Annotated in this window: 50 protein-coding genes and 1 pseudogene (1 of these 51 running past the window's edge); 31 read left to right on the top strand and 20 right to left on the bottom strand. The window is 64.4% G+C overall.

The annotated features are described in order from the left end of the window. Positions 1–1222 carry the 5' portion of an alpha-amylase family protein gene (locus QA645_RS43070; RefSeq protein WP_283047260.1) on the bottom strand. The gene continues 476 nt to the left of window position 1, outside the view, so only the first 1222 of its 1698 coding nucleotides appear in the window; the start codon lies at positions 1220–1222; its stop codon lies off the left edge, out of view. A 244-nt stretch (positions 1223–1466) separates the two neighbouring features. On the opposite strand from QA645_RS43070, the gene QA645_RS43065 reads away from it, so the two are divergent. Continuing rightward, a complete protein-coding gene (locus tag QA645_RS43065) occupies positions 1467–1955 on the top strand; it encodes an MmcB family DNA repair protein (RefSeq protein ID WP_283047258.1) in 489 nt (162 codons plus the stop codon). Positions 1956–2218: 263 nt separating this feature from the next. On the opposite strand, the gene QA645_RS43060 is transcribed toward QA645_RS43065, so the two are convergent. Both QA645_RS43060 and QA645_RS43055 read right to left on the bottom strand, forming a co-directional pair. Then, positions 2219–2773 carry an ActR/PrrA/RegA family redox response regulator transcription factor gene (locus QA645_RS43060; RefSeq protein WP_271607750.1) on the bottom strand — a complete coding sequence of 185 codons (555 nt, stop codon included), beginning with the start codon at positions 2771–2773 and terminating at the stop codon, positions 2219–2221. 103 nt (positions 2774–2876) lie between these two features. Next, entirely contained in the window at positions 2877–4187 is a 1311-nt protein-coding gene (locus tag QA645_RS43055) for an ActS/PrrB/RegB family redox-sensitive histidine kinase (RefSeq protein ID WP_283047252.1), read from the bottom strand. A gap of 142 nt (positions 4188–4329) precedes the next feature. Here QA645_RS43055 and QA645_RS43050 point away from each other — a divergent pair, with 142 nt between their 5' ends. The 4 genes from QA645_RS43050 (at position 4330) to QA645_RS43035 (ending at position 8694) form a co-directional block, all read left to right on the top strand. Continuing rightward, positions 4330–5133 (top strand): ABC transporter ATP-binding protein, encoded by an 804-nt coding sequence (locus QA645_RS43050; RefSeq protein ID WP_283047250.1) that lies wholly within the window; start codon positions 4330–4332, stop codon positions 5131–5133. 235 nt (positions 5134–5368) lie between these two features. After that, complete coding sequence (locus QA645_RS43045; protein ID WP_254135121.1) at positions 5369–6187, top strand: ABC transporter permease; 819 nt, start codon at positions 5369–5371, stop codon at positions 6185–6187. Between the two features lie 121 nt (positions 6188–6308). Next, entirely contained in the window at positions 6309–7637 is a 1329-nt protein-coding gene (gene phaZ, locus QA645_RS43040; protein ID WP_254135120.1) for a polyhydroxyalkanoate depolymerase, read from the top strand. Positions 7638–7854: 217 nt separating this feature from the next. Continuing rightward, positions 7855–8694: a SprT family zinc-dependent metalloprotease gene (locus tag QA645_RS43035; RefSeq protein ID WP_254196079.1), complete on the top strand. Its 840-nt coding sequence runs from the start codon at positions 7855–7857 to the stop codon at positions 8692–8694. Between the two features lie 159 nt (positions 8695–8853). On the opposite strand, the gene QA645_RS43030 is transcribed toward QA645_RS43035, so the two are convergent. Next, positions 8854–11085 (bottom strand): penicillin-binding protein 1A, encoded by a 2232-nt coding sequence (locus QA645_RS43030; protein WP_283047245.1) that lies wholly within the window; start codon positions 11083–11085, stop codon positions 8854–8856. Between the two features lie 169 nt (positions 11086–11254). Here QA645_RS43030 and QA645_RS43025 point away from each other — a divergent pair, with 169 nt between their 5' ends. Next, a complete protein-coding gene (locus QA645_RS43025) occupies positions 11255–11680 on the top strand; it encodes a DUF1330 domain-containing protein (RefSeq protein WP_254135117.1) in 426 nt (141 codons plus the stop codon). 196 nt (positions 11681–11876) lie between these two features. Here QA645_RS43025 and QA645_RS43020 read toward each other — a convergent pair whose 3' ends face one another. From QA645_RS43020 to QA645_RS43010, 3 genes are all read right to left on the bottom strand, one after another. Continuing rightward, positions 11877–13103, bottom strand: a complete 1227-nt coding sequence (locus tag QA645_RS43020) for an ABC transporter substrate-binding protein (protein WP_254196076.1) — start codon at positions 13101–13103, stop codon at positions 11877–11879. Between the two features lie 263 nt (positions 13104–13366). After that, the gene (locus QA645_RS43015) at positions 13367–14593 is read right to left on the bottom strand and encodes an ABC transporter substrate-binding protein (RefSeq protein ID WP_283047243.1); all 1227 of its coding nucleotides are present in this window, start codon (positions 14591–14593) and stop codon (positions 13367–13369) included. Between the two features lie 164 nt (positions 14594–14757). Next, positions 14758–15114, bottom strand: a complete 357-nt coding sequence (locus QA645_RS43010; RefSeq protein WP_283053611.1) for a DUF1304 domain-containing protein — start codon at positions 15112–15114, stop codon at positions 14758–14760. Positions 15115–15213: 99 nt separating this feature from the next. On the opposite strand from QA645_RS43010, the gene QA645_RS43005 reads away from it, so the two are divergent. Then, entirely contained in the window at positions 15214–15744 is a 531-nt protein-coding gene (locus QA645_RS43005; RefSeq protein ID WP_283047242.1) for a methylated-DNA--[protein]-cysteine S-methyltransferase, read from the top strand. An 8-nt stretch (positions 15745–15752) separates the two neighbouring features. Here QA645_RS43005 and QA645_RS43000 read toward each other — a convergent pair whose 3' ends face one another. After that, positions 15753–18545 carry a [protein-PII] uridylyltransferase gene (locus tag QA645_RS43000; protein WP_283047240.1) on the bottom strand — a complete coding sequence of 931 codons (2793 nt, stop codon included), beginning with the start codon at positions 18543–18545 and terminating at the stop codon, positions 15753–15755. A 188-nt stretch (positions 18546–18733) separates the two neighbouring features. Here QA645_RS43000 and QA645_RS42995 point away from each other — a divergent pair, with 188 nt between their 5' ends. The 7 genes from QA645_RS42995 (at position 18734) to QA645_RS42965 (ending at position 25754) form a co-directional block, all read left to right on the top strand. Further along, a complete protein-coding gene (locus tag QA645_RS42995) occupies positions 18734–19705 on the top strand; it encodes an aliphatic sulfonate ABC transporter substrate-binding protein (RefSeq protein WP_283047238.1) in 972 nt (323 codons plus the stop codon). A gap of 210 nt (positions 19706–19915) precedes the next feature. Beyond that, positions 19916–20761 (top strand): ABC transporter permease, encoded by an 846-nt coding sequence (locus QA645_RS42990; protein ID WP_283047236.1) that lies wholly within the window; start codon positions 19916–19918, stop codon positions 20759–20761. 3 nt (positions 20762–20764) lie between these two features. Next, entirely contained in the window at positions 20765–21550 is a 786-nt protein-coding gene (locus tag QA645_RS42985) for an ABC transporter ATP-binding protein (protein ID WP_283047234.1), read from the top strand. Between the two features lie 54 nt (positions 21551–21604). Further along, positions 21605–22114 carry an OsmC family protein gene (locus QA645_RS42980; protein WP_063686102.1) on the top strand — a complete coding sequence of 170 codons (510 nt, stop codon included), beginning with the start codon at positions 21605–21607 and terminating at the stop codon, positions 22112–22114. Positions 22115–22156: 42 nt separating this feature from the next. Further along, positions 22157–22972 carry a hypothetical protein gene (locus QA645_RS42975; RefSeq protein WP_283047230.1) on the top strand — a complete coding sequence of 272 codons (816 nt, stop codon included), beginning with the start codon at positions 22157–22159 and terminating at the stop codon, positions 22970–22972. Between the two features lie 102 nt (positions 22973–23074). Beyond that, on the top strand, positions 23075–23791 hold the full coding sequence (locus tag QA645_RS42970; RefSeq protein WP_254135108.1) for a hypothetical protein: 717 nt from the start codon (positions 23075–23077) through the stop codon (positions 23789–23791). A 286-nt stretch (positions 23792–24077) separates the two neighbouring features. Next, positions 24078–25754 carry a PAS domain-containing methyl-accepting chemotaxis protein gene (locus QA645_RS42965; RefSeq protein WP_254135107.1) on the top strand — a complete coding sequence of 559 codons (1677 nt, stop codon included), beginning with the start codon at positions 24078–24080 and terminating at the stop codon, positions 25752–25754. A gap of 113 nt (positions 25755–25867) precedes the next feature. On the opposite strand, the gene mutS is transcribed toward QA645_RS42965, so the two are convergent. Next, positions 25868–28606 (bottom strand): DNA mismatch repair protein MutS, encoded by a 2739-nt coding sequence (gene mutS / locus QA645_RS42960; protein WP_283047225.1) that lies wholly within the window; start codon positions 28604–28606, stop codon positions 25868–25870. A gap of 216 nt (positions 28607–28822) precedes the next feature. On the opposite strand from mutS, the gene pcaF reads away from it, so the two are divergent. The 5 genes from pcaF to QA645_RS42935 all read left to right on the top strand — a co-directional run bounded on the left by pcaF (position 28823) and on the right by QA645_RS42935 (position 33585). Continuing rightward, entirely contained in the window at positions 28823–30031 is a 1209-nt protein-coding gene (pcaF, locus tag QA645_RS42955) for a 3-oxoadipyl-CoA thiolase (RefSeq protein ID WP_254135105.1), read from the top strand. 71 nt (positions 30032–30102) lie between these two features. Continuing rightward, a complete protein-coding gene (locus QA645_RS42950) occupies positions 30103–30996 on the top strand; it encodes a dioxygenase (protein WP_283047223.1) in 894 nt (297 codons plus the stop codon). Positions 30997–31124: 128 nt separating this feature from the next. Continuing rightward, the gene (pcaH, locus tag QA645_RS42945; protein ID WP_283047221.1) at positions 31125–31826 is read left to right on the top strand and encodes a protocatechuate 3,4-dioxygenase subunit beta; all 702 of its coding nucleotides are present in this window, start codon (positions 31125–31127) and stop codon (positions 31824–31826) included. 1 nt (position 31827) lies between these two features. Next, on the top strand, positions 31828–32430 hold the full coding sequence (gene pcaG / locus QA645_RS42940; RefSeq protein WP_283047219.1) for a protocatechuate 3,4-dioxygenase subunit alpha: 603 nt from the start codon (positions 31828–31830) through the stop codon (positions 32428–32430). 93 nt (positions 32431–32523) lie between these two features. Further along, on the top strand, positions 32524–33585 hold the full coding sequence (locus QA645_RS42935; RefSeq protein WP_283047218.1) for a phosphotransferase: 1062 nt from the start codon (positions 32524–32526) through the stop codon (positions 33583–33585). A gap of 89 nt (positions 33586–33674) precedes the next feature. Here the strand turns inward: QA645_RS42935 and QA645_RS42930 are convergent, their stop codons facing one another. The 3 genes from QA645_RS42930 to QA645_RS42920 are packed head-to-tail and all read right to left on the bottom strand — an operon-like array spanning position 33675 to position 36865. Next, positions 33675–35222, bottom strand: a complete 1548-nt coding sequence (locus tag QA645_RS42930; RefSeq protein ID WP_283047217.1) for an MDR family MFS transporter — start codon at positions 35220–35222, stop codon at positions 33675–33677. A gap of 4 nt (positions 35223–35226) precedes the next feature. Then, positions 35227–36390: an HlyD family secretion protein gene (locus QA645_RS42925; protein WP_283047216.1), complete on the bottom strand. Its 1164-nt coding sequence runs from the start codon at positions 36388–36390 to the stop codon at positions 35227–35229. Then, positions 36383–36865: a MarR family transcriptional regulator gene (locus QA645_RS42920; protein ID WP_212303293.1), complete on the bottom strand. Its 483-nt coding sequence runs from the start codon at positions 36863–36865 to the stop codon at positions 36383–36385. Before QA645_RS42920 ends, QA645_RS42925 begins: the two co-directional genes overlap by 8 nt. Before the next feature lie 156 nt (positions 36866–37021). Here QA645_RS42920 and QA645_RS42915 point away from each other — a divergent pair, with 156 nt between their 5' ends. The 5 genes from QA645_RS42915 (at position 37022) to QA645_RS42895 (ending at position 41653) form a co-directional block, all read left to right on the top strand. Then, positions 37022–37516, top strand: a complete 495-nt coding sequence (locus QA645_RS42915; RefSeq protein WP_283047212.1) for a transcriptional repressor — start codon at positions 37022–37024, stop codon at positions 37514–37516. Between the two features lie 35 nt (positions 37517–37551). Next, positions 37552–38505, top strand: a complete 954-nt coding sequence (locus QA645_RS42910) for a DMT family transporter (RefSeq protein ID WP_283047210.1) — start codon at positions 37552–37554, stop codon at positions 38503–38505. A gap of 12 nt (positions 38506–38517) precedes the next feature. Further along, on the top strand, positions 38518–39801 hold the full coding sequence (gene ispG, locus QA645_RS42905) for a flavodoxin-dependent (E)-4-hydroxy-3-methylbut-2-enyl-diphosphate synthase (protein WP_254135097.1): 1284 nt from the start codon (positions 38518–38520) through the stop codon (positions 39799–39801). 146 nt (positions 39802–39947) lie between these two features. Then, the gene (locus QA645_RS42900) at positions 39948–40844 is read left to right on the top strand and encodes a TauD/TfdA family dioxygenase (RefSeq protein WP_283047208.1); all 897 of its coding nucleotides are present in this window, start codon (positions 39948–39950) and stop codon (positions 40842–40844) included. Beyond that, a complete protein-coding gene (locus QA645_RS42895; protein ID WP_254135095.1) occupies positions 40841–41653 on the top strand; it encodes an N-acetylmuramoyl-L-alanine amidase in 813 nt (270 codons plus the stop codon). The genes QA645_RS42900 and QA645_RS42895 overlap by 4 nt, the downstream gene beginning before the upstream one ends. Positions 41654–41690: 37 nt before the next feature. Here the strand turns inward: QA645_RS42895 and QA645_RS42890 are convergent, their stop codons facing one another. The 3 genes from QA645_RS42890 to QA645_RS42880 all read right to left on the bottom strand — a co-directional run bounded on the left by QA645_RS42890 (position 41691) and on the right by QA645_RS42880 (position 44807). Then, positions 41691–43301 (bottom strand): Na+/H+ antiporter, encoded by a 1611-nt coding sequence (locus tag QA645_RS42890; RefSeq protein WP_254135094.1) that lies wholly within the window; start codon positions 43299–43301, stop codon positions 41691–41693. 45 nt (positions 43302–43346) lie between these two features. Beyond that, positions 43347–44204 carry a class A beta-lactamase gene (gene bla, locus QA645_RS42885; RefSeq protein ID WP_283047204.1) on the bottom strand — a complete coding sequence of 286 codons (858 nt, stop codon included), beginning with the start codon at positions 44202–44204 and terminating at the stop codon, positions 43347–43349. A gap of 228 nt (positions 44205–44432) precedes the next feature. Beyond that, entirely contained in the window at positions 44433–44807 is a 375-nt protein-coding gene (locus QA645_RS42880) for a nuclear transport factor 2 family protein (RefSeq protein ID WP_254135092.1), read from the bottom strand. Between the two features lie 95 nt (positions 44808–44902). Between QA645_RS42880 and QA645_RS42875 the strand changes: the two are divergent. Together QA645_RS42875 and QA645_RS42870 are read left to right on the top strand one after the other, a co-directional pair. Next, positions 44903–45313 (top strand): annotated as a pseudogene (locus QA645_RS42875) (GFA family protein); the annotation flags it as partial. 199 nt (positions 45314–45512) lie between these two features. After that, a complete protein-coding gene (locus QA645_RS42870) occupies positions 45513–47327 on the top strand; it encodes a caspase family protein (protein ID WP_283047202.1) in 1815 nt (604 codons plus the stop codon). A 54-nt stretch (positions 47328–47381) separates the two neighbouring features. Here QA645_RS42870 and QA645_RS42865 read toward each other — a convergent pair whose 3' ends face one another. Beyond that, positions 47382–48071, bottom strand: coding sequence for a DUF1345 domain-containing protein (locus tag QA645_RS42865; RefSeq protein ID WP_283047201.1), 690 nt, complete (start codon positions 48069–48071; stop codon positions 47382–47384). Between the two features lie 9 nt (positions 48072–48080). Then, positions 48081–49004 carry a polyprenyl synthetase family protein gene (locus QA645_RS42860; RefSeq protein ID WP_254135088.1) on the bottom strand — a complete coding sequence of 308 codons (924 nt, stop codon included), beginning with the start codon at positions 49002–49004 and terminating at the stop codon, positions 48081–48083. Positions 49005–49165: 161 nt separating this feature from the next. Here QA645_RS42860 and mtgA point away from each other — a divergent pair, with 161 nt between their 5' ends. From mtgA to QA645_RS42845, 3 genes are all read left to right on the top strand, one after another. Next, entirely contained in the window at positions 49166–49840 is a 675-nt protein-coding gene (mtgA, locus tag QA645_RS42855) for a monofunctional biosynthetic peptidoglycan transglycosylase (RefSeq protein ID WP_283047199.1), read from the top strand. Between the two features lie 170 nt (positions 49841–50010). Continuing rightward, the gene (gene rpmF / locus QA645_RS42850; protein ID WP_007598106.1) at positions 50011–50193 is read left to right on the top strand and encodes a 50S ribosomal protein L32; all 183 of its coding nucleotides are present in this window, start codon (positions 50011–50013) and stop codon (positions 50191–50193) included. A gap of 152 nt (positions 50194–50345) precedes the next feature. Continuing rightward, positions 50346–50987 (top strand): hypothetical protein, encoded by a 642-nt coding sequence (locus tag QA645_RS42845; protein WP_283047197.1) that lies wholly within the window; start codon positions 50346–50348, stop codon positions 50985–50987. A 6-nt stretch (positions 50988–50993) separates the two neighbouring features. Here QA645_RS42845 and QA645_RS42840 read toward each other — a convergent pair whose 3' ends face one another. Next, entirely contained in the window at positions 50994–51254 is a 261-nt protein-coding gene (locus tag QA645_RS42840) for a hypothetical protein (RefSeq protein ID WP_254135566.1), read from the bottom strand. 219 nt (positions 51255–51473) lie between these two features. Between QA645_RS42840 and QA645_RS42835 the strand changes: the two genes are divergently transcribed. Further along, on the top strand, positions 51474–53168 hold the full coding sequence (locus QA645_RS42835) for a bifunctional diguanylate cyclase/phosphodiesterase (protein WP_283047195.1): 1695 nt from the start codon (positions 51474–51476) through the stop codon (positions 53166–53168). Between the two features lie 16 nt (positions 53169–53184). On the opposite strand, the gene QA645_RS42830 is transcribed toward QA645_RS42835, so the two are convergent. After that, positions 53185–53553, bottom strand: a complete 369-nt coding sequence (locus QA645_RS42830) for an antibiotic biosynthesis monooxygenase family protein (RefSeq protein WP_254196054.1) — start codon at positions 53551–53553, stop codon at positions 53185–53187. 97 nt (positions 53554–53650) lie between these two features. On the opposite strand from QA645_RS42830, the gene QA645_RS42825 reads away from it, so the two are divergent. Beyond that, a complete protein-coding gene (locus QA645_RS42825; protein WP_283047193.1) occupies positions 53651–54115 on the top strand; it encodes a MarR family winged helix-turn-helix transcriptional regulator in 465 nt (154 codons plus the stop codon). 12 nt (positions 54116–54127) lie between these two features. Here QA645_RS42825 and QA645_RS42820 read toward each other — a convergent pair whose 3' ends face one another. Next, a complete protein-coding gene (locus tag QA645_RS42820; RefSeq protein ID WP_283047192.1) occupies positions 54128–56995 on the bottom strand; it encodes a PAS-domain containing protein in 2868 nt (955 codons plus the stop codon). Between the last annotated feature and the right edge of the window lie 161 nt (positions 56996–57156).

The following is a 57156-nucleotide window of genomic DNA, read 5'->3' as shown; positions in this document are numbered from 1 at the left end:
TGAAGCCGCCATTGGGTTCGGTCGACCATTGCATCGGCGTGCGCGCGCAGTTGCGTTCGGGCAGCGAGAGATCGTCGCCCATCGCGATCTCGTCGCCGTAGCGGATCACGGGCGTCCCCGGCAGCGTGCACATCAGGCTGTAGGCAAGCTCGAGCCGCCTGCGATCGCCGCCGAGCATCGGCGCAAGCCTGCGGCGGATGCCGCGATCGTAGAGCTGCATGTCCTTGTCGGGACCAAATGCGTTGAACACGGTCTCGCGCTGTGCCTTGGTCAGGCGTCCGAGATCGAGCTCGTCGTGATTGCGCAGGAACAGGCCCCATTGCGCCGAAGCCGGCCGTGGCTTTGTCGCTTTCAACGCCTTGGCCAGAGGTCGTGAGTCGCCGGAAGCCAGCGCATAGAACAGATGCTGGTTGACGTGGAAGTTGAACATCATGTGCATGCGGTCTGCGTCGCGGCCGAAATACTCCATGTCCGTTTCCGGCAGCACATTGGCTTCGGCCAGGATGATCGCGTCACCCTCCCGCCATTGCAGGAATTCGCGGAAGCTGCGCAGCATGTCGTACTGCTCGACCGGCCTCGTCACCTTGGCGCCCTTGGTCGAGATCACGAACGGCACGGCGTCCATGCGGAAGCCGGAGACGCCGAGCTGGATCCAGAAGCCCATGATCTTCAAAATCTCCGCCTGCACATGCGGGTTCGACGTGTTGAGATCGGGCTGGAAATCGTAGAAGCGGTGGAAGAACCAGGCGCCGGCGTGCTTGTCGCGCGTCCAGGTCGATTTCTGCACGCCGGGAAACACCATGCCCTTGTTGGCGTTGGCCGGCTTCTTGTCGGACCACACATACCAGTCGCGATAGGGCGAGTTCCTGTCGCGGCGCGCTTCCTTGAACCAGTGATGCTGGTCGGAGGTGTGGTTGACGACGAGGTCGATGATGACGCGGATGCCGCGCTGCTTGCAGCCATGGGTGAACGCGACGAAATCGCCGAGCGTGCCGTAGCGGGAATCGACGCTGTAATAATCGGCGATGTCGTAGCCGTCATCGCGGCCCGGCGAGGTCTGGAACGGCATCAGCCAGATCGTGGTGATGCCGAGACCGTGCAGATAATCAAGCCGGCGCAACAGTCCCTTGAAATCGCCGACACCGTCGCCATCGGCGTCCATATAGGTGCCGACGGAGAGGCAATAGATGATGGCGTTCTTGTACCAGAGATCGTCGATCATGCGCGCGCGGCCTCGGTGGTTCCGCCGAGGAGCGGCGGCTGCGTGATAAGTGATTTGAGCTGGCGTGGTTCCCGCGTTCTAGGTGTCGTCCTGGACAAGCGAAGCGCAGATCCAGGACCCATTACCCCAGGGAGGAGTTTGGCGAAGGCTCGTGGTTGGCTGCCCACGCGACAACGACCGCTTGGGGTAATGGGTCCTGGCTTTCGCCAGGACGACGAAGACGGAATCGGCTACTCTCTCCCCCATGGACAGCCCCGCCCGCATCGCCCTCGTGCCGCCGCCGGACCGTCGTCAGTCCGAGACGGCGCTCGCGATCGCGCGCGGCACGGCGCGGCTGTTACGCTCGCTCGGCTTTTCCTGCATCAGCGAAATGCCGCTGCCGTCGGGGCGACGCGCTGATCTCGTCGCGCTGAATGAGCGCGGTGAGATCTGGATCGTCGAGATCAAATCATCGGTGGAGGATCTGCGCGCCGATCAGAAATGGCACGAATACCGCGCCCATTGCGACCGGCTGTTCTTCGCCTTCACGCAGGATCTGCCCTGCGAGATTTTCCCCGAGGGCACCGGCCTGATCATCGCGGACGCCTATGGCGCGCACATGCAGTGCGAGGCGCCCGAGCACAAGATCGCAGCCGCCACGCGCAAGCAGATGATGGTGCGCTTCGGCATGGCGGCGGCGTTGCGGATCAACCGCCTGGTCGATCCGCAGGGGCACGCCGATTTTTGGGAGTAGGTGCACCGCAAACGCAGGTGCCGTAGGGTGGGCAAAGCGATAGCGTGCCCACCTAACCTATCGATTATTATCGGATAGAAAACGTGGGCACGGCGGTTCGCGCCTTTGCCCACCCTACGAGATCTGTGTCCCGTCATCCTGAGGTGCGAGCGCAGCGAGCCTCGAAGGATGCACGGCCGCGATGCAGCCGGGCCATCGCCCTTCGAGGGCCGCCCAAGGGGCGGCCACCTCAGGGTGACGGTGAGAGATTGTCGATCGCGGAACTACCGCGGCGCGCGCTTGGCCAAAATGCGCTGCAGCGTACGGCGGTGCATGTTCAGCCTCCGCGCCGTCTCCGAGACGTTGCGGTTGCACATTTCGTAGATGCGCTGGATGTGTTCCCAGCGCACGCGGTCGGCCGACATCGGGTTCGCCGGCAGCTCGGACTTTTCAGCGCTGGTCGAGAGCAGCGCGGCGACGACGTCGTCGGCATCCGCGGGCTTCGAGAGATAATCGATCGCGCCCATCTTCACCGCGGTGACGGCGGTGGCGATGTTGCCATAGCCGGTCAGCACGATGGCGCGGGCTTCGGGGCGCTTCTTCTTCAGCGCGGAGACGACGTCGAGACCGTTGCCGTCACCGAGGCGAAGATCGACCACGGCGAAGGCCGGTGCGGACTTGCCGATCTGCGCGAGACCATCGGAGACCGTGTCACATGACGTCACCGCAAAGCCGCGTGTCTCCATGGCGCGCGACAGGCGCTCCAGAAACGGCTTGTCGTCCTCCACGATGAGAAGCGAGCGGTCGGTCTGTTCGTTCAGTTCGGCGATGGCGTTCAAGGTTTTGTCCTCTCTCCTGCACATCTACATATGGCGTCGCAATCAGGCGGTGCCAAGGCCGCCAATAGTCGATCGGCCCTCATGTGCGACGCAAGGTCGCGCCCTATCCTATTGTTTCTTCGAGGCTCTCGATAGTCTCAAAACGCTCCCTGGGCCACGCGATCTGCACCACTGCACCGTGTTCCGGAAACGTCCGATTGGTAAACGAGACCTTGGCGCCGGTGCGTTCGAGCAGCGTGCGGGCGATGAACACGCCGAGCCCGAGGCCGCCGCCGGCATCCTGGGTGCGCCGCCGCGACAGATAGGGCTCGCCGATCCGGTTCATGAGATCGGGCGGAATGCCGGGGCCGTCGTCGGAGATCAGGATCTCGATCGTCTCATTGTTCCACCACGCGTTGACCTCGACCGTGGAGTTGGCGAAATCGACGGCGTTCTCGATGATGTTGCCGACGCCATAGAGCACCGCCGGATTGCGTGATCCGACCGGCTCGGCCGTCGCGGCCACCGCAATCCGTACCTTGATGTCGACGCCGAAGTCGCGGTGCGGTGCCACCACCTCTTCGATCAGCTCCGACAGCTTCATGCGGTCGAACGGCGCGCCGCTGGAGGAGAGCTGGGTGATCTTGCTCAAAATGTCGCGGCAGCGTTGCGTCTGCTCGCGCAAGGTCTTCAGGTCCGCCGCGAAGACCGGGTCCGTCACGGTCTTTTCCAGCTCGCGCGAAATCAGGAAGATGGTCGCAAGCGGCGTGCCGAGCTCGTGCGCGGCGGCCGCGGCCAGGCCGTCGAGCTGGGTCAGATGCTGCTCGCGCGTCAGCACCAGCTCGGTCGCGGCCAACGCGTCGGCGAGCTTGCGCGCCTCCTCGGTCACCTGGAACGAGTAGAGGCTGGTGACGCCGATCGCCAGCACGATCGATAGCCAGACGCCGACCAGATAGATCGGCGGCAACACCACGGGATCTTCGGAATCCCATGGCAGCGGGAAATGAAAGAAGAACAGGATCGAGGCACATGCCACGGCCAGAAGGCCGAGTGCGAACGTCAACCGGGCCGGCAACGCGGTGGCGGAAATCAGGACAGGCGCGAGAAACAGGAACGAGAACGGGTTCTGCAAGCCGCCGGTGAAGAACAGCAGCCCGGCCAGTTCCACGATGTTCAGCGCCAGCAATCCGGCCGCGTGAAGCGGCGCCAGCCGCTGCATCGGGTTGGCCACGGTCTGCAGAGCCAGGTTGAGCGCCGCCGACAGGCCGATGATGCTGACACAGGGGACAATCGCGACATCGAACTCGAGCCCCTGTGCCACGATGAAGATCGCGGCGAGCTGGCCCAGCACCGCGAGCCAGCGCAGCCGCAGGATGGTGTCCAGGCGGATGTGTCGTTGCGACGGGCGGAAGTCGGAAGCGGTGGTCTCGGTCATTGCAGGCCAATCTAGCGGTGCGCGTGTCCTATCACAAACACGCTGGCCCACTGATTCCAACGAGTTACAAGCCCTTGAGGTACAAGCCTTTGAGCTTCAAGTCTTGCGCTCCACCGCGCAATGGCGGAAGAACGCCCTTAGCATGACTGAGAACTCCAAGGCTTCAAGTCGGCCGACTGTCGCGGACAGCACATTGTCCGCGGCCATCGAGGTCGATCGCCTGGTCAAGCTCTACAAGCAGACCCGTGCGGTGGACGGCATCTCCTTTTCGCTGTCCCGCGGCAGCATTACCGGGCTGCTCGGCGGCAACGGCGCCGGCAAGACCACCACCATCGCGATGATCATGGGCCTGGTGCTGCCGACCTCGGGCCGTGTGCAGGTGCTCGGGCATCGGATGCCCGAGGAGAGCGCGGCCGTGCTCGGGCGGATGAACTTCGAAAGCCCCTATGTCGACATGCCGATGCGGCTCACGGTGCGGCAGAACCTCACCATTTTCGGCAAGCTCTATGCGGTCAGGAACCTCGCGGACCGCATCGCAAAGCTCGCCGCTGATCTCGATCTCAGCGACTTCATCGACCGCGCCAACGGCAAGCTGTCCGCCGGGCAGAAGACCCGCGTCGCACTGGCGAAGGCGCTGATCAACGAGCCCGAGCTGTTGCTGCTGGACGAGCCGACCGCCTCGCTCGACCCTGATACGGCGGACTGGGTCCGTGCGCATCTGGAGCGCTATCGCAAGGACAATAATGCCACCATCCTTTTGGCCTCGCACAACATGCTCGAGGTCGAGCGACTCTGCGACCGCGTCATCATCATGAAGCGCGGCCGCGTCGAGGACGATGACACGCCCGATGCCATCATGGCCCGCTACAACCGCACCACGCTGGAGGAGGTGTTTCTGGACGTCGCACGCGGGCGGGCGAACGGGACGAAGGAGGGAGCGCAATGAGGGGACCTCTCCACGATTGTTCTATCCGCGCGCACAGCCGTCATCCTGAGGTGCAAACCTTGCATCGCAAGGTTTGCCTCGAAGGATGGGCAGCGCACGCCTGCGGCCCATCCTTCGAGGCGCGCGAAGGGCGCGCACCTCAGGATGACGTCGGTGGGCGTGGCTGGCACTGCACCCCGGATTGCGCTTCGCTCCATCTTGGCTACTGGCTCAACCCGGGCTACGGGACGCAACGATGAGCGAAATGTCCCTCCATCGCGGCATCTCCGTCCAACGCATCGGCGCGATGATCCTGCGCTACTGGTATCTGTTGATGTCGTCCTGGCCGCGGCTGCTGGAGCTGTTGTACTGGCCGGCGCTGCAGATCATCACCTGGGGCTTCCTTCAGCTCTACATCGCGCAGAACGCCAATTTCTTCGCGCGGGCGGGCGGCACGCTGATCGGCGCCGTCATCCTCTGGGACATCCTGTTCCGCGGCCAGCTCGGCTTCTCCATCTCCTTCCTGGAGGAGATGTGGGCGCGCAACCTCGGCAACCTCATGATGAGCCCGCTGAAGCCGATCGAGTTTCTGCTGTCGCTGATGGCGATGAGCCTGATCCGGCTGGCGATCGGCGTGATTCCGATGACGCTGCTCGCGATCGCGTTCTTTCACTTCAATGTCTATAGCCTCGGCCTGCCGCTGATCGCCTTCTTCTGCAATCTGATCTTCACCAGCTGGGCGGTCGGCATCTTCGTCTCGGGTCTGGTGCTGCGGAACGGCCTCGGTGCCGAGAGCATCGTCTGGACCCTGATGTTCGGAATCATGCCGCTGGCCTGCATCTATTATCCGGTCAGCGTCCTGCCGCCCTGGCTGCAAACCGTCGCCTGGTCGCTGCCGCCGACCTACGTGTTCGAGGGGATGCGCGCGCTGCTGATCGAAAACACCTTCCGGACCGATCTGATGCTGGGTGCGTTAGCCATCAACGCGGTGATTCTGGTTGCTTCCTTTTGGGCATTCCTTGCCCTTTTGCGCAGCGCCAAGAAGCACGGCTCGCTGCTCTCGGGCGGCGAATAACGTCACTTTCCCGTGGATTCACGCCGATTTAACCGTCTGCGCCACGTAGATGTACGGAACCATGCATTGACGCAATATTACGCATTCGGCAGTATGCTGCGATGCGAAGAGGAATTTGATCATGCCGATTGGTGAGTTTGGCGGCGTACCGCTCCAGGCTAATGAAGGCAGCCCGGTCCTGACGACGCCGATGTACTGGATGTACGAGATGGCGCAGGCCTCTCTTAATCCGGCACGCGCCGTTACCGATGCGACCAAGCTGCTGTTTCAGAACCCGCTGAATCCCTGGGCGCGCACCGAAGTCGGCAAGTCCGTCGCCGCGGCCTGCGAATTGTTCGAGCGCACCACGCGCCGCTACGGCAAGCCGGAATGGGGTCTCAACGACACCGAGGTCAACGGCATCCGCGTCCCCGTCGAGGTTCGCCCGGTCTGGGAAAAGCCGTTCTGCAAGCTGCTCTATTTCGATCGCAAGTTCGCCCGTCCGCTGCGCAGCCCGCAGCCGCGCGTGCTGATCGTGGCGCCGATGTCGGGCCATTACGCGACGCTGCTCCGTGGCACGGTCGAGGCCTTTCTGCCGGCACATGAGGTCTACATCACCGATTGGGCCGACGCCCGCATGGTGCCCTTGAGCGATGGCCGTTTCGATCTCGACGACTACATCGATTACGTCATCGAGATGCTGCACGTGCTGGGCGGCAACACCCATGTGCTGGCGGTGTGCCAGCCCTCCGTGCCCGTCGTCGCCGCCGTCTCGATCATGGAAGCGCGCCGCGATCCCTTCGTACCGACCTCGATGACGCTGATGGGTGGCCCGATCGACACCCGCCGCAATCCGACCGCGGTGAATCAGCTCGCGCAGGAGCGCGGCATCGACTGGTTCCGCAACACCGTCATCACCAAGGTGCCGTTCCCGCATCCGGGCATGATGCGCGACGTCTATCCGGGCTTCCTGCAACTGAACGGGTTCATCAGCATGAACCTCGACCGCCACATGGACGCTCACAAGCGCCTGTTCGCCAACCTGGTGAAGGGCGACGGCGACCTCGTCGACAAGCATCGCGACTTCTATGACGAATATCTCGCGGTCATGGACCTGTCGGCCGAGTATTATCTGCAGACCGTCGACACCGTGTTCGTGAAGCATTCGCTGCCGAAAGGCGAGATGATGCATCGTGGAACTCGCGTCGATCCTTCCAAGGTGACGCGCGTCGCATTGATGACGGTCGAAGGCGAGAACGACGACATCTCGGGTCTCGGTCAGACCGAAGCAACGCACACATTATGTCGTGCGATCCCCGATCATCGCCGCGTTCATTACGTTCAGAAGGGCGTTGGACATTACGGCGTGTTCAACGGCTCGCGATTCAAGTCGGAGATCGTGCCGCGCATCCATGATTTCATGGTCTCCGCTGCGAATCCGAGTTCGTTGCAGGCGCTTGCGGCTGAATAACTGCGTTTTTCGGCTTTCCCGTCGAAAATTCAGGCCCTGCCGGACGCTCCGGGAGGGCCTGGTTCCCGCCAGATTCGAGGTATTTAGGTAGTCTTGTAGGAGTGAGTCACCCCTCACCCCTTGGGGGTGCCACATGCGTCCAGCGGGGGCGAAAAAAGCGGGTTCCAACCCCAGTCTGTAGGGTCTCCCGGACGCCAGACCCCTGTATATTGGGCAAATGATTTGTTTTTGCGCCGAGCGCTTTCCCTGGCGGCGGTTATGGCAGAATCCGGGCGAACTCTTGCTCCCCGGACTGACAGACATGGCCACTCGCGCGCTCCTCTACCGTCGGCCCCACGAACCGAAGACCCTCGTCATCAGCCATGGATCGCAATTCTTTGCGATTCGGCTGCGCAGACACCGTCGTGCGCGCCGTTACACGCTCAGAATCCATCCGAGTGACCGCGAAGCGATCCTCACGATCCCGCCGCGCGGCACGCTCGCCGAAGCCAAGGACTTCGCGCAGCGTCACGGCGCGTGGATCGCGGCACGTCTCGGTCGTTTGCCGAAGGCTGCACCGTTCCAGCCTGGCACAGTGATACCGCTCCGTGGCGTTTCCCATCGCATCGTGCATCGTGCAGGCGCGCGCGGCACGGTGTGGACCGAAATTCGCGACAGCGGTGAACGCATTCTCTGCGTCGCCGGCGGCCTCGAGCACGTCGATCGCCGTGTCAGCGACTTCCTCAAGCGCGAGGCGCGCCGCGATCTGCAGCGTTCGTCGGAGACCCATGCCGCCGAGCTCGGCGTCAAGGTGAAGCGGCTCTCGATCCGCGATCAGTCCAGCCGGTGGGGCTCCTGCACCTCGGCGGGCTCGTTGTCGTTCTCCTGGCGCCTGATCCTCGCGCCGCCCTATGTGCTCGACTACCTCGCCGCGCATGAGGTGGCCCATCTCGTCGAGATGAACCACTCGGCCCGCTTCTGGCGCGTCTGCGGCAAGATCTGTCCGTCCATGGAGCGCGCCAAGAAGTGGCTCGACACCTACGGCAACGATCTGCACCGGTACGGGGTCGACGATTAGGGCGCGCAGCTAGCGTCTTGGAAGGTGTCATCGCCCGCGAAAGCGGGCGATGTGCGTTTTACTCCATCGCATCAAAGCCTTCGGCCAATCCACCATGCATCACGGCGCAATACGCCGGCTACTGTGCATGGGGTTGTTTTCGCGTTTTGGTTTTGAGGCCTACCGATTCCCGCCGAACAGCCGGTCCATCAGCCAGCCATCAAGTCCTGCGGCGGCTTCCGGCCGCGCGTTGACATTGGTGCGGGTCGGCGGCGGTGGCGCGCGATAGCCGCCATTACTAACCGGCGCTGGTGCAGATGCTGGCGCTGCCGCCTGTGTCGGCGGTGACACCTGCGATGAGATCTGCACGAGGTTCGCCGGTCCCCAATTGCCTGGCGAGTTGGGGAGGGCCGCCACCTGGACGCCTTCGTGCGCGGCGCGCATGAAGCGGGTCCAGACCTCCACCGGCAGGCCGCCGCCGGTCGCCTTCTTGGTCGGCGAGTTGTCGTCGTTGCCGAGCCAGACGCCGGTGACGAGGTTCGACGTGTAGCCGATGAACCAGGCGTCGCGGTAATCCTGGCTGGTGCCGGTCTTGCCGGCCGCCTGCCAGCCTGGGATCTCGGCCTTCTTCGCGGTGCCGGAGATCAGCGTCTCCTTCATCATCGTGTTCATCATGCCGACATAGCGCGGCTCGATCACCTGGTTATGCTCGTCGGGCTGCCGCATGTAGAGCAGCTTGCCGTCGAGCGTCCTGATCCGCGTCACCACATGCGGCGTGGCCGCGAAGCCGCCATTGGCGAACGGCGCATAGGCGCCGACCAGCTCGACGACCGAGACTTCCGAGGTGCCGAGCGCGATCGAGGCGTTGGGCTCGAGTTTCGAGGAGATGCCGAGCCGGTGCGCGGTGCGCACCACGTTCTTCGGCCCGACCTCGAGGCCGAGGCGGATGGCGACGGTGTTGAGCGACATCGCCAGCGCCTGCGTCAGCGTCACCGCGCCGAAATATTCATGGGTGTAGTTCTCGGGCTTCCAGCCCTTGACCTCGATCGGTGCGTCCTGGCGGACGGTATCGGGCGTCAGGCCCTGTTCCATCGCGGTCAGATAGACGAACGGCTTGAACGAGGAGCCCGGCTGGCGTTTTGCAGTGACCGCGCGGTTGTACTGGCTCTCGGAATAGTTCCGGCCGCCGACCATGGCGCGCACGGCGCCGTCGGGTGTCATCGCCACCAGCGCGCCCTGGCTGACATTGAACTTCACGCTCTTGGCCGCGAGCTCGTCGATGATTGCGGCCTCCGCCACGGCCTGGAGTTTCGGATCGATCGTGGTCTCGACCTTGATGCTGTCATCGATCTGGCCGACGAGGTCGTCCAGCACCTCGCCGATCCAATCGGCGACGTAGTTCACGGTGCCGGCGCCGACCGGCTTCACATTGTAGGAGGGATGGCCGATCGAAGCCTGGGCCTGCGCGTCGGTGATGAACTTGGCGTCCGCCATCGCCGCAAGCACGATCTGCGCGCGCGCTTCCGCGCCTTCCGGATTGCGGTTCGGCGCCAGCCGCGAGGGCGATTTGACCAGGCCCGCCAGCATCGCGGCTTCGGCGATGGTCACATTCCTGGCCGGCTTGCCGAAATATTTCTGCGCGGCGGCTTCAACGCCGTAGGCGCCGGAGCCGAAATAGACGCGGTTGAGATAGAGCTCCAGAATCTCGTTCTTGGAGTGCTTGCGCTCCAGCCAGATCGCGAGCTCCGCCTCCTGCAGCTTGCGCGCCATGGTGCGTTCCTGGGTCAGGAACAGGTTTTTGGCGAGCTGCTGCGTCAGCGTCGAGCCGCCCTGCGACACGCCGCGATGGAGCACGTTGGTGACGAGCGCCCGCAGGATGCCGACGGGGTCGATGCCGAAATGCGAATAGAAACGGCGGTCTTCGATCGCGATGAAGGCCTTTGGCAGATAGGGCGGCAGGTCCTTCAGCGCGACATTGGCGCCGGCCATCTCGCCGCGCTGCGCCAGCAGGCTGCCGTCTATGCCGACGATCTGAATCGTCGGCGGGCGCTTTGGAATCTCCAGCGACTGGATCGGCGGCAGATGGGCGCCAACCCAGATCACGACGCCAATCACGGCGATCACGCCCCACAGGCTCAGCACGGCGCCCCAATAGACGAGGCGGCCGAGGCCGGCGCTGAACGATGATTTCGACCGGCGCTTGGCACCACTGCTTTTGGGCTGCGCCTTGCGTTCGCGCGGCGGCTCGTCGTCGTCGGATGGTTCGGCCTTGCGCTTGCCGGCGGATTTCTTCGGCTTGTCGTCGCCGCCACCGGGAATGCGATCGGCCGCCGTCAGGCGCAGATCGGCGAGCGCCGCGGGCAAGCCGAACAGCGGCTCCTTCCGCCCACTCTTTTTCTTTCCCGACCCCATACTTGAAACGCCCAGTCATCCCGCCCGCCGCACGCTAGCGGTCCGGGTTTAAGGCCCGGTTACCCCGACGTTAACGCGTGATTAGGAGGTGCGGCATTCGCCGGCCACAGTTCCGCTCGCGGGGCGCCGGAGCTAGGATTGTCGCTATAAAGAAGAAGGAACCCCACGCATGGGCCACATCGATCCGACCAAGGAGATCTTCGCGCAATTCCGGGACAACGACCGTCCCGGCCCGATCCACATGCTCAACCTGGTGCGCTTGCGCAAAGAGGCGGCGTATCCCGACGGACGCAAAGCTTCCGGAGCGGAGGCCTATGCGGCCTATGGTCGCGAAAGCGGCCCGGTGTTCGAACGCCTCGGCGGCCGCATCGTCTGGCAAGGCAGGTTCGAGCTGATGCTGATCGGTCCGCAAGAGGAGCGCTGGGACCATTGCTTCATCGCCGAATACCCAAGCGTCTCGGCCTTCGTCGAGATGATCCGCGACCCCGTCTATCGCGAAGCGGTGAAGCATCGGCAGGCGGGAGTTGAGGATTCGCGCCTGATCCGGCACGCGGTGCTGCCGGTGGGGAAGAATTTTGGAGAGATACCCGAGTAACCGTCGCTGAGGCGCCTCTCTCCCCGTCATCCTGAGGTGCGAGCTCTTGCGAGCCTCGAAGGATGTACGGCCACCAGTGGGGCCGTCGCCCTACGAGGGCCGCTGAAGGAGCGGCCACCTCCAGCGACCACGGCTGTGCCGTTGCGCGGGGTGACGGCGGCCCGGAGGCCGCCGATTGGATTTCAGAGCCCGGTGGTTAACCCGCCGGACCTGCGTCTTCCAGGATCGGGCCGAACAGCTCCCAGCGTTCGCCGTTGAACTTCATCATCTGAAGCTGCTTGTTGACGCGATAGTCGGTCGGCGAGGTATTGGCCTTGATGCCGGGCAGCGCGGTGTCGGTCGCAAAGTCCTTCAGCGAAGTGGCCTGCTTCATGACATTCTCGCGGGTGAGATCGTCGCCGCACTGCTTCAGCACATGCGCCAGCATCTGCGCCGTGCTGTAGCCATAGGTGTTGAAGTTCGAGTCCTTGTCGCCGTCCGGATAGTACTTGGCCATGAAGTCGAAATACTTCTTCAGGCCGGCGTCGTCCTTCCAGGTCGGATCAAGCGGTTCCTTGCCGTAGTTCACGCTGATCAGGCCCTTGGCGGCCTCGAAGCCTGCGGGCTTCAGCACCGCGCCGACCGACGTCGCATTGATGTCGACGATCTGCACCGGATGCCAGTCCAACTCGGCGATCTTCTTGATCGCTTGAGCGGCCTGCTTCGGCGTCGTCGCACTGAAGAACAGATCGGTGCCGGCGTCCTTGATCTTGAGGATCTGCGAATCGACGGTGGGATCGGAGACCTCGTAAGAGGCTTCGGTCACGATCATCTTGGCGGCCTTGTCGCCGAGACCGGCCTTGAGGCCGTTCAGATAATCCTTGCCGAGGTCGTCGTTCTGATAGAGCACGCCGATCTTGGCGTTCGGATGCTCCTTCAGAATGTACTGGCCGTAGATGCGGCCCTCGACGAAGTAGTTGGGATTGAAGCCCATGGTCCACGGGAAGTTCTTCGGATCGGTGAACCGCGAGGCACCGGTCGCCGCGAACAGCTGCGGCACCTTCTTGGAGTTGAGATATTTCTGCACGGCGGCGTTCACGGGCGTGCCGATGATCTGGAAGGTCAGCAGCACCTCGTCGCTCTCGACGAGCTTGCGGATCTGCTCCACGGCTTTCGGCGGCGAATAGGCGTCGTCATACTGGATCAGATTGATCTTGCGGCCATTGATGCCGCCCTGGTCGTTGATCATCTTGAAATAGGCGGCCTGGGTCTTGCCGATCGACGAATAGGCCGACGCCGGTCCCGAGAACGGCATGGTCTGTCCGATCTTGATTTCGGTGTCGCTGGCGCCCGGATCATATTTCTTCTGGGCATTGGCCGCAGAGACCGACAGCGCCAGGGTCAGCGCCGTTGCCGTGGCCAGATGCAGAATTCCATTCCTCATTCGCAATTTCCTCAGTCTGTTATTGCAGATGGTCTACCGGGCGCACGACGCGTCCGGTGCCATCGCTGAGGGCGAGTGTGGAGGAGTGGTTGCTGCAACGCAAGGCGGGGCGCGCTGGTCGTTCGTAGGGGGCATTGGTTCGCAGGGTGGGTTAGCGAAGCGTAACCCACCACTGTTTATCTTCGCGGACGCAGAAGAGGTGGGTTGCGCCCCGCGACTGCGCTTCGCGCAGCCGCAGGTCTAACCCACCCTACAAGATCGACCTAACCCGCCGGGCCGGAATCCTCGATGATCGGTCCGAACAGCTCCCAGCGTTCGCCGTTGAACTTCATCATCTGCATCTGCTTGTTGACACGGTAGTCGTTCGGCCCGGTGTTGATCTTGATGCCGGGCAGCGCGAAGCTCGGAGTGAAGTCCTTGATGTTGGCGACCTGCTTCATCACGTTCTCGCGTGACAAGTCGTCGCCGCATTGTTTCAGCACCTGCGTCAGCAGCTCCGCCACCGAATAGGCGTAGGTGTTGACGGTGTTGAGCTTGTCCCCTTCCGGGAAATACTTGTCCATGAAGGCGAAGAAGTCCTTCACGCCGGGATCGTCCTTCCACTGGGGATCGCCGGGCTCCTTGCCGTATTGCGTCGAGATGATGCCCTTGGAGATGTCGAGGCCGGCCGGCTTCAGCGTCGCCGAGATCGGGCTCGCGTTGATGTCGAGGATGTGCACCGGGTTCCAGCCAAGCTCCGCGACCTTCTTGATGGCCTGCGCCGCGAACTTCGGTGTCGAGGCATCGTAGAAGAGATCAGCGCCCATCGACTTCAGCTTGACCACCTGCGAATCCACGGTGGGATCGGTGACCTCGTAGGAGACCTCGCCGATAATCATGCTGGCCGCCTTGTCGCCGAGGCCGCTCTTGAGCCCCGCGAGATAGTCGCGGCCCATGTCGTCGTTCTGGTAGAGCACGCCGATTTTGGCGTTGGGATGCTCCTTGAGAATGTATTTCGCGTAGATGCGCCCCTCGGAGATGTAGTTCGGATTGTAGGCAATGGTCCAAGGATAGTTCTGCGGATCGTTGAATCGTGCGGCGCCGGTCGAGGCGAGCAGTTGTGGCACCTTCTTGCCGTTGAGATATTTCTGCACGGCGGCGTTGGCGGCGGTGCCGATGATCTGGAAGGTGAACAGCACCTCGTCGCCTTCGACGAGCTTGCGAACCTGCTCGACGGTCTTCGGTGGCGAATAGGCGTCGTCATACTGGATCAGGTTGATCTTGCGGCCGTTGATGCCGCCCTGATCGTTGATCATCTTGAAGTAGGCGGCCTGCGTCTTGCCGATATTGGCGTAGACGGAATAGGCGCCGGAGAACGGCACGGTCTGGCCGATCTTGATCTCGGTGTCGCTCGCGCCAGTGTCGTATTTCTTCTGGGCGAGAGCTTGGTTGGCGGAGAACGCGAAGGCGAGCGCCGCCGTGGTAGCTAGATAGGCTCTGCGAGTCTTCATGTTGGGTTGTTCCTCCTGACGGAATTTTCCGGTCGACGGTCTTTTCCCGCTGGTTGCAACGGTCGCCATCGCTGCCGAAGAGTGTGGAGGAAGGGCAGGCGCCGCGCAAGGATCGCGGCGCTGCGCCGTAGCGTCTCAGGCCCGGAGCCTTAAGTTCGATGGTCTCAGGCCAGGAACAAAGCGACCAGTGCGATTGCCGCCGGCAGCGCCTGCACGATCAGGATGCGCGTGCTGACGGTCGCCGCGCCATAGGCGCCGGCCACGATCACGCAGAGCAGGAAGAACACCTTGATCTGGAACGCGAAGGCCGGGTTGCCGTGGACGAGCCCCCAGATCAGGCCGGCGACGAGGAAGCCGTTATAGAGCCCCTGATTGGCGGCCAGCACTTTCGTGATCTCGGCCTTCTCGGGCGTATTGCGGAAAACCTTCAAGCCCTGCGGCTTGTCCCAGAGGAACATCTCCAGGATCAGGAAGTAGGCGTGCAGCGCGGCGACCAGCGCCACCAGGATATTGGCGATCAGAATCAAGTTGAGCTCCCCCAAAAGCGTCAGCTTTCGGGTGGACGGTAGCATGGCCGGCATGGAAAGTGCGATGCCGTGTTTCGATGCAATGGTGTCGCAATGGCCGCTCGATCAACCAGGACTCCACAACGCTTCGGCCTCGATCGCCTGGCGACGCCGATCGGAATCGCGTTACTCGTCACCGATGCCGACGGCGCGTTGCGCGCGCTCGACTGGGACGATTACGAGCACCGCATGCGCGAGCTCCTGCGCCTGCATCACGGCGCAGTGGATCTGGTCGATCGGCCCGCGCCGACCGGGATGAGGGCCGCGCTGTCGGCCTACTTCGAGGGTGATCTCGGTCAGCTCTTACGCGTCGAATGGCGCATCGCCGGCACGCCGTTCCAGCAAAAGGTCTGGTCCGCTCTGGCAAAAATCCCGGCAGGCACCACGATGAGCTATGGCGCACTCGCCGCAAAGATCGAGATGCCAAAGGCCGTTCGCGCCGTCGGCCACGCCAACGGCTCGAACCCGATCAGCGTGGTGCTGCCGTGCCATAGGTTGATCGGCGCGGATGGTTCGCTGGTGAAATACGGCGGCGGTCTCGAGCGCAAGCGCTGGCTGCTGCGGCACGAGGGCGTGGAGGTCTGAGGCTCAGCTCACGCCGCCGGTGCCGCAACCGCCTTGTCGCCGGCCATCACATGGGTCAGCGCGCTCTTGATCGCGGCCTGGCGGGTCGGGGCGTTGATCTGGGCGCCCAAGAGGTCGGTGACGTAGAACACGTCGCGGGCGCGCTCGCCGAAGGTCGCGACATGGGCCGAGGCGATGTTGAGGTTGAGCTTCGAGATCGCGGTGGTCAGCTCGTAGAGCAGGCCGGGGCGGTCGAGGCCGGAGACCTCGATCACGGTGTAGCGGTCGGACCATTGATTGTTGATGGTCACTTCCGGCTCGATCACGAAGGGCCGCGCCTTGCTGCGCACGGTGCGCCGCGCCACCACTTCGGGCAGGCGCAGCTTGCCTTCGAGCACGTCCTCGATCATCTCGCCGATGCGGGTGGCGCGCCGGCCCTCGTCCTCGTCGCGGTCGTATTCCCGGGAGATCGAGATGGTGTCGAGCGCGCGGCCGTCGGTCGTGGTGTAGATCTGGGCGTCGACGATGTTGGCACCGGCCGACGCGCAGGCGCCCGCGATGATCGACAGCAGCCAGGGATGGTCGGCGGCGAAGATGGTAAGCTCGGTGACGCCGCGCACCTCGTCGAAGCCGACATTGATCGCGAGCTTGTGGCCCGCCTGTTCGCTCGACCGCACGAAGCGGGCATGGCGAATCTTGCGCGGCAGCTCGACCTTGAGCCAATAGGCCGGATAGTGCCGGCCGACATAGGCGTCGAGCTCGTCCGCCGGCCATTCGGCGAAGGCATGGCGGAATTCGGCGTAGGCCGCCGTGAGGCGTTTTCCCCGGTCGACCTCCGAGAAGCCGCCGGTCAGCACCGGTTCGGTCTCGTAGTAGAGCGACCGCAGCAGCTGCGCCTTCCAGCCGTTCCACACGCCCGGGCCGACGCCGCGGATGTCGGCGGTGGTCAGGATCGTGAGCAGCTTCATCTGCTCGACCGACTGCACCACGGCGGCGAAATTCTCGATGGTCTTGCGGTCGGAGAGATCGCGCGACTGCGCGACCGTGGACATCGTCAGATGCTCCTCGATCAGCCAGGCCACCAGCTCGGTGTCGGCTGCGCTGAAGCCGAGCCGCGGGCAGAGCCGGCGCGCGACCTTGGCGCCTGCGATCGAATGATCTTCGGGCCGTCCCTTGGCGATGTCATGCAGCAGCGTCGTGATGTAGATCACCGAACGATGCTCGGGCCGGATCTTGCGCATCAGGTCGCTGGCGAGCGTGAACTCCTCGAAGCCGCCGCGCTCGATGTCCTGGAGGAAGCCGACGCAGCGGATCAGATGCTCGTCGACGGTATAGTGATGATACATGTTGAACTGCATCATCGAGACGATCTTGCCGAAGGCGCGGATGAAGTGGCCGAGCACGCCGGTCTCGTTCATCCGGCGAAGCACGATCTCTGCGTTGTCGGAGGTCAGGATCTCCATGAAGAGGCGGTTGGCCTCGGGATTCTCGCGCATTTGCGCGTTGATCAGGCCGAGCGAACGCGTCACGTCGCGCATCGCATCCGGATGGAAGGCGAGGTTGTTCTTCTGCGCCAGGCGGAAGATGCGAATCAGATTGACCGGATCGTGCTTGAAGACGTCGGGCGCGGCGACGTTGATGCGGTTGTTGTCGACGATGAAGTCGTCGCTGTCAGGCACGCGCCGCTTCACGGCCGTGGGGCGCAGCCGTGCCATCATCCGGCTCAGCACCGGCGCGGGCTTCGCCTGCTGGTCCTCGAGCTTGGCGCAGAGGATGGCGGTGAGGTTGCCGACTTCCTTGGCGACCAGGAAGTAGTGCTTCATGAAGCGCTCGACGTCCTGCATGCCGGGATGCGAGGTGTAGCCGAGCCGGATCGCGATCTCGCGCTGGAGATCGAAGGACAGGCGCTCCTCGGCGCGACCGGAATAGAAATGCAGATTGCAGCGCACCGACCAGAGGAAGTCGGCGCAGCGGCGGAAGCTGCGGTATTCCTGCGCGTCGAACACGCCGCGCTCGACCAGCTCGTCGGTGTCGCGGACGCGGTAGACGTATTTCGCGATCCAGAACAGCGTGTGCAGGTCGCGCAGCGCGCCCTTGCCGTCCTTGACGTTGGGCTCGACCAGATAGCGCGACTGGCCGCCGCGGCGATGCCGCTCCTCGCGCTCGGCGAGCTTTGCGGTGACGAATTCGGAAGCAGTGCCCTGCACCACTTCCTTGTCGAAGCGGGCGACCAGTTCCTCATACAGCGGCTTGTCGCCGGTCAGGAAGCGCGTCTCCAGGATCGCGGTGCGGATGGTCATGTCGCCGCGCGCCTGCCGGATCGATTCATCGACCGAGCGCGTGGCATGGCCGACCTTCAGCCCCATGTCCCAGAGGCAATAGAGAATGGCTTCGGCGACCTGCTCGCCCCAGGCGGTCTGCTTGTAGGGCAGGATGAACAGCAGATCGATGTCGGACTCGGGGGCCATCAGGCCGCGGCCGTAGCCGCCGGTCGCGACCACCGCCATGCGCTCCGCGCCGCTCGGGATTGGCGAGCGGTAGAGATGACGGGTCGCGGCCGAATAGAGGATGCGGATGATCTCATCCTGCACGTGACACAGCCGCTCGGCGCAGCGACGACCGTGGCGGTCCTTCAGCAGGATCGCTTGTGCTGCGGAGCGCGCGGCGAGCAGCTCGGCCTTGAGCAATTGCGCGGTCGCGGTGCGGAACGCGTCCTCGCGGCCCTGATGCTTTTCCGCAAGCGCATCGACCGCCGCGGTGATCCGCGCGGTGTCGAAGCGATCATCCATCTGTGGCTTGTGCTCGGTCGCAACGCTGTCCATGTCTCACCGGATATAAGAGGTGACAGGCGCTGTCACCCGCCATTCTCTGGCAATAGTCGTTCCATGCTGGAAAAGGCCGGCATCGGGCAAAATTGTTCTCAGGCCCTGCGCTTTCAAGGGTGGGATTTTCTCGTTGACCTCTAGATATAACTCATTGAAAAACAATGAAATTCCTGAGGAGGCTGGGTATGACCAAGATTACGCGACGCATTCTGCTGGCGGGAGCCGTTGCGCTCGCCGTGACCCCTGCGGCCAAGGCTGCTGATCCGCTCAAGGAAATCCGCATCGATTGGGCGACCTACAATCCGGTGTCGCTGGTTCTCAAGCAGAAGGGCCTGCTTGAGAAGGAGTTCGCCAAGGACGGCATCACCATCACCTGGGTGCAGTCGGCCGGTTCGAACAAGGCGCTCGAATTCCTCAATGCCGGCTCGATCGATTTCGGCTCGACCGCGGGTTCGGCCGCGCTGGTCGCGCGCATCAACGGCAATCCGATCAAGTCGATCTATGTCTATTCGCGTCCCGAATGGACCGCACTGGTCATAGGCAAGGATTCCAAGATCGCAAGCGTTGCCGACCTGAAGGGCAAGCGCGTCGCGGTAACGCGCGGCACCGATCCGCACATCTTCCTGGTGCGCGCGCTGCTGGGTGCCGGCCTCACCGAGAAGGACATCACCCCGGTGCTGCTGCAGCACGCCGACGGCAAGACCGCGCTGATCCGCGGTGATGTCGACGCGTGGGCCGGTCTCGATCCGATGATGGCGCAGGCCGAGGTCGAGGAGGGCGCAAAGCTGTTCTACCGCAAGGCTGACGCCAACACCTGGGGCATCCTCAATGTGCGCGAGCAGTTCCTGAAGGACTATCCGGACGCTGCCCGCCGCGTGCTCGCAGTGTATGAGGAGGCGCGCAAATATTCGCTGGCCAATTACGACGACCTCAAGAAGACCTTCATCGCTGTGACCAAGCTGCCCGACGCGGTCGTCGACAAACAGCTCAAGGAGCGCACCGAGCTCACCCACAGCCGCATCGGCGCACCCCAGCGCGAGTCGATCCTCGCCGCCGGTCTTGCCCTGCAACAGGCCGGCGTCGTCGACGCCAAGGTCGATGTGAAGGCGACGCTGGATGCGTTGATCGACGACCAGGTCCCGCTGCCGACGAATTGACGGGCGGCAGGCGTGAGCGGCAAATTCAGGTGTCGTCCCGGCGAAGGCCGGGACCCATAATCCCAGGGCGCGGTTTGGCGCGAAGACGGTCACTCCGAGCCCCCTTAACCACATCTCCCTGTGGTTATGGGTCCCGGCCTTCGCCGGGACGACGGCTGTGGATGTAGCGACACTGTTGCATTCCCGCCCCAGACGCGCTTCCTACCGGCCATGATCTCCGACGCGCCAGTATTGCAGCAATCCTCGGATACGGCCGAGAGCGCCGCCGCGCCCTCGCGGCTGTCGCGTTATGCGCGGCCGATGCTGGGGCTGCTGCTGCCGCTGATCCTGGCGGTCGGCTGGGAACTCATCGTCTGGTTCGGCTGGTCCAACGGCCGGCTGGTGCCACCCCCGTCGCGGGTCTTTGCCACCATCGCCGATCTCGCGCGCTCCGGCGAGCTGGTCCGCCACATCGCCGCGACGCTGTGGCGCGTCGGCCTCGGCTTCGCGTTCGGCGTGGTCGCCGGCACGCTGCTGGGCGCCATCTCCGGCTATTGGTCGCTGGCGCGGCGGCTGCTCGATCCGACCGTGCAGGCCCTGCGCGCGATTCCGTCGCTCGCCTGGGTGCCGCTGTTCATCCTCTGGCTCGGCATTTTTGAGACCTCCAAGATCGCGCTGATCGCGGTCGGCGTGTTCTTCCCGGTCTATCTCGGCGTGATGGGCGCGATCTTGTCGGTCGACCGCAAGATCGTCGAGGTTGGCCGCACCTTCCGCCTCTCCGGCTTCGCGATGATCCGCCGCATCCTGCTGCCAGCAGTGCTGCCGGCCTATGTCGTGTCCTTGCGCGTCGGCCTCGGTCTTGGCTGGATGTTCGTCGTCGCCGCCGAGCTGATCGGCGCCTCCGAAGGCCTCGGCTATCTCCTGCTCGACGGCCAGCAGCTCGGCAAGCCCGCGCAGATACTCGCCGCCATCGTGATCTTTGCCATCCTCGGCAAGCTCACCGACTGGCTGATCGAGGTCGCAGCCGCGCCGTTCCTGCGCTGGCAGGACGCTTTCGGGCGAGCGAAGGGGACTTAAGCCATGCTGGCGCTCGACCGGGTCAGCAAGACCTATCCCAACGGCGTGCAGGCGCTGGCGCGCTTCTCCGCCGAGATCAGGCAGGGCGAGATCATCGCCATCATCGGCGGTTCCGGCTGCGGCAAATCAACGTTGCTCTGCGCCATCGCCGGCCTCGACCGCGCCAGCTCGGGCACGGTGACGCTCGACAGCGAAGCGATCGCCTCGCCGCATGCCAAGATCGGCATCATCTTCCAGGAGCCGCGGCTGCTGCCCTGGCTCAGTGTCGCCGACAATATCGGGTTTGGACTTGCCGATCTCCCGGCCGCCGAGCGACGCGAGAAGGTGGCGCGCGCGCTGGCACGTGTGGGACTTGCCGACAAGGCGCAGGCCTGGCCGCGCGAGCTCTCCGGCGGTCAGGCGCAGCGCGTTGCGATCGCCCGCGCGCTGGTGCCGCAGCCCGAAGTGCTTCTGCTCGACGAGCCGTTCTCGGCGCTCGACGCCTTCACCCGCAGGGACCTGCAGGATCATCTGCTCGACCTCTGGGCCGATACGCGCCCGACCTTGATCCTCGTCACACATGACGTCGACGAGGCCGTGGTGCTGGCCGATCGCGTGCTGGTGATGCGGCCGCGGCCGGGCCGGCTGTTTGACCAGATCGAGATCAATCTCGGCCGACCGCGCGACCGCAATTCGCCGCTGTTCGAGAATTTCAAGCGAAGTGTGCTGACGTCACTCGACCGTTCGCTCGACCGCAACGTGCCCGACCGTGACGCAACCCAGGGTCCCGGTCAGGCCATGTGGTGGTGACATTTTCTCTCTGAGCCGGTACATCGAGGGGCGATTTTTCCGGGAGAGAACAAGATGGACGCCGCAGAACTGCGCCAGATGCAGGCCCCGATCAAGGAACGCTACAAGACCGATCCCAAGACCGCGATGATCACGCTGAAGGCCAAGGGCTCGACCGACAGCGAAGGCATCGCCTGCAAGGTCGAGACCGGCCGCGCCATCGCGATGGCAGGCCTCCATCCCGCCACCGGCGGCTCCGGCCTCGAGCTCTGCTCGGGCGACATGCTGCTCGAAGCGCTGGTCGCCTGCGCCGGCGTCACGCTGAAGTCGGTCGCGACCGCGATCGAGGTCCCGCTCAAGACCGGTAACGTCTACGCCGAGGGCGATCTCGATTTCCGCGGCACGCTCGGTGTCGACAAGGAGACGCCGGTCGGCTTCGCCGAGATCCGCCTGCGCTTCGAGGTCGACACACCGGCGCCGCAGGACAAGCTCGATCTGCTGCTCAAGCTCACCGAGCGCTATTGCGTGGTCTATCAGACCATCAAGAACGGCCCGAAGGTTTCGGTGTCGATGCAACGGATGTGACTTCCTGACCCTCCCCCTCCAGGGGAGGGTAAGAAGAAGAAAATGCCGGCCGAACTTTCCTACATCCTCTTCCTTCTGCTGCGCATGGCGGTTGCGGCCGCCTTCGTGGTGTCGGCGTCTGTTATCACCGAGCGCTCCGGCCCGGTGATCGGCGCGCTGGTGGCGACGCTGCCGATCTCGGCAGGACCTTCCTATGTCTTCCTCGCGATCGACCATGACGCCGCTTTCATCGCGCAGGGGGCGCTGTCGAGCCTTCCGGTCAACGCTGCGACGATTTTCCTCGGGCTGACCTACGTCGTGCTGGCGCAGCGGCACAGTTTTGCCGTGAGCGTTGGAAGCGCGGTGGCGGTGTGGATTGCGCTGGCGTCCATCATCCGTCTGTTCGACTGGACCCTGATGGCCGGGCTCGCCGTCAACCTTGTCGCCTTCGGCATCTGCATTCCGCTGCTTGCGCAGTACCGCCACGTGAAGATGCCGTTGGTGACGCGTCGCTGGTACGATATCCCGTTCCGCGCTTCGCTCGTCGCAGTCCTCGTCGCGATCGTGGTCTCGACCTCGGGCTGGGTCGGCCCGCGCGTCTCCGGCGTCATCGCGCTCTATCCGATCGTCTTCACCAGCATGATGGTGATCCTGCATCCGCGCATCGGCGGCCCGCCGACCGCCGCCGTGCTCGCCAACTCCGCCTGGGGCCTGCTCGGCTTCGGCATGGCGATTGCCGTGCTGCACGTCGCCGTCACGCAGTTCGGCTCGGTGATCGGCTTGAGTTGTGCACTCGCCACCTGCATCGGCTGGAACCTGACGCTGTGGTGGATGGGACGACGGAAGAGGGCGATGCGTGAGCCGCGCCGCGCTTCGTAAGGTGAGGTACGCTTACGCTTGGGACCTCAGTCCTGACTCAGGATAGTTAGTTACCGGGGCTGGCAGACCCGCTAGACTGGCAACAGAGCAAGATCGGGGCGTGTGGTGGAGGGATTGTACAAGGTCGAATACGATATCAACGACGGCTCCGGCCGCAGCGTGCTGTACGCCCATGCCGGGAAAATGCTTGGCGGCAACACGGCCTTCGCCCACTTCGGCACCTACGAGATTGTGGACGGCGAAATCGTCGCCAGGCTCCGGACGAAGCGCCACAGCCGGTCGCCGCAGCACAGGTCGCTGGTCAGTTCCGACGCCGTTACAATCAGCATTCGCGGTCGACAGCAGGGCAAGCTCTACCGCTTCGAGGGAGAAGTGGTCGAGGACGCCGCAGTGTTTCGCGCCGTGATGACGCCGCTCGGCGACGATGACGTTCCCCCACCCGGTACGGTCGGCGAGGGCGGCATCGTCAGCGGGCTCTATTCGATCGACATCCGGATGCTGGACGGAATTACCGGTGGCCATACCGGCGTGATGTTGCTGCGCGACGGCCGCATCCTCGGCGGCGATGCCTTCTTCTATTATCTCGGCGCCTATTCTTCGGCGAACGGTCGCTGGAAAGGCGAATTCGTCAATCAGGAACACACACCGGCCAAGAGCGAGCATCCCTTGTTCGGGGGCTATGCGGTGGGCATCGGCTTCTCCGGTCACTGCGATGACAAGGGCGCCGAAATGGAAGCGACCGCGCTCGCCGGCAAGCGCAGCATCCGCCTGGCCGCGACCTTGAAGCTGATCGACCCGTTTGCCGGGGCGAGCCGCTGACGGCCGGCGTGCGGTGCACAAGGCGCGGCTCCAGCCGTGAGACTGCGGACTTCCGCGACTGCCGAATTTCGACACGTCCATTAGAACTTTATTCGATCTTTTCCGTTACGACTCATATTGCGTGCCCGCCCAGGCTTCCATCCGTGCGTCATGATGACGAATTGGCGATTTGATCGCTCCGGATCCGCGGGATTGTCGATTTGAATACGGCGACTCCGCCGCGGTTGAATTCCCTGGTTTGGATGGGCGTGTCCCATCGACATTATTTCGAGATGGAGTTCCCTTGATGTTTGGTCGTAAGTCCCGCGGTAACGCCGATGCACAGCTTGCCGCTATCAGCCGCTCGCAGGCGATGATCGAATTCAAACTTGATGGGACGATCATCACGGCCAACAAGAATTTTCTCGATGCTCTCGGCTACCGGCTTGACGAAATCCAGGGCAAGCATCACTCCATGTTCGTGCCGGCCGACCAGCGCGACAACGCCGAGTACAAGGCGTTCTGGGCCGCGCTGAACCGTGGCGAGTATCAGGCGCGCGAGTTCAAGCGGATCGCGAAGGGCGGTCGCGAGGTCTGGATCGAAGCATCCTACAATCCGGTGCTCGACGGCGACGGCAAGGCGGTGATGGTTGCCAAGATTGCGACCGACATCACCGAGAAGAAAATCCGGAGCATGACGGACGCCTCGAAGATCGCCGCCAACAGCCGCGCCCAGGCCGTGATCGAGTTCAAGCTCGACGGCACCATCGTCACCGCCAACGAGAATTTCTGCAAGGCGCTCGGCTATTCGCTCGCCGAGATCGAGGGCAAGCATCACAGCCTGTTCGTGGAGCAGGCCGAGCGCGACAGCGCGGCCTATCGCGAATTCTGGGCCAGGCTCAACCGCGGCGAATACCGGGCCGGCGAGTTCAAGCGCGTCGGCAAGGGTGGCCGCGAGGTCTGGATCCTCGCCTCCTACAATCCGCTGCTCGACGAGAACGGCAAGCCGTTCGGCGTCGTCAAATACGCAACCGACGTGACCGCGGAGAAGCTGAAGAACGCGGATCTCGCCGGTCAGATGTCGGCGATCGACAAGGCGCAGGCCGTGATCGAGTTCAACATGGACGGCACGATCATCACCGCGAACGCCAACTTCCTCGCCACGCTCGGCTATTCGCTGGCCGAGATCCAGGGCAAGCATCACAGCATGTTCGTCGAGCCCGGTGAGCGCGATGGCGCGGCCTATCGCGAGTTCTGGGCGGCGCTTGGCCGCGGCCAGTACCAGGCGGCCGAGTACAAGCGCATCGGCAAGGGCGGCCGGGAGGTCTACATCCAGGCTTCCTACAACCCGATCCTCGATCTCAACGGCAAGCCGTTCAAGGTCGTGAAATACGCCACCGACACCACGCGGCAGGTGCTGGTCCGCATGGGCAACGAGCGCGTCCGCGCTATGATGGAATCGGTCGCGGCAGGCTCCGAGGAGCTCAACGCCTCGGTGCGGGAGATCTCCGAGGCGATGACCAAATCGCGCGAGACCGCGATGAGCGCGGTGGATCAGGTCGCCTCCGCCGATGCGCAGGCGCAGCGCCTGACCGAGGCGGCGCAGGCGATGAGCGGCATCATCGAGATGATCAACAGCATCACGGGGCAGATCAATCTGCTCGCGCTCAACGCCACGATCGAATCGGCGCGCGCGGGTGAAGCCGGCCGCGGCTTTGCGGTGGTCGCCTCCGAAGTGAAGAGTCTCGCCAACCAGGCGCGACAGGCGACCGACAAGATCGGCCAGGAGATCGGCAGCCTCAACGGCATCTCCGGCGACGTCGTCAGTGCGCTCGGCTCGATCAAGCAGGCGATCAACAATGTCAGCGAATACGTGACATCGACTGCCGCCGCCGTCGAGGAGCAGAGCACGGTGACGAGCGAGATGTCGACCAGCATGCAGCGCGCTGCGGCGGAAGCCGCGGCGATCGCGGCGAGGGCGTAAGCCGAGCGCGCAGGAATGGCAAAGGCGCGCTCTTCGCGCGTCGTACCCACGTCTTTCCCTCGATCAACGCACAAGACGTGGGCACGCTACGCTTTGCCCACCCTACGGCACCGTCACTGCTTCGGCAGCTTGGCCTTCAACGCATAGAGCGCATCGAGCGCCTCGCGCGGCGACATCTCGTCGGGGTGCAGCGCTTTCACCGCGTCCATCAGCAGTTCGGCCTCGGTCGGCGGCGCGGCTTCTGCGGCGGCGCGCGATGGCACCGCGAACAGCGGGAGATCGTCGGCCAGCGCGCGGGCGGTCTGGCCGCGGTCCTGGGCTTCGAGTTTTGCCAGCACCGATTTGGCGCGATTGATCACGGCCGGCGGCAGGCCGGCGAGTTTGGCGACCTGGATGCCGTAGGAGCGGTCGGCCGAGCCCGGCAGCACCTCGTGCAAGAACACGACGTTGCCCTGCCACTCCTTCACCCGCACGGTCGCGTTGAACATGCGCGGCAGCTTTGCCGAGAGCGCGGTCAGCTCGTGGTAGTGGGTTGCAAAAAGCGTGCGGCAGCGGTTGCTTTCGTGCAGATGCTCGATCGCGGCCCAGGCGATCGAGAGACCGTCGAAGGTCGCGGTGCCGCGGCCGATCTCGTCGAGGATCACCAGCGCGCGTTCGCCGGCCTGGTTGAGGATCGCAGCCGTTTCGACCATCTCCACCATGAAGGTGGAGCGGCCGCGGGCGAGATCGTCGGCGGCGCCGACGCGCGAGAACAGCCGGTCGATGATGCCGATCCGTGCCCGCGTGGCCGGCACGAAACTGCCGATCTGCGCCAGCAGCGCAATCAATGCGTTCTGGCGCAGGAAGGTCGACTTACCCGCCATGTTCGGACCTGTAAGCAGCCAGAGCTGGCCGGACTTTTGTGCCGGGCTTGGCGAGAGATCGCAGGCATTGGCGATGAACGGCTCGCCATTGCGCTTCAAAGCCTGCTCGACCACGGGGTGGCGGCCGGCCTCGATCGCAAAGCCGAGCGAACCGTCGACCTCGGGCCGCACGTAGTTCTCGTCGACGGCGAGCTTGGCCAGCGACGTCGCAACGTCGAGCAGCGCAAAGCCTTGCGCCGCGGCGCGCAGATCGTCGCTGATCTCGAGCGCCTTGGCGCAGAGCCGTTCGAAGATTTCGAGCTCGAGTCCCAACGCGCGGTCGCCGGCATTGGCGATCTTGGCCTCGATCTCGCCGAGCTCCGACGTCGTGAAGCGCACCTGGCCCGCCAGCGTCTGGCGATGGATGAAGGTCGCGTTGAACGGCGCCGACATCAGCTTGTCGCCATGCTGCGCGGTGACCTCGACGAAATAGCCGAGCACGTTGTTGTGGCGGATCTTGAGGCCCTTGACGCCGGTGTCGTCGGCGTAGCGCGCCTGCATCGAGGCCACGACCAGGCGCGAGGCGTCGCGAAGGTTCCGGGCTTCGTCGAGCGCCGGCTCATAGCCGGCACGAACGAAGCCTCCGTCGCGCTTGATCAGCGGCAGTTGATCGTCCAGCGCGCTGGCGAATTCGGCCGCGAGTTCGCGCGAGGGACGCTTCAGCGCCGCCATCACCGCTGCAATTTCCTGTGGCGGCTGGTCGAGCTCGCCGAGCCGCGCCAGCACCTGGTCGGCGGCGAGGATGCCGTCGCGCAGGCCGGCGAGATCGCGCGGTCCGCCGCGGCCGACCGAGAGACGGGCGAGCGCACGCGACATGTCGGGCGCGCCGCGCAGAATGCTGCGGATGTCCTCGCGCGTGGCCGAATCCGCGACGAAGGCGCTGACGGCATCGAGCCGCCGCGCAATCGCCGGCGCATCGGTCAAGGGTGCTGCAAGCCGTTGCGCCAGCAGGCGCGAACCGGCCGACGTCACCGTGCAATCGATGGCATCGAGCAGCGAGCCGCGGCGTTCGCCCGCGAGCGTTCGCGTCAGCTCGAGATTGGCCCGGGTGGCGGGATCGATCGCCATGGTCGCGCCCGAGGCTTCGCGTGCGGGCGGTGACAGCGGCGGGTGCTTGCCGACCTGGGTGCGGTCGACATAGGTGACGGCGGCGGCAGCGGCCGTGGCCTCGAGCCGCGAGAGCTGCGCCAGCCCGTCCATGGTCGCGACGGCAAAGTAGTCGCAGAGGCGCTTTTCGGCGGTAGCGCCATCAAAGACGTCGCGGGTCACCGGCGTCACCGCCGGCAGCTCGCGCAAGGTTTGTCCGAGCTCGTTATCGCTATAAAGCGCGTCGGTGACGATCGCCTCGTTGGGATTGATGCGCGCCAGCGTCGCGGCAAGCTCACCGCCCGAAACCTCCGTGACCGTGAATTCGGCGGTCGAGATGTCGATCCAGGCGAGACCAAAGCGGTCGCCGCCGGCCGACGAGCGCGCCCGCGCGATCGCCAGCAGATAGTTGTTGGCGCGCGCGTCGAGCAGCGTGTCCTCGGTCAGCGTGCCCGGCGTGACCAGCCGCACCACGCCGCGGCGGACGACGCTCTTGTTGCCGCGCGCTTTGGCCGCGGCGGGATCCTCGGTCTGCTCGCACACGGCGACCCTGTGGCCGGCGCTGATCAGGCGATGCAAATAATCCTCGGAGCGCTCGACCGGCACGCCACACATCGGGATATCGTTGCCCTGATGCTTGCCGCGCTTGGTCAAGACGATGCCGAGCGTCTTCGAGGCAATTTCCGCGTCCTCGAAGAACAGCTCGTAGAAATCGCCCATCCGGTAGAACAGCAGCAGGCCCTGATGCGCGGCCTTGATCTCCAGGTACTGTTCCATCATCGGCGTGACGCGCGCGGCGGCTTCCGCCGGCTGCGCGGGCGTCTCATCGGGGGGCGGTACAGGGATGGGCTGTTGCATGGTCATGGGCGGCGCAACCTACAAAATTTCGCCTCGTGCTCCTATCGGTTTGGCCGGGCCGGGCGGGTTTTCCACGTTGTCCGCACCGCGGCATGCGCTGGCGGCGTGCGCACCCTTCGGAACACGCAAGAAACCGTCAATTGACCTGCCGCGGGCGCCCTCCTAAAACTCCGCCGACATTGAAGAATTTCCGCCGAACCGCGGCATTCAGGGAGAACAACGATGCGTGACGTCTTTATCTGCGATGCCGTGCGGACCCCGATCGGCCGTTTCGGCGGCTCGCTCGCCAAGGTGCGCGCCGACGATCTCGCCGCCGCCCCGATCAAGGCGCTGATGGCCAAGCACCCCAATCTCGACTGGGCGCAGGTGGACGAAGTCTTCTTTGGCTGCGCCAACCAGGCCGGCGAGGACAACCGCAACGTCGCGCGCATGGCGCTGCTGCTCGCGGGGCTCCCGGACTCGGTTCCCGGCCAGACCCTGAACCGGCTCTGCGCCTCCGGCCTCGATGCAGTCGGTGCTGCCGGCCGCGCCATCCGCTCCGGCGAGATCGAATTTGCGATCGCCGGCGGCGTCGAATCCATGACGCGCGCGCCGTTCGTGATGGGCAAGGCGCAGGAAGCCTTCTCGCGCTCGGCCGAGATCTTCGACACCACCATCGGCTGGCGCTTCATTAATCCGCTGCTCAAGGCACAGTATGGCGTCGATGCGATGCCGGAGACGGGCGAGAACGTCGCCGAGGAATTCCAGGTCTCCCGCGCAGACCAGGATGCCTTCGCGATCCGCTCGCAGCAGCGTGCGGGTAAGGCGATCGCAGCCGGCTATTTCGCGGAAGAAATCACCCCGATCACCATTCCCGGCGGCAAGGCCGGCCCGGTCACGATCGACAAGGACGAGCATCCGCGTCCCGAAACGACGCTGGAAGGTTTGGCAAAACTGAAGCCGATCGTGCGCAATCCCGGCACGGTGACGGCCGGCAATGCCTCCGGCGTCAATGACGGCGCGGCCGCGATGATCCTGGCCTCTGAGGCCGCCGTGAAGAAGCATGGCCTCACGCCGCGCGCCCGCATCCTCGGCCTCGCCTCGGCCGGCGTGCCGCCGCGCATCATGGGCATCGGCCCCGTGCCCGCGACCCGCAAGCTGATGGAACGTCTGGGCAAGAAGATTACTGATTTCGACCTGATCGAACTCAATGAAGCCTTCGCCTCGCAGGGCATCGCCTGCATGCGCCAGCTCGGCGTTGCCGATGATGCCGATTTCGTCAATCCGCATGGCGGCGCCATCGCGCTCGGCCATCCCCTCGGCATGAGCGGCGCGCGCCTCGCGCTCACCGCCGTCCACGGCATGGAGAAGCGCGGCGGCAAGCTCGCGCTCGCCACCATGTGCGTCGGTGTCGGCCAGGGCGTTGCCGTTGCGATCGAGAAGCTGAACTGACGGTCTATCCTCTCCCTCTCCCCGTTCTTGCGGGGAGAGGTGAAGAGCCGGCGGACGGCTGGGAGACAAGCATGATCATCGAGCGCGAGCAGGATATCACGGCCGCCGCACTTGAGGTGATGGAGCGGACGTCCGATCCGCGGATGCGGCAGATCATGGTCTCGCTGGTCAAGCATCTGCACGGCTTCGTCCGCGACGTGCGCCTGACCGAGAAGGAATTCCGCGACGCCACGGCCGTCATCGCCGAGCTCGGCAAGCTGACCACCGACACGCACAACGAGGTCGTGCTGATGGCGGGCTCGCTTGGCGTCTCACCGCTGGTGTGCCTCCTCAACAACGGCGATCACGGCAATACTGAAACCGATCAGTCGCTGCTCGGACCGTTCTGGCGGCTGAACTCGCCGCGGGTGGAGAATGGCGGATCGATCGTTCGGTCCGAGACACCTGGCGCGCCGCTGTTCGTCAATGGCCGTGTCGTCGACAAGGACGGCCGCCCCGTCGCGGGCGCGGAGGTTGATGTCTGGCATGCCTCGCCGGTCGGGCTCTATGAGAACCAGGACCCTGAGCAGGCCGACATGAACCTGCGCGGCAAGTTCACGACCGATGCCGACGGGCGCTTTGCCTTTCGCTCGGTGATGATGGTGGGTTACCCCATTCCGACAAACGGTGTGGTCGGCCGCCTCCTGGAGGAGCAGAGCCGGCACCCCTATCGCCCCGCGCATCTGCACGCCCTGATCTTCAAGCCGGGATTCAAGGTGCTGATCTCGCAGGTCTACGATCCCAATGACCCTCATATCGACAGCGACGTGCAGTTCGGCGTGACAAAGGCGCTGATCGGCAAGTTCGTGCGCCACGAGACGCCGCATCCGACCGCGAATGACATCTCTGCGCCCTGGTATTCGCTCGACCATACCTACCGGCTCGAGGCCGGGGAGGCCGTGCTGCCGCGTGCGCCGATCAAGTAAGGCTTGGTGACCGATGATGCCGGGTTTGCCGGAGGCGCTAAACCGGCTTCCCTAGATTAGTTATATTCTATAATGATTGGCAGAAGCGTTGACCGGCTGGACCAAAATGGCCGGGGAGGAGTTCGCCAATGACATTCATCTATCCCACCGACAGCAACAAGGCGCATCCGCTGCCGCTGTCGCCCGACTACAAGAGCTCGATCAAGCGCGCGCCGAACAAGCCCCTGATCCCGATGCGCCACACACTGTCGGAACTGACCGGCCCGGTCTACGGCCATGAGACCGTGCGCGACGGCGACAATGACCTCACCACCCAGCACACAGGCGAGCCGCTCGGCGAACGCATCATCGTGCACGGCCATGTCCGTGACGAGGATGGCCGCGGCGTCCCGAACTCGCTGGTCGAGATCTGGCAGGCCAATGCCTGCGGCCGCTACGTCCATGTCCGTGATCAGCATCCGGCGCCGCTGGATCCGAATTTTACCGGCGCGGGCCGCACCCAGAGCGATGCATCCGGCTATTACCGCTTCGTCACCATCAAGCCCGGCGCCTATCCCTGGGGCAATCACCACAACGCCTGGCGCCCCGCCCACATCCATCTCTCGGTGTTCGGCCATTCCTTCGTCACCCGCCTCGTGACGCAGATGTATTTCCCGGGTGACCCGCTGTTCCCGTTCGATCCGATCTTCAACTCGGTGCCGGACGAGAAGGCGCGGATGCGCATGGTGTCGTCGTTCGACCTGGAGAATACCAAGCCCGAATGGGCGCTGTGCTATCGCTTCGACATCGTGCTGCGCGGCGAGAACGCCACCCCCATGGAGACCAAGTAACGTGCAGGATTCTGTGAAGCCCGATGGGATCACGCCGTCGCAGACGGTCGGCCCGTTCTTCAAATACGGCATGACGCCGACCGGCGAATATGCCTGGAACGACGCCTTCACCAATTCGACGCTGACGCCTGACGTCACCGGCGATCGCGTCCGCATCGAGGGCCGGGTGTTCGACGGCGACGGTGCCATCGTGCCGGACGCCATGCTGGAGATCTGGCAGGCGGATGCGCAGGGCCGCTTCGCCGATCCGCAGGACAAGCGCGCATTGCCGAATGCGAGTTTCCGCGGCTTCGCCCGCTGCGGCACCGACAAGGACGGCAATTACTCCTTCGACACAGTCAAGCCGGGTGCGGTGCCGGATCCCGACGGCAAGCCGCAGGCGCCGCACATCGTTCTGGCGGTGTTCGCGCGCGGCATGCTGCGGCATCTTTATACCCGCATCTATTTCAGTGATGAAGCCGGCAACGCCGCCGATCCCGTGCTCGGATTGGTGCCGGCGGAGCGGCGCGCCACGCTGATCGCGGTGCGCGAGGCCGGCAAAGCGGTCTACAAGCTCGACCTGCGCCTGCAGGGCGACAACGAGACGGTGTTCTTCGACGTGTGACGTCTTGCCGTCTTCCTGTGAAGGCGGCTGTCGCGCGCTGGCGCTTCCCGGTGTGATCATGCAGTATGGCTGCGGCACCGGGGGGCGCGATTCATGACATCCTCACAACTGCCGGCGGTCGCTGAACCCGGTTACCTCACGGCCGCGCTGCGCAAGGCCGGCGCGCTGGATGCCGGGGCCGTGCGCGAGGTGAAGGTGCTGCACGAGCGCGACACGGTCGTGTCGCACATCACCCGGCTCGGCCTGCGCTATGTCGGAGAATCCGGCGGTTCGCCGCAGACGCTGATCCTCAAGACGCCGCATGCCGACTTTGCCAAGACGCTCGCCAATGGCGGCCGGCACGAGCTGGACTTCTATACGATGCTGGCACCGCGCATGCCGCGGGGGTTGGTGCCGCGCTGCTTCGACGGACGTTTCGACGAGGACACCCTCAACTGGCATCTCCTGCTTGAAGATCTCACCGATAGTCATGAACTTGCGACCGTGCCGACGCTGCCACCGTCGCGAGATCAGTCCATGGCCATCGTCACGACGTTGGCGGGCATGCATGCGACGTGGTGGAATCATGCCGACCTCGGCGAGACCGTCGGCACCTGGGCAAGCGCCGAGGATAGCGCGGCGCATTTGGAGACGTTCGCCGGTCATTACGATCGCTTCGCCGATGAGCTCGGCGATCGCCTGAGTGAGGAGCGACGCATTCTCTATCGCCGGCTCATCGAACAGTCGGCCCGGCTGTCGCAGCGCTATCATTCGCGGCGCCACATCAGCATTGTCCATGGCGACGCGCATACCTGGAACTTCCTGCTGCCGCGCGCGGGCGTCGCCGACACCGTGCGCATCTTCGATTTCGATCTGTGGGGCATCAATGTGCCCACCAACGACCTTGCCTACATGATGGCGATCCAATGGTATCCGGATCGTCGGCAGGCGCTCGAGCGGGCGCTGCTTAATCGCTACCACGAGACGCTGCTCGCACATGGCGTGACCGGCTACACACGCGGCGCGCTCGACCAGGATTATCGCTGGTCGGTGCTCTGGCACATCACCAAGCCGGTCTGGCAATGGGCGATCAACGTCCCACCAGGGATCTGGTGGAACAATCTGGAGCGGGTGATGATGGCAGTCGAGGATCTCGGCTGCGAGGAGTTGTTGTAGGGCTGTTGGAGCACGACGGCAGTTCAACAACTCCGGTGTCGTCCCGGCGAAGGCCGGAACGACAGGGGAGACGGCGGCTCGACCGCGTCCTATTCCATCACCGCGTGTTCCGGCGCCGCCTGCTTGCGCAGCGTGGCCTTGGTCGAGCCGATCATCAGCGCCAGCGGGATGGTGCAAAGGATGAAGAACATCACGAGCTGATAGTCGTGCGCGAACGCGATGATCTGCGACTGCACGCTGACCATGCGGTCGGCCATGGCGCGGCCGGCATCGGTGGAGAGGTTGATCATGCCGCGCACGTCGGGCATCTGGAGCGCGTGGTTGAACGGATTGATGTGCTCCGACAGGATCGCGTAGGTCTTGCGGGTGCCCTGCGTCAGCTGGGCGATCACGATGGAGATGCCGACCGAGCTTGCGACGTTGCGCAAGAGTGTCAGCATCGAGGTGCCGTCGGTGCGCAGATGGTTCGGCAGCGTCAGAAACGACACCGTCGAGAGCGGCACGAAGACCAGGCCGAAGCCAAAGCCCTGGATCACGCTGACGATGACGATCTCCGGCACCTGGGTCTGGTCGGTCCAGCCGGTCATCTGGAACAGCGAGGCCGCCGTCAGCGACAGGCCGCAGATGATCAGCGTGCGGGCCTCGATGTAGCGCATGATACGGCCGACCATCATCATGGCAAAGAAGGTGCCGAAGCCGCGGCTCGCGAGCAGGCCGCCGGCGGTCATGATGGGATAGCCGATGACGTTTTGCAGGTAGGGCGAGGCCAGCGCCATGGTCGAGTACAGCACGAGGCCCATCACTGTCATGAAGATGCAGCCGGTGAGGAAGTTGCGATCCTTGAACAGCGCGAACTGGATGAAGGGCCGCGCCGTCGTGAACGAGTGCGCGAAGAAGTAATAGAAGGCAATGCCCGAGATCACGAACTCGGTCACGATCTCGACCGACTCGAACCAGTCGAGCTGCTCGCCGCGATCGAGCGCAAGTTGAAGTGCACCGATCCCGATCGCCAGTGCGCCAAAGCCGAACCAGTCAAACTTCAGGCTGAGATTCTTGTCGGTCTCGTCCATGAAGACGGCGAGCCCGAGCACGGTGATCGCGCCGAACGGCAGGTTGACGAAGAACACCCAGTGCCAGGAATAGCTCTCGGTCAGCCAGGCCCCCAGCGACGGGCCCATGATCGGCCCCATCATCACGCCCATGCCCCAGATCGACATGGCGGTCGCGCGTTCCTGCAGCGTGTAATAGTCGAGCATCACCGCCTGCGACAGCGGCACCAGCGCCGCGCCGAACACCCCCTGCAGCAGGCGGAACAGCACCATCTGGTTGATGTCCTGCGCGAGTCCGCACAGCACGGAGGCCAGCGTGAAGCCGGCCGAACAGATGATGAAGATGCGCTTGCGGCCGTAGCGATTGGCGATCCAGCCCACCGGCGCCGTCATGATGGCGGCGGCGACAATGTAGGAGGTCAGCACCCAGTTGATCTGGTCCTGCGACGCCGACAGCGTGCCCTGCATGTAGGGCAGCGCGACGTTGGCGATCGTGGTGTCCAGCGCCTGCATGATGGTCGCCGTCATGGCGCAGATCGTCACCATGTTCCGGCGCAGGCCGGGGACCATCAGGCTGGCATTGGACATCGACTCAGTCCTTGTCCTGATTTGCCGTGGCCGACAGGCCGAGCAGGCCGGCGAGCGAACGCTGGTGGCCGGTGTCGATGGTGGCATAGACGCTCATGCCGGCCTTCAGCTTCTTCACGTATTTGTCGCTCTCGTCGAAATAGATCCGGATCGGCACGCGCTGCACCACCTTGACGAAGTTGCCGGTGGCGTTCTGCGGCGGCAGGATTGCGAACTGCGCGCCGGTGCCGGGGGAGAGCGAGCCGATCTTGCCCTTGAAGACGTGGTTCGGGAACGCGTCGACCTCGAGGGTCACCGGCTGTCCTTCGGTGACGAACGTCAGGTCGCTCTCCTTCGGATTGGCGTCGACCCAGGGATGGGCGATGTCGATGACGGAGAACACAGCCGTGCCGGCGGCGACGTAGCGGCCGAGTTGGATCTGCTCGACCTGGGTCGCCACGCCATCCATCGATGCGCGCACCACGGTATGATCGAGATTGCGCTCGGCATTGTCGAGCTTGGACTTGGCGGAAACGTAAGGCGGGAATTTATCGAGCGGCAGGTCGGTATCGCCGAGCAGCTGGGTCTTGGCGGTCGAGATCTGCTGCTTGACGTATTGCGCGATTGAACCCGACGTGACCAGCGCGTTCGAGGCGTTGTCGAGATCGAGCTGCGAGCCGTAGCTGTTCTTCACCAGCGCCTGCTTGCGCTCGACGTCGCGCTGCTTCAGGTCGACGCCCTGCTGGGCGAGGTTGAGCATGTCGCCGTAGATCTTGATGTTGGCGCGCAGGTTGTCATAGGTCGTCTGCGCCTGCATCAGCTGCGCCTTGGCCTCGTCCACCGCGAGGCGGAACGGGACGGGGTCAATCTCGAACAGCACGTCACCCTGCTTGACGAGCTGGCCTTCCTTGACGACGACCTTCTCGATCTTGCCGGAGATGTCCGGCGTCACCAGCACCTTCTGCGCGCCGACATAGGCATCGTCGGTGCCGACATAGCGGCCGCCATGGAGATAGAAGGTCAGGCCGGCGATGACGGCGACGACGGGCAGCACCACCATCAGCAGGAAGCGGCGATGGCGGCGCAGGCCGGCGACGAAGCGGCGGCGCGGATCGGTACCGGCTTTCTTGGTCGGCTTGCCGCTGTCGATCTTCTGCTCGGGCTGGAATTTGAGAACCTGATCAGCCATAGCGCTGCTCCTTACGCGCTTGTTCCGCACCAGATGTCTGGATCGCGGTACGCACGTTTTCCTTGATGGTTTCGAGTTGTGTGAGAAGGCGGTGGGCGTCCGCCGGGCTGATGCCGTCGAGCGCGTTCGCCGTGAGTTCCGACTTCAGGCCGCTCATCCTGCCCAGCAGAGCGCGGCCGGCCTTCTTCAGATAAAGGCGCTTGACGCGGCGGTCCGAGGCGTCGCTGCGGCGCTCGATCCAGTCGCTGTCGCACAGCTTGTCGATCAGCCGCGTCAGCGTGATCGGCTGCATCTCCAGCAGTTCGGCAAGTTCCGACTGTTTCATGCCCTCGCTGCGCTCGACCTTGGCCAGCACCGCCCATTGCGCGCGGGTGATGCCAAAGCGCGACGCCTCCTTGTCGGCATAAACCCGCAAGAGGCGGTAGAGCTCGCCGAGCGTGAACAGGAAATTCTGGTCGACAGACCCGCGGGTCATGAGCTTGGTCTCCAATAAGCTAGGATATAATAAGCAAGCTTATGATTATTTCATGGCGGAAGAACGCGATGCTGTCCCGCAGCAAAAGCATGGCTGACCGCCGCCGCATTGGTCGTGCTTTGGGTTCCCCGGCCGAAATGCTAGAAGGCGGGCCGAATGACCCTCGCAAAGCCGGCATTTCCGACGCCCGACCATGATCACGGCCGCTGCACCGCGGACGCGCTGGCGCATGCGGAAGCGGTCTGCGAGCAGCGGGCGCAGAAATTCACGCCGATCCGGCGCCAGGTGCTGGGCGCGCTGCTCTCCAGCCATCGTCCGCTTGGAGCCTATGAGGTGATCGACGAACTCGCCAAGTCGATGGCGCGACCGGCGCCGATCACGGTCTACCGCGCTCTGGATTTTTTGATGGCGAACGGCCTCGTGCACCGCATCGAAAGCCGCAACGCCTATCTCGCCTGCGCCGCCCACGACCATGATGCGACCTCGGCGGTCGCGTTCCTGATCTGCGAGCGCTGCGGTCTGGTCGGCGAGATCCCGTCAGGATCCTTTGCCAAGGAACTCAACGCCGCGGCGCGCGCGTCGGGCTTCGTACCAAAGCTGTCCGTGGTGGAGATCACGGGTGTCTGCACCCATTGTCAGAAAACCTCTTGAAGCAACAACGGCGCAAAGCCGGCCCCCGGGAAGAAATGTCCTCACCTCAAGCCAACCCGTCCGCCGCACGTCCCCTCAGTGCCGGCGCCATCGCGCTGATGCTGATGCTGTGCCTGACCTGGGCCTTCAATCAGATCGCGATCAAGCTGGTGCTGCCGGATGTCCCACCGATGCTGCAGGCGATGATCCGCTCGATGGGCGCGCTGCCGGTGCTGTTCGTCATTGGCACCGTGCGCGGCGTCAAATTCTTCGAGCGTGACGGCACGTGGAAGCCCGGCCTGATCGCCGGGCTGATGTTCGGCATCGAGTTCGTGCTGATCTTCCAGGGCCTGCGCTTGACCTCTGCGTCTCGGGCTGTGGTGTTTCTCTACACCGCGCCGTTCTTCGTGGCGCTCGGCTCCTATCAGGTGCTCGGCGAGCGCCTGGGCAGCACGCAATGGCTGGGGCTGGCGATCAGCTTTGCCGGGGTCGCGCTCGCGATCGGCGTGCCGCAGGCCAATGTCGACTCACAGGTTCTGCTCGGCGATCTCATGGTTGTTGGCGGCGCTTCACTTTGGGCTGCGACCACGCTGGTCGCCAAGGCGACGCGGCTACGCTTCGCGGCGCCCGAAAAGGCGCTCGGCTATCAGGTCGCGACCTCGATCCCGATCCTGGGTGCGGCTGCCTGGCTGTCCGGAGAATCCATCACCCACACCCCGTCGCCGCTGTCGTTCGCCTTGATGGCCTTCCAGGCCATCTGGGTGGTTGGAACCACGTTCACGCTTTGGTTCGCGCTGGTGAAGGCCTATTCGGCCAGCAAATTGTCGGCTTTTACCTTCATCACCCCTTTGTTTGGCGTGGTGGGTAGCTATTTCATCATGCACGATCACCTGAGCCTGGCGTTCGGGGCGGCAGCCGTCCTTGTAATTGCTGGGCTTTTTCTGGTTAACCGTCCGAGCCAAACGGCGGCGGCGCCAGCTGATGCATTGCTGAACGTCACCAAAACCTGATATTTGGACCCCATGAACAAGCTCGAAAACCCCCTCGATTCCGACATCGCAGGCCCGGCGCCGCGTCACCGGACCACCCAGGTCAAGGTTGGCAACGTCGCCGTCGGCGGCGGCGCGCCGATCGTCGTGCAGTCGATGACCAACACCGACACTGCCGACATCGACGGCACCATTGCCCAGGTCGCAGCGCTCGCGCGCGCTGGCTCCGAAATGGTCCGCATCACCGTGGACCGCGAGGAAGCCGCTGCCGCCGTTCCGCACATCCGTGACGGCCTGGCCAAGCGTGGCATCACCACGCCCTTGATCGGCGACTTCCACTACATCGGCCACAAGCTGCTCGCGGCCTATCCGGCCTGCGCCGAAGCACTGGCCAAGTACCGCATCAATCCCGGCAATGTCGGCTTCAAGGACAAGCGCGACACCCAGTTCGCCGACATCATCGAGATCGCGAACAAGAACGGCAAGCCGGTCCGCATCGGCGCCAATTGGGGCTCGCTCGACCAGGAACTGCTGACCAAGCTGATGGACGAGAACGCCGCGTCCGCCAATCCGCGCGACGTGCGCGCGGTGACGCGCGAGGCGATGGTACAGTCCGCGCTGCTCTCGGCCGCGCGTGCCGAAGAGCTTGGCATGCCCAAGGATCGCATCATCCTCTCCGCAAAAGTCTCGGCGGTGCAGGATCTGATCGCGGTCTATCAGGATCTCGCCAGCCGTTCCGACTACGCCATCCATCTCGGCCTGACCGAGGCCGGCATGGGCTCGAAGGGTATCGTGGCGTCCTCGGCCGCGCTCGGCATCCTCTTGCAGCAGGGTATCGGCGACACCATCCGCATCTCGCTGACGCCGGAGCCCGGTGGTGACCGCACCCGTGAGGTGCAGGTCGGCCAGGAGCTGCTGCAGACCATGGGCTTCCGCACCTTCGTGCCGCTGGTTGCGGCGTGCCCCGGTTGCGGCCGCACCACCTCGACCACGTTCCAGGAGCTGGCCAGCTCGATCCAGGAATTCATCCGCGACGAGATGCCGGGCTGGAAGAGCAAATATCCGGGCGTGGAAGAGCTCAACGTCGCGGTGATGGGCTGCATCGTCAACGGCCCCGGCGAATCCAAGCACGCCAATATCGGCATCTCGCTGCCGGGCACCGGCGAAGCGCCGGCCGCGCCCGTCTTCGTCGATGGCAAGAAGTTCCGCACGCTGCGTGGTCCAACCATCTCCGCCGACTTCAAGGCGCTGGTGATCGACTACATCGACCAGAAGTATGGCCAGGGCGCCAAGGTGCCGGTATCGGCGGCGGAGTAATCGTCTCCGACATATCGGAATCGTAGGGCGGATTAGCGCAAGCGTAATCCGCCTTATTTTTTGCGGGACGAAGTGGCGGGTTACGCTTCGCTAACCCGCCCTACATTGCTACCATGCTCCCAATCAGAACGATCGGGAGAACCGCCATGAGCTCGCTATCCGGCAAGCAAGGCCCGCGCTACCGCCATGCGGCTGAAGACGGTGCTCCTTACGAGACCATCGCGGTCGAGAAGATCACCCCCATCATCGGTGCGGAAATCTCCGGCGTCGATATCGGCGCGCTGGTCGAGGGCGACGCCCGCTCCAACCGGCAGATGGACGAGATCCACCGCGCGCTCGCCGAGAACCTCGTGATCTTCTTCCGCGACCAGGAGATCACGCCGAAGCAGCATCTCGCTTTCGGCCGCAAATTCGGCGATCTGCATTTTCATCCCGCCGCACCGCATGAGGATGAAGACCCCGCGCTGATGAAGATCTATGCCGACAAGAATTCGCCGCGCGCCAACGGCGAGGGCTGGCATTCCGACGTCTCCTGCGATCTCGAACCGCCGATGGGCTCGATCCTCTACATCAAGCAGTGTCCGCCGCGCGGCGGCGACACGCTGTTCGCCAACATGTACGCGGCCTATGAAGCCCTGTCCGATCGCATGAAAGCCTATCTCGACGGCCTGACCGCGCTGCATGACGGCGAGCCGATCTATCGCGGGCTCTACGCCAATTACGGCGTCGCTGATCGTCCGTCCTATCCGAATGCCGAGCATCCGGTGGTGCGCACCCATCCGGTGACGGGCAAGAAGGCGCTCTACGTCAACCGCGGCTTCACCCGCCACATCAACGGCATCCCGCGCGACGAGAGCGATGCGATGCTCGCCTATCTCTATCAGCACGCCGAAAATCCGCTGTTCCAGTGCCGCTTCCGCTGGACCGAGAACGCCATCGCCTTCTGGGACAACCGCTGCACCCAACACCGCGCGATGTGGGACTACTGGCCGCATACGCGCTCGGGCACGCGCGTGACGGTGAAGGGGGAACGGCCGGTGTGAAAATATCGTGGCGCATCACCGCCGCTATTGCTGTTTCGCTGATCTCGCTTTTGGCTTTGCCAACTGATCAGGGCAAGGCGGCCGGGGCGCGGAAGGCCGGAAGAGCCAAAATCAAGCCGCCGGCGCCCGAGCCATGCGAGCCGCGCAAATTCAGGATCATCCTCGATGTCGGGCACACCTCGGAATCGCAGGGCGCGACCAGTGCGCGCAACGATGTGGAGTTCGGCTTCAACCTGCATTTGACGCGGCTGATCGGAGAGCGCTTGAAGTCGGCGGGCTTTGCCGCGACCCGCGTGCTGGTGACCGACGGCAAGGCGCGGCCAAGCCTGCTCAAGCGTGTCGGCACTGCGAGCGCCGCGCATGCCGATTTTTTCCTGTCGATCCACCATGATTCCGTGCCGGACAAGATGCTCGAGCCATGGGAGTTCGAAGGCGCCAGGAGTTATTTCAGCGATCGCTTCAGCGGCCATTCGCTGTTCGTGTCCGAGCGCAATCCGCGTTTTGCCGCCAGCCTCGCCTTCGCCCGGTTGCTGGGCCGGGAGTTGAAGGAGAAGGGTCTGCAATACGCGACCCAATACAGCCTGCCGGTGATGGGGCGTTACCGGCATCCATTGCTCGACAAGGATGTCGGCGTCTACCGCTATGACGGGCTCGTCGTGCTCTCGCAGACCCGAAGTGCCGCGGTGCTGCTGGAAGCCGGCTCCATCATCAATCGCGACGAGGAGATGGCAATGAGCTCGCCGGAGCGGCAGGAGCTGATCGCGACGGCCGTCGTGACGGCAATGCGGGCGTATTGCGAAAGACGGTAATTTGCTTCGTTGCTTCGCTCCTCGCAATGACAAGAATCTACAGCGGCGCGCCCTGGTACTCCCGGTTTGCCAGGCTCGCCTCTTCCAGATCCAGATCGCGTTCGATCCTCCGTCGCGTCTCGTCGGTGATCTGGCCGTCGCGGAGCAGGTCGTGGATGAACTTGCGTTCGGCGGCGATCAGCTCGCGGGTCAGTGCGGTGCCCGCGGCGGAGACGTCGTGGCGGGCGGGATCGAGTGAGTCAGGAAGCTGGTTGACCCGGATCTCGTGGCGCGCGCGCAGCAGCCGCATCACTTCATCCGAGACCTCTTTCTCTTCGGTCAACGCATCCAGCGACTTCAGTGCGGCGTCGAGCGCCTGGCGCCGTGCCGCGATCTCGGCCTCGTGCTCGGCGACATGCTCGTTGCGGCCGGCTTCCGCGATGCCGAGCCAGCGGACCACCGGCGGCAGCGTCAGGCCGACGCCGATCAGGGTGATGAAGATGACGCCGAAGGCCACGAACAGGATCAAATCGCGATACGGGAAGGCATTGCCATCAGGCAGCGTGAATGGCAGCGCCAGTGCGGCGGCCAGCGAGACGGCGCCGCGCACGCCGGTGAAGGCGAGTGCGAACGGCCATTGCCAGGGCGGCGACGGATCGCGTTTGCGCAACGATTTGCTGAGTATCCGCGGCAGATAGGTCGCGGGGTAGAGCCAGGCGAAGCGCGCCAGAACGATGATGGTCATGACCAATGCGGTCGCGATCATGATGTCGTCGAGCGGGAACGCTTTTGACTTTTCATAGAGCGCCCGCATCTGGAAGCCCGTGAGCAGGAACAGCAGACCTTCGATCAGATAGATGATGAGGTCCCAGAAGAAGATGCCTTGCAGGCGCGTCGACGCCGAGATCAGCAACGGCCCGTTCCAGCTCACATAAAGGCCGCAGGCGACGGTGGCGATCACGCCGGAGCCGCCGACATGTTCGGGCAGCCAGTAGGACACGTAGGGCGTGATCAACGACAACGTCAGCTCGACCCGCGGCTCGCAGGACCATTTGCGGAAGCGCAGCGAAAGCCAGCCGACGCCGATGCCGAAGGCGATCTCGCCGGCGACGATGAGGGAAAATTCGCCGGCCGCCAGCGGCAGCGAGAAATGCCCGACCATGATCGCGGCGAGCGCGAAGCGGTACAGGATCAGCGCGGTGGCGTCGTTGGCAAGCCCTTCGCCCTCGAGGATGACCAGGAGCCGGCGCGGCATGTTCAGCCGGCGCGCGATCGCGAGCGGCGCCACCACGTCGGGCGGTGCGACGATGGCGCCCAGCAGGAAGCCGACGCTCCAGGGCAGACCGATCACGTAATGCGTCGCAGCCGCAACAAGCGCCGCGGTGAAGATGACCGCGCCGACCGCGAGCAGCACAATGGGGCGCAGATTGTTCCTGAACTCGCGCCAGCTCATTGCGACGCTCGCCGAGTAGATCAGCGGCGGCAGCACCATCAGCAGCACCAGTTCCGGCGGCAGTTCCACCGGCGGCATGCCTGGCACGAAAGCGAGGCCGACGCCGGAGAGCATCAGCAAAATGGCAGGCGCCAGGTTGAAGCGCCGGGCGACCAGCGCGGTGCCAGCCAGCACCGTGAGCAGGATGAGAAACGTCTGGAATTTCGCTGCGATCATGGCCTGTCTTGGCCCGGAAGCGGCCAAGAGGTCAATGCAGGCGGCCTACACCAGTTTTTCCGCCACCATGCGCCCGACACGCGCGAACACCGTCTCGAGCTGCGCCGCATTCGGCGTGCCGCCCTGGGTATAGGCCGCGATCAGGATCGGCGTATCCGGCTTGGGCCAGGCGACCGCGATATCGCCCGATGCGTCCTTGCCGTTGTTGCCGGTCTTGTCGCCGATCTTCCAGCCGGCCGGCAGTCCACCGCGCAGCCGGTTCGCGCCGGTCTTGCAGCCCACCATCCAGTCGGTGAGCTGGGCCCGTGAAGCCGGCGACAGCGCTTCGCCCGTGACGAGCCGCTTGAGATTGCCGGCCATCGCCGCCGGCGTCGTGGTGTCATGGGGATCGCCGGGCGGTGAGCGGTTGAGCTCGGGCTCGTTGTGGTCGAGCCGCGAGGTGGTGTCGCCGATCGACCGCCAGAACGCCGTGAGCGCGGCGGGGCCGCCGATCCGTGCGAGCAGCAGATTGGCGCAGGTGTTGTCACTGAGCTCGACGATCGCCTTGCACATGTCCGCGACCGACATCGTGCCGGCCGACAGGTTTTGCTTTGCAACCGGTGCGTACTCCAGCAGGTCGGCCTTGCCATAAGGGACCATCGCGGCGAGCTTCTCCTCGCCGCGTTCGACCCGTGCCAGCACGCAAGCCGCGAGCGAAGCCTTGAATGTCGAGCACATCACGAAGCGCTCGTCGGCCCGCCAGGTGAGCTTCGCGCCGGTGGCGAGATTCTCCGCGTAGACCCCGATCCGCCCGCCGCTTTCGCGCTCGTAGGATTCGAGTTCAGGCGGCGCGTCCGCAGCGAGAGCCGGAGAGGCGGCCATCCAGCACAGCGAGGCGAGCAGGGAACGACGGTCGAGCAGCATGGGGGGATTTCCGGGAAGAGCAGGGGGTGGAGTGAGGGGCAAGGGACGCGCTATCCGTGCCGTCATTGCGAGCGAAGCGAAGCAATCCAGAATCTTTTCAGCGGAATGACTCTGGATTGCTTCGTCGCAAGAGCTCCTCGCAATGACGTGTGGCGAGAGTTGGGCTCGCAATGACGGCGGATTTGAGAGGAGGGCCGAGGACCACGAGAATCCGTCGGCTAAGGCCCCTCACTCCTTCAGGTCATACCGATACGATTTCGATACGATCTGCCAGCCGTCGGCGAGCTTCATGGCCACCAGATAATCCGTGAAGAAGCGTGGCGGCAGCTGGCATTTGACCTTGATGAAGGCGGTCTTGTCGTCCGAGCGGTCGATGGTGACGATGAAATCCTCGCGCGGTTTGCCCTCCGCCTTGGCCGAGGCGCGTTTGCGCACGCGGTCGAGCCAGTCGGGCACGGTGAGCACCTGCAACTCGCCCTTTTCGACCCAGCGCAGATCGGCGGACGGATGGAAGATGGCGCCGAGCTTTTCGGCGTCGCCCTCGTAGAGCCCGTCGAAATAGGATTGCACGACGGCTTCGACGCTCGAACGATTCTGGCTCATGGGTCATCCCTTTGAATGATGGCGCGCCGCGAACTTAGTGGTACGCATCGAATTGCGCTATGGGTGTCCTCCGCAATTTGTGCGAGGGCACCGTCATGACCGGATCAGAAAAATCGAACGCTCGCATCCTTGTCGGCGAATGTTATTGCCGCGCTGTCCGCTACGAGGTGGCGGACGCGTTTTCCTATGCGCTGAACTGCCACTGCTCGAACTGCCGCCGGACCACCGGTTCCGCCTTCAAGCCGTTCGCCGGCGTCGAATACAGCCGGCTCCGCCTCGTTGCGGGCGAGGATCAGCGGATGATCTACGGGGACGATACCACTTATGACGCGCACTGCGCCCGCTGCGGGTCGCTGCTCTATTCCCGGGTCCGCGAGGGAAAATGGGTCCATGTCGCCATGGGAACCCTGGTCGATGCCCCCTCGATCCGCCCCAGCGCCCATATTTTCGTGGGCTCCAAGGCGCCGTGGCACGAGATCACGGACGACCTGCCGCAATACCGGGGCACATCGGGGATGGCTAGGGAACGCCGGCCCGCGCGCATTTCGGCGGCGAACCGTCAACCGCCTGGTGCGACTAACAAAAGAGGTTCCTCGGCTGGTCGCCGCCGCGGTCTTCGTGACCTCCATCACAAGCGCGGGCGCTGGATTTTGCTAAGGCCGTCCCTGAGGGTGTGAATTGCCCCGAATTGCTGGAAGTCGTGTCATGCGCAATTTTTTCAGACTTTACCCGTTTCTCCTCGCCATCGCGCTGATGTTCGGCGCCGGGCCCGCCTTCGCCGGAAAGCGCGTCGCGCTGGTGCTCGCCAACTCGGCCTATCAGCACGCGCCCTCGCTCGCCAATCCCGTCAATGACGGTTCGGTGATGGCGAAGACGCTGAAGGATGCCGGCTTCGATGTCGTCGATTCGCGCCACGATCTGACCGCGCTCGACACGCGGCGCGTGCTGCGCGACTTCGCTGATTCAACCCGCGATGCCGACATCGCCGTCGTCTACTATGCCGGCCACGGCATCGAGGTCGAAGGCTCCAACTATCTGATTCCGGTCGACGCCAAGCTCGAGCGCGACACCGATGTCTATGACGAAGCGCTTTCGCTCGATCGCGTTCTGGTCGCAGTCGAGCCGGCGAAGCAGCTTCGCCTGGTGATCCTCGATGCCTGCCGGGATAATCCGTTCGGCAGGACCATGAAGCGCACACTCGCCTCCCGCGGCATCGGCCGTGGTCTGGCCCAAGTCGAACCGACCAGCTCCAATACGCTGATCGCCTATTCTGCCAAGGCCGGCTTCACGGCGCAGGATGGCGACGGCGCCAACAGCCCGTTCACGATCGCGCTGTCGAAGCATCTGACGACGCCGGGCCTCGATGTTCGCCGCGCCTTCGGTTTCGTGCGCGACGACGTGCTCAAATCGACCGGCAACAAACAGGAGCCGTTCGTCTACGGCTCGCTCGGCGGCGAAGACGTGCCGCTGGTGCCGGTGAAAGCCGTGGCCGCGGTCGCGACCGCGCCCGCGCCCGTCGTGAATCCGCAGGCCGATATGCGCCGCGACTACGAGCTCGCGCTCCAGGTCGGCAACAAGCCGGCGTGGGAGGCCTTCCTGGCCCAGCACCCGGACGGCTTCTATGCGAACCTTGCCAAGCTTCAGCTCGACAAGATCCAGGCCGAGCAGGCTCATGCGGCGGCGATCGAGAAGGCGAAGCAGGCCGACGCCGAACGCGACCGTCTCGCCGCCCTCGGGGCCCAGAAAGATGCCCAGGCCAAGGCTGTTGCCGACGCGAAGGCCGCCGAGCAGGCCCAGCTTGCCGCGCAGAAGGCCAAGGAGCAGGCACAGCAGCAGGCTGCGGCCGCCGAGCAGCAGCGCGTCAATCTCGCCGCCACGGCACCGAGCGCTGCGCCGGCCAGCACGGCGAGCCCTGCCGGCACCAATGTCGCCGCGCTGACGCCGACTGCCACGCCGGCCGATCTCAGTCGCTCGGTGCAGACCGAGCTTGGCCGCGTCGGCTGTTTCTCCGGTCAGGCTGACGGCAATTGGAGCACGTCCTCGCAGCGGTCGCTGTCGCAGTTCAACCGCTATGCCGGCACCAAGCTCGACGTGAAGGTCGCAAGCACGGATGCGCTCGACACGGTCAAGTCAAAGCAGTCCCGCGTCTGCCCGCTGGTTTGCGATCACGGCTTCAAGGCCGACGGTGACAAGTGCACCAAGATCGTCTGCGGCGACGGCTATGCGCTGAACGACGACAATGAATGCGAGAAGCAGCGTGCCGGCAAGCCGGCCAAGCCTGCAACGGCCAAGCGAGACGACGGCGATGAGCGTCCCGCGCGGCAGCGTCGTCAGTCCGGTGGCGCGGCCGCTGGAGCGGCAAGCGGCATCGCTGCAGCCGGCGCGGGTCGCGCCTCGGGCGGCGGGGGGCAGATTTTTTGCAACGACCTGCTCTGCCGTCCGGTCAAGCCCGGCTGCCACCTCGTGTATCGCGGCGGCGGCGGCCCTCACGTCGATGCCAATGCCGAGGTCTGCAACTGAGGGCGCCGCTCCCCCTGACATCGTTCCGGCGAAGCCGGGACAATGTCGCGGGGATCATGTCGCAATTGCGCTCGCCGCGATGTTCACCGTCAGCGCCAGCAGCGCCGTGTTGTAGATGAAGGACACGATGCCATGCGCCGTAGCGGTGCGGCGGATGGTCTTGTCGGTGATACCCACGTCGGATACCTGCGCGGTCATGCCGATCACGAACGAGAAGTAGACGAAGTCCCAATAGTCGGCGTGATCTTCCTTGTCGCCGCTCGGAAACTGCAATCCGCCCGCCGGATGGCGGTAATAATCATGGGCATAGTGCAACGCGAAGGTCGTGTGCACGGCGGCCCAGGACAGTGCGATGGTCGCGATCGCGATCGTCAGCTCCGCGGCGCCACGGTGCGGCGTGCCGAGCTCGGAGACGATCGCGGCAATGCTGGCGAATGCGCCGATCGCCGTCACCAGCAGGATCACGAAGCGGCCGTCGTCCTGCATCGCGGCGCTACGGCGGATGTGCTGATGGTCGTTGCACAGCATCATGCTGTAGACCAGCACGAGATAGACCGCGATCAGCGCATCCCAGCCGAACAGCAGCCGCGTTACCAGCCGGTACGAACCGGGGACGAGCAGGCAGACGAGGATGCCGACGCCGAGCGAGATGAAGGTCCGCGGCCGCGCGTAGATCAGCCGCATGGGCCGCGACATCTGGCGGAAGCGGACGAGGACGGGGTCTTCTTTGCCCTCGGCCGCCATCGATGCGCGTCAGTTCTTGCGTTCGGCGACGAAGCGCGCTGCGGCCTGCAGCACGGCGGCGCGATCGCCGAAGATCGAGACCGCGCTGTCGGCGCGGGCGAGCAGATCCCGCACGCGCTGCTTGGCGCCTTCGATGCCGAGCTGGGTGACGAAAGTGGTCTTGCCGAGCGCGGCATCGGCGCCGGCCGGTTTGCCGAGCGCTGCCGCATCGCCCTCGACGTCGAGCAGATCGTCGGCGATCTGGAAGGCTTCACCGAGCGCGCGACCGTAATCGTCGAGCGCCTGGTATTCTTTCTGCGAGGCCTGGCCGAGAATCGCGCCGGCGATGCAGCCATAGCGCAGCAGCGCGCCGGTCTTCATCTGCTGAATGCGGGCGACATCGATCGGCTCGTTGCCGCCAAAACGGCCTTCGCCGGCGAGATCGAGGATCTGGCCGCCGACCATGCCGCCGATGCCGGCGCAGCGCGCCAGCGCGCGCGTCAACAGCAACCGCACATTGGCGTCGCGATGGATCTCGTCGCGGGTGACGATGTCGAAGGCGATCGTCAGAAGGCCGTCGCCGGCGAGGATCGCGGTGGCGTCGTCGGTGTGCTTGTGCAGGGTGGGGCGGCCACGGCGCAGGTCCGAATTGTCCATTGCCGGCAGATCGTCATGGATCAGCGAATAGCAGTGGATACATTCGAGCGCGGCACCCACGAGCAGCGCCGCTTCGCGGGGAACGCCGAACACGGCCGCGCTCTCGACCACCAGGAACGGCCGTAGGCGCTTGCCGCCATTCAGGCTCGAATAGCGCATTGCGTCCATCAGTCGCTTGGGACGGGCGATCTCATCGTGCAGGATGTCGTCCGACAGGAGGCGCCCGAGCAGGGCTTCGGTGTCATCAGCGGTCTTGTCCAGGCGTTTGGCGAAATCGGACGGGGACGTGCCGGTCATCAAGAAAGGCTCCAGAACTAAAATTCGGCGGGACAATCCTTTATGAGCCGGCCCCAGTCAATCGTTTGGAAGGCCTAAAAAGTGCTGGAAAAGGCCCGAATTATCACAGACTTAATGGCGGGATTCGCGGCCAGGTTTCAATTTGCGCCGGAAAGGTCGATTTGCGCGTCGTCAAAATCCTGCTGGTGATGGTCGTGGTCGCGATGCTGGCGCCCTATGTGATCGCGCCATTCTACCGCGCCGGGCATCCGGTTTCGACGCTGATGGCCTGGCGCTCGCTGACGGGCGCGCCGATGCATCGGGAATGGATCGATCTGGTGGCGATGTCGCCATATGTGCCTCGCTCGGTCGTGGCGGCCGAGGACGCCCATTTCTGCAAGCACCACGGCATCGACTGGGGCGCGCTGCGCGAGGCCATCGACGACGCCAAGGAGGACGGGACGCCGTTCCGCGGTGCCTCCACCATCACCCAGCAGGTCGCGAAAAACCTGTTCCTCTGGCAGGGACGCGATTTCGTCCGCAAGGCGCTGGAGTTCCCGCTGGCGCTCTGGATCGATTTCGTCCTGCCCAAGCCGCGGATCCTGGAAATTTACCTCAACATCGCCGAGCTCGGCCCGCAGGGCCAGTTTGGCGTGGAGGCGGGCAGCGCCTACGCCTTCGGCAAGTCGGCTACCAACCTCTCGCCCCGGGAAGCGGCCCTTTTGGCCTCGATCCTGCCGAATCCGGTCAAACGCAGCGCCAGGACCCCGGGACCGGGCGTCCGGCGGCTGGCCGGGACCTATGTGGCGAGGGCACAGGCCTCCTCGCTTTTGACCTGCTGGCGGGAAAATCGCTGATTTCGGGCCTTTTTCGGGCGCATTTTCCGTCCCAGAACCCTAGATTTACGGCCAGCCTTCCTCTATAAGCCCGGCCTTGATCGGCATTCAGCTCGCCTCGGTTTGCGGGTGCTGAGCCGTCCCTTCGCGGACGATGCCCGGATGAACACCAATCCCTAGAGGATATTGAAATGGCCGTTCCGAGACGAAAAACTTCGCCGTCGCGCCGTGGCATGCGCCGCTCGGCAGACGCCATCAAGAAGCCGACCTATGTGGAAGACAAGGACTCCGGCGAGCTCCGTCGTCCGCATCATCTCGACCTCAAGACCGGCATGTACAAGGGCCGTCAGGTCCTGAAGAAGAAAGAGTCCTAAGACTCTTCTCAGGCAGGGTTATCCTCAATCAGGATGACGTGACCTGCCTGATTTCGGCCAATCCATGAGATATGACGGTGACGGCGGCGGAGCGAATGCTTCGCCGTCGCATTGTCTTGCCCGAACATATTGATCGAGAAGGCGCTTTGCCGATGGTCGGTTTCCCGCTGCTTCTGATTCCGCTCGCGGTCTACAACATCATCGCCTTCCTGATGCCCAGCGTGTCCTTCTCGGACGTGCTGTTCAAGGTGCCGATGATCACCGGCGAGACCTGGCCGGTGACGCTCGCCGATCTCCTGTTGGCGCTCGGCGTGCTGCTGCTGCTGCTCGAAGTGGTCAAGGGCGCGCGGCCCGGCGCAAAGTTTCTGATGGATCACCTGCTGTCGCTGATCCTGTTCGGTGCGGCCGCGGCCGAATTCGTGATGTGGCCCAAATTCGGCAACTCCACCTACTTCCTGCTGGTGTTGCTCGCGATGGCCGATTTCCTCGGCGGCATCGCCCAGCGCACGCGCCGCCGTATCACCTATGTCGCTGCGGAGACGGTGGCGGTGCCGCGCAAGTCGAAGCGTCAGGCCGAGGCGCCGCCGCCGGCAACAGTGTTCGAGCCGAAGCTCAATCCTGTGTCCGCACCGCAGCCCGAACCGCCGCCCGCGCCCTCGGCGCAATCGGTTGCCGAATCCGTTCTGATGGATCACCCCGCGCCGAAGCCGGGCATCATGCCGTCGCCTGAAATTCCCTCGCCGCATTTGCAGCCGGGCAACGGCACGCCGCCCTCGCCCGAAGAGCCGCGCTGATCGGCGCTACGCGACCTGACGCGTGCGTGAGGTGACGCTGGGAAGCGGGCATTTGCCGCCATAGGCCATGCGCGCGTCCTCGGACGAGCCGCGACGTAGCCGGCTTGCCTGAGGCAGGTGCTCGGCATTCGCGATCAGCTGGGTGACGAAGCTCGGATCGGGGCGCGTCAGCGGGACCTTGCGGACCAACTGCAAAACGGGCGTCAGCGGTACCAGCGCGGTACTCGCTTCCCGCGTTGTCTCTTCGATCTGGTCCGCATTCACCATCGCAACACCGCTGATCCGGTTGAACTGGCGCGTTTTGGGACGCTCGCGCCGGTGCATGTGATGGTCTCGCAAGGCCTATGCCGGTCGAGCCTATTCCGTTCCAAGGCGTCCGGAAACGTGGTTTCCAAATTGTTTATGAACTTTGCCTAGGGTCGGAGGCGAATCTGGCCGTATTCTGTGCCGGCTCAGGACTCCCCGCTGTCCCGAAACGAGGCGCATTTGACCCCCGCATTGCCGCAAGCCTCCGAAATCCTGGCCGCTCTCGGTCAGGCCGTGTTCGTCTGGGATATCGCGAGCGACGCCATTGTCTGGGGCGAGCAGGTCGGCGCCATCTTTCCCGGCATTCCCGCCGAGCGCCTCGCGACCGGCGCCGAGTTCGCCAGGCTGATCGAGCCCGCGCAGACGGCGCGGAGCGCGGCGCTGGCGCAGACATCTCCCGTGCACGGCACCGACGGCACGCCCTACCGGGTCGAATATGGCGTGCGCATGAGCGCCTCCGATCCTGTGATCTGGATCGAGGAGACCGGCCGCTGGTTCGCCGGTGCCGACGGCCGCCCAATGCGCGCGATCGGCTCGGTCCGCATCAACAATGAGCGGCGCGCCCGTGACGAGGAGCTGACCAAGCTTGCCCGGCTTGATCCCCTCACCAGCGAGCTCAATCGCTCTCACCTGATCGCGGCGCTGGCCGAAGCGATCGAGGAAACGACCCGCTTCCGCTCGACCGCAGCCTTCATGTTGGTCGGCATCGATCATCTTGCCCGCGTCAACGACGCTTTCGGCTTCGACGTGGCCGATGCCGTGATCCTCGACGTCGCCAAGCGCATTCGCGCGCGCTTACGCGGTGGTGACGTGCTCGGCCGGTTCTCCGGCAACAAGTTCGGCCTCATCCTGAAGAACTGCACCGTCGACGACATGAACATTGCCGCGGAGCGCTTTCTCGCCGGCGTCCGTGACGAGGTGGTGCCGACCAGATCCGGCCCGGTCTCGGTCACCGTCTCGATCGGTGCGGTCAGCCTGCCGCGCTATGCCCGCAATACCGACGAGGCCATCAACCGCGCCCACGAGACGCTGGATGCCGCCAAGCGCCGTCGCGCCGGCTCGTTCGCCACCTGGCGTCCGAATGCCGAGCGCGATGCGCAGCGCCGCGTCAACATTCGCGTCACCGACGAGATCGTCACCGCGCTCAACGAGCGGCGCATCAAGCTTGCTTACGAGCCGGTGGTATCGGCCGCCACGCGCGAGGGCGCGTTCCACGAATGCCTGGTGCGGATGGATCAGGGCGACGGCCAGGTGCTGCTCGCGCCCGACATCGTTCCGGTCGCCGAGCGGCTCGGCCTCATCCGTCTGGTCGATCACCGCGTACTCGAGCTCGTGGTTGCCGAGCTCGCGGCCGCACCCGACATCCGCCTCAGCCTCAACATCTCGCCTGACACCACGATGGATCCCGATTGGTGGGCCGGAATCGAATCGCTGATGCGCGCCCATCCCGGCGTCGCCGAGCGGCTGATCGTCGAGATCACCGAGACGGTTGCGATCCAGGACATCGACGACGTCCGCGCCTTCGTCAGCCGCCTCAAGAACTTCGGCAGCAGAATCGCGATCGACGATTTCGGCGCCGGCTACACCTCGTTCCGCAATTTGCGCAAGCTCGGTGTGGACATCGTCAAGATCGACGGCGCCTTCGTCCAGAACATCACGCATTCCGCCGACGACCGCGCCTTCGTGCAGACCCTGATCGACCTCGCCCGCCGCCTCGACATCAAGACCGTCGCCGAATGGGTGCAGGACGAGGAGGCCGCCAACATGCTGCGCGACTGGGGCTGCGACTACATCCAGGGCCGCCTGATCGGACTGGCGTCAGCCGATCGCCCGTGGTGCCCGCCGCCGGACAGTGCGCTGCCCGCGGCAAGCTAACACCCTACGTTTGCGGCTACGCCACGCAGACCCCGGGTACCGCGACCTTCTGGAACAGATGCGGGCTTGCCACCGCCGACGCCGGATAGACCGCGATCTTCGCGCGGAACTCCGGGTGCGTGAAAGCCGCGCGGAAATGTGCGTTGGATTCCCAGACCGCATAATTGAGATAGGTCGGACTGTCGCCGACGGCACGGTGGAGCTGGGTCGAGATGAAGCCCGGCTGCCGCTTCATGAAAGCCGCATCGTCCTGCCAGCTCGTCAGGAAGCTCTGTTCATCCGCCGCATCCAGCGTGAACAAATTGACCAGCACCACGGGGCCGGCGTCGAGCGCGATCTGGCGGTCGATCGGGAAGCTCGGGTCGAGCGGACGCATCTGGGGCATGGCATCACTCCATTCAATTTGGTATCATCATGTCAATTCGACAAGATGTGACATAGATATTTGACATGATGATGTCAATACGGGGTAATCATTACAAATGACCAGGACCAGACGCACCCCTTCCGGCGAGGCCCTGACCGGCTTCATCCTCGATCTGTTCCGCGCGAATGGCCTGCTTTTGACCGCCGGTGACCGGTTGGTGGCGTCGCTGGGGCTCACCAGCGCGCGCTGGCAGATCCTGGGCGCGATCGCCGGTGCCGAGCGCCCGGAGCCGGTGGCCTGGCTGGCGCGCAATCTTGGCGCCAACCGCCAGAACGTGCAGCGGATCGTCAACGACCTCGTCCGGGACGGCCTCGTCGAGTTTGAGACCAATCCGCATCACCGCCGGGCGCAGCTCGTGGTGCTCACCGACAAGGGCAGGCAGGTCTACGATGCAGCCGGTCGCCTCCAGGTTCCGTGGGTCAATGGATTGGCAGATGGCTTGTCAGTGAAGGAGATCGAGACGACTCATCGCGTGATCAGTGTTCTGCGCGATCGGCTCGGCGGAGCCGGCGAGGACTGATTGCGTCGCGCCTCACGCCACGCGACGGACCGCGCCTAGCGTCTCGATGGTGAGTCCCACCTCGGCTGCCGGGCAGGGCTTGCCGAAGTAATATCCCTGCACCGCGGTGCAGCCGCATTCCCTGACGAATTCGAGCTGTTCCACCGTCTCGACGCCTTCCGCCGTTGTCTCGACGCCGAGCACGGAGCCGAGGCTCGCGATGGTGCGAACGATGGCGACGCTCTCGGGGCTTTCGCCGAGCGTGCCGACGAAGGAGCGGTCGATCTTGATGCGATCGAACGGGAATTTGCGCAAGTAACTCAGCGAAGAGTAGCCGACGCCGAAATCGTCGAGACTGACGCGCACGCCGAGGGCACGGAGCTGGTGCAGGATCTCGATCGTCGCTTCGCTGTCATCGAGCAGCGCCGTCTCGGTGACCTCGAGCTCGAGCCGCTGCGGCGGCAGGCCGGCTTCTGCAAGCGCGCTCGTCACCATCGCCACCAGTCCGCGCGAACGGAACTGCACCGGCGACAAATTGACCGCAACCGTGACATCCGGCCACGAGGCCGCCGTGGCGCAGGCCGTACGCAGCACCCATTCGCCGATCGGAACGATCAACCCGTTCTCTTCGGCGATCGGAATGAATTCGGCCGGCGAGACCAGGCCACGCGACGGATGCTTCCAGCGCAGCAGCGCCTCGAAGCCGGTCAGCTCGGTGGTGTCGAGCCGCACCTGCGGCTGGAACACCAGATGGAATTGGTTGGCTTCCAGCGCGCCGCGCAGGTCGTGCTCCAGCGCATGCCGGCTGCGCGCCTCTTCTTCCATTTCAGGCTCGAACAGCTGATAGGCACCGCGCCCCTTGGCCTTGGCCTGATAGAGCGCGAGATCGGCGCATTTCATCAGTTCGTCGGCGTCGAGGCCGTGGTCGGGCGCGATCGCGATGCCGACGGAGACGCCGACATGGATCGACTGGCTCTCCAGCGGCGGCGGATGGCCGATGATCTCGACCAGGCGTCGTGCAAGCCGTTCTGCCGATTGCGGCTGCGGTCCCCGCTGCAGCACGGCGAACTCGTCGCCGCCGAGACGGGCGACAGTGTCGTGCTCGCCGACATTCTCCTTCAGCCGTGCTGCGACCCAGCGCAGCAGGCGGTCGCCGGCGGCGTGGCCGAGCCGGTCGTTGACGGTCTTGAAATTGTCGAGGTCGAAGCAGAGCACGGCCATCGCGCCGCCGGCGATCGCGACCTGGTTCAGCCCCTCGCCCATCTTCTCGCGGAACAGCGTGCGGTTGGGCAGGTCGGTGAGGGAATCGTGCTGCGCCATGTGCGCGACCCGGGCCTGGGCCTTGTGACGCTCGGTGACGTCCTCATAGGTGACGACCCAGCCGCCATGCTCCATCCGCTTGTGGTTCAGCTTGATGATGCGGCCGTCGCTCAGATGGCGGTGCAGCGTGTGCTCGCCCTCGCGCAGCCGCTCGACATAGTCGGCATAGATCTTGGCGGCGGTGGTGTTCGGATGGATGCCGAGATCGCAGCTGTGCTCCATGATCTCGCGCATCGAGACGCCGGGCTTCACAACGTCGGGCGACAGGCCGTACATCTCGATGTAGCGGCGGTTGCAGACGATCACGTGCAGGCTTGCATCGAGCATGCACAGGCCCTGGCTCATGTTGTTCAGCGCCGCGTCGAAGCGGCGATACTGCTCGCTCAGCTCCTCGACCGCGCGTTCGCGCTCGGTGATGTCCTCATAGGTGGCGACGAAGCCGCCCTCGGGCAGCGCGCAATAGCGAACCGAGATCACCGTGTCGTTGGTCATGCTTCGCCGCATCGGCGAGGAATCGCGGTTCGCGATCCGGGTGCGGGCGGTTTCCAGGATCTGCTGCGGACTGTATTCGGAGGAGAAGGCGCCGTTCGCCATCGAGCGTTCGATCAGCTCGGCGAGATGTGTGCCGGGCTTGCTCTCCTCCGGCGACAGCCGGTAGATCTCCTGGTAGGTGGAGTTACAGGTGCGCAGGCGCATGTCGCTGTCGTAGAACGCGAGCCCATGCGCCATGTTTTCGAGCGCGGCATCCAGCATGAGGTTCTGCTGCTTCAGCGTCTCTTCGTGCTGCAGCCGCTCGGTGACGTCTTCATGCACGGTAACCCAGCCGCCGTCGGGCATGAACCGGGAGATCGCCTGTATCTTCCGTCCATCGAAGCGTGTCACCAGGATCGGCCGCGGGTTCCGGGTGAGAACGTCGTTGATCCGGAGAGCCTGGAATTCATCGCTATTCATGCCCGGCAGGTTACCGCGCGAGAGCCAATGCTCGACGGTCTCGCCGTGCGACGCACCCGGCTTCACGACGTTGGGGTCGAGATTATACAGGCGCAAAAAGCGCTCGTTGCAGACGACGATGCGGCTATTGGCATCATACATGATCAGGCCGTGCGACATGTGCGCGAGCGCATGCTGGCTGCGTTCGGTCTGGAGTTGCAGCTCGGTCTCGAGGCGGGCGAGCCGGCTGACGTCGTCGCAGATCGTCATCCAGCCACCGCCGGGAAGCGGCTTCAGTTCGAGCGTGATGACAAGGCCGCTGGCGAGCGTTTGCCGGGTCTGGAACGGCTTGCCGGCCGCGATCAATGCGATCCGTGAAGCATAGAGCGCGTCGAGTTCATCCGCTGGAATGTTTCCGCGCGCCATGCTGTGGGCAAGCACGTCGCGATAGCTCGTTCCGAGCCGAACGATGTCGGGCGACATGTTGAAGAGCGTCAGGTAGCGTGTATTGACCAGCACGATCCGGTTGTCGGCGTCGTAGACACAGACGCCCTGTTCCATGCCGTCGAGCGCAAGCTGGCTCAGCCCAAGCAGGCCGTCCTGGCCTTGCTCGCGGCGTGCACCGAGCTCGCTGTCGCTTGTCGACGTCATGGGATCAGTGGATCTCGGCGGCAATAGGCTTAACGCAACGTCATTCAGCCACTGAGCGTAGCGAAGAGGCGGGAAAATTCCCTTAAGCGCCGTAGTTTACGGAGGGTGACTGGTAATGAAGAGAGCGAGTGTCCGGAATCGCGCAACAAAACCCGGTGTGG

The sequence above is a fragment of the Bradyrhizobium sp. CIAT3101 genome (assembly GCF_029714945.1).
Taxonomy (GTDB): Bacteria; Pseudomonadota; Alphaproteobacteria; order Rhizobiales; family Xanthobacteraceae; genus Bradyrhizobium.
The sequence above is the reverse complement of the archived record's forward strand: the minus strand, read 5'-3'. Positions and strand labels throughout refer to the sequence as shown.

Excerpts from the sequence above, each read along its gene's own strand:
- QA645_RS43065 (WP_283047258.1), top strand. The coding sequence starts at position 1,467 with ATGGACAGCCCCGCCCGCATCGCCCTCGTGCCGCCGCCGGACCGTCGT.
- QA645_RS43055 (WP_283047252.1), bottom strand. The coding sequence starts at position 4,187 with ATGACCGAGACCACCGCTTCCGACTTCCGCCCGTCGCAACGACACATC.
- QA645_RS43050 (WP_283047250.1), top strand. The coding sequence starts at position 4,330 with ATGACTGAGAACTCCAAGGCTTCAAGTCGGCCGACTGTCGCGGACAGC.
- QA645_RS43045 (WP_254135121.1), top strand. The coding sequence starts at position 5,369 with ATGAGCGAAATGTCCCTCCATCGCGGCATCTCCGTCCAACGCATCGGC.
- phaZ (WP_254135120.1), top strand. The coding sequence starts at position 6,309 with ATGCCGATTGGTGAGTTTGGCGGCGTACCGCTCCAGGCTAATGAAGGC.
- QA645_RS43035 (WP_254196079.1), top strand. The coding sequence starts at position 7,855 with ATGATTTGTTTTTGCGCCGAGCGCTTTCCCTGGCGGCGGTTATGGCAG.
- QA645_RS43030 (WP_283047245.1), bottom strand. The coding sequence starts at position 11,085 with ATGGGGTCGGGAAAGAAAAAGAGTGGGCGGAAGGAGCCGCTGTTCGGC.
- QA645_RS43025 (WP_254135117.1), top strand. The coding sequence starts at position 11,255 with ATGGGCCACATCGATCCGACCAAGGAGATCTTCGCGCAATTCCGGGAC.
- QA645_RS43020 (WP_254196076.1), bottom strand. The coding sequence starts at position 13,103 with ATGAGGAATGGAATTCTGCATCTGGCCACGGCAACGGCGCTGACCCTG.
- QA645_RS43015 (WP_283047243.1), bottom strand. The coding sequence starts at position 14,593 with ATGAAGACTCGCAGAGCCTATCTAGCTACCACGGCGGCGCTCGCCTTC.
- QA645_RS43005 (WP_283047242.1), top strand. The coding sequence starts at position 15,214 with ATGGCCGCTCGATCAACCAGGACTCCACAACGCTTCGGCCTCGATCGC.
- QA645_RS43000 (WP_283047240.1), bottom strand. The coding sequence starts at position 18,545 with ATGGACAGCGTTGCGACCGAGCACAAGCCACAGATGGATGATCGCTTC.
- QA645_RS42995 (WP_283047238.1), top strand. The coding sequence starts at position 18,734 with ATGACCAAGATTACGCGACGCATTCTGCTGGCGGGAGCCGTTGCGCTC.
- QA645_RS42990 (WP_283047236.1), top strand. The coding sequence starts at position 19,916 with ATGATCTCCGACGCGCCAGTATTGCAGCAATCCTCGGATACGGCCGAG.
- QA645_RS42985 (WP_283047234.1), top strand. The coding sequence starts at position 20,765 with ATGCTGGCGCTCGACCGGGTCAGCAAGACCTATCCCAACGGCGTGCAG.
- QA645_RS42980 (WP_063686102.1), top strand. The coding sequence starts at position 21,605 with ATGGACGCCGCAGAACTGCGCCAGATGCAGGCCCCGATCAAGGAACGC.
- QA645_RS42975 (WP_283047230.1), top strand. The coding sequence starts at position 22,157 with ATGCCGGCCGAACTTTCCTACATCCTCTTCCTTCTGCTGCGCATGGCG.
- QA645_RS42965 (WP_254135107.1), top strand. The coding sequence starts at position 24,078 with ATGTTTGGTCGTAAGTCCCGCGGTAACGCCGATGCACAGCTTGCCGCT.
- mutS (WP_283047225.1), bottom strand. The coding sequence starts at position 28,606 with ATGACCATGCAACAGCCCATCCCTGTACCGCCCCCCGATGAGACGCCC.
- pcaF (WP_254135105.1), top strand. The coding sequence starts at position 28,823 with ATGCGTGACGTCTTTATCTGCGATGCCGTGCGGACCCCGATCGGCCGT.
- QA645_RS42950 (WP_283047223.1), top strand. The coding sequence starts at position 30,103 with ATGATCATCGAGCGCGAGCAGGATATCACGGCCGCCGCACTTGAGGTG.
- pcaH (WP_283047221.1), top strand. The coding sequence starts at position 31,125 with ATGACATTCATCTATCCCACCGACAGCAACAAGGCGCATCCGCTGCCG.
- QA645_RS42935 (WP_283047218.1), top strand. The coding sequence starts at position 32,524 with ATGACATCCTCACAACTGCCGGCGGTCGCTGAACCCGGTTACCTCACG.
- QA645_RS42930 (WP_283047217.1), bottom strand. The coding sequence starts at position 35,222 with ATGTCCAATGCCAGCCTGATGGTCCCCGGCCTGCGCCGGAACATGGTG.
- QA645_RS42925 (WP_283047216.1), bottom strand. The coding sequence starts at position 36,390 with ATGGCTGATCAGGTTCTCAAATTCCAGCCCGAGCAGAAGATCGACAGC.
- QA645_RS42920 (WP_212303293.1), bottom strand. The coding sequence starts at position 36,865 with ATGACCCGCGGGTCTGTCGACCAGAATTTCCTGTTCACGCTCGGCGAG.
- QA645_RS42915 (WP_283047212.1), top strand. The coding sequence starts at position 37,022 with ATGACCCTCGCAAAGCCGGCATTTCCGACGCCCGACCATGATCACGGC.
- QA645_RS42910 (WP_283047210.1), top strand. The coding sequence starts at position 37,552 with ATGTCCTCACCTCAAGCCAACCCGTCCGCCGCACGTCCCCTCAGTGCC.
- ispG (WP_254135097.1), top strand. The coding sequence starts at position 38,518 with ATGAACAAGCTCGAAAACCCCCTCGATTCCGACATCGCAGGCCCGGCG.
- QA645_RS42900 (WP_283047208.1), top strand. The coding sequence starts at position 39,948 with ATGAGCTCGCTATCCGGCAAGCAAGGCCCGCGCTACCGCCATGCGGCT.
- QA645_RS42890 (WP_254135094.1), bottom strand. The coding sequence starts at position 43,301 with ATGATCGCAGCGAAATTCCAGACGTTTCTCATCCTGCTCACGGTGCTG.
- bla (WP_283047204.1), bottom strand. The coding sequence starts at position 44,204 with ATGCTGCTCGACCGTCGTTCCCTGCTCGCCTCGCTGTGCTGGATGGCC.
- QA645_RS42880 (WP_254135092.1), bottom strand. The coding sequence starts at position 44,807 with ATGAGCCAGAATCGTTCGAGCGTCGAAGCCGTCGTGCAATCCTATTTC.
- QA645_RS42870 (WP_283047202.1), top strand. The coding sequence starts at position 45,513 with ATGCGCAATTTTTTCAGACTTTACCCGTTTCTCCTCGCCATCGCGCTG.
- QA645_RS42865 (WP_283047201.1), bottom strand. The coding sequence starts at position 48,071 with ATGGCGGCCGAGGGCAAAGAAGACCCCGTCCTCGTCCGCTTCCGCCAG.
- QA645_RS42860 (WP_254135088.1), bottom strand. The coding sequence starts at position 49,004 with ATGACCGGCACGTCCCCGTCCGATTTCGCCAAACGCCTGGACAAGACC.
- rpmF (WP_007598106.1), top strand. The coding sequence starts at position 50,011 with ATGGCCGTTCCGAGACGAAAAACTTCGCCGTCGCGCCGTGGCATGCGC.
- QA645_RS42845 (WP_283047197.1), top strand. The coding sequence starts at position 50,346 with ATGGTCGGTTTCCCGCTGCTTCTGATTCCGCTCGCGGTCTACAACATC.
- QA645_RS42840 (WP_254135566.1), bottom strand. The coding sequence starts at position 51,254 with ATGGTGAATGCGGACCAGATCGAAGAGACAACGCGGGAAGCGAGTACC.
- QA645_RS42830 (WP_254196054.1), bottom strand. The coding sequence starts at position 53,553 with ATGCCCCAGATGCGTCCGCTCGACCCGAGCTTCCCGATCGACCGCCAG.
- QA645_RS42825 (WP_283047193.1), top strand. The coding sequence starts at position 53,651 with ATGACCAGGACCAGACGCACCCCTTCCGGCGAGGCCCTGACCGGCTTC.
- QA645_RS42820 (WP_283047192.1), bottom strand. The coding sequence starts at position 56,995 with ATGACGTCGACAAGCGACAGCGAGCTCGGTGCACGCCGCGAGCAAGGC.